The following is a 57467-nucleotide window of genomic DNA, read 5'->3' on the forward strand; positions in this document are numbered from 1 at the left end:
CTGAGGACCGCCGTCCTCAGTCCTCCGGCTGCACCTGCATGACCGAGAAGCCGGCGCCCCACGGGTCCTCGACGACGGCGAACCGGCCGTACGGGGTGTCCTCCGGCGCCATGGTCACCTTGCCGCCCTCGGCCTCGACGGTGGCGACCGTGTCGTCGGTGGAGGCGACGGCGAAGCACGCCGTCCACCCCTTCGGCGCGCCGGGCGTGGTGCCGCCGAGCCCGCCCAGCGGCCGGTCGCCGGTGGCGAAGGTGGTGTAGCCCTCGGCGCCGTCGACCTCGTCGAACCGGAAGCCGAACACCGCCGCGTAGAACTCGCGGGCGGCGGCCGGGTCGTCGACGGCCGCCTCGTTCCACACCAGGGACCCCGGCTCGTTGAACCGCTGGACGCCGGTGTGCTCGGCCGCCTGCCAGAGCCCGAAGCCGTTGCCCTGCGGATCGAGCGCGATGGTCATGGTGCCGAACGGCGCGACCTCCATCGGCTCGACGACGACCGTGCCGCCGGCCGACCGGATCCGGTCGCAGGTGGCCGCGGAGTCGTCGGTGGCGAAGTACGTCGTCCAGGCCGGCGAGTCCGAGTCGCTCATCAGCGGGCCGAGCCCGGCGACCTGCCGGCCGTCGCTCAGCGCGTTGACGTAGCCGCCGTACTCCTCGCCGCCCTCGGTCCAGGACCAGCCGAAGACCGTGCTGTAGAAGCGCTTCGCCGCCTCTGGGTCGGACGCGCCGTAGTCGATCCAGCAGGGGGTGCCGGCCGGCCAGGGGGTGTCTCGCGTGGGCATCGTTCTCCTCCTCCGATGTGGGGAAGGTCACGGTGCCAGCGGGGTCCGACAGTTCCCAGGGGCCGGAGTCCTCAGGCCGCGGCGCGGGGAGCGCCGAGCAGCGGGAGCACCTCCTCGCCCACCCGCCACGCCTCCTCCAGGTGCGGCCAGCCCGACAGCACGAACTCCTCGAACCCGAGCGCGGCGTACTCCTCGATCCGCTCGGCCACCTGCTCGTGGCTGCCGACCAGCGCGGTGGCCGCGCCCTCGCGGACCAGCCCGATGCCGGCCCACAGGTTGGGCGCCACCTCCAGCGCCCGGGCGCCCTCGGCGGTCACGCCGCCGTGCAGCGCGGTCATCCGGGCCTGGCCGACGGAGTCCATCCGGGCGAACCGCTCCTGGGTGGCGGCGATCGCCTCCGGCGACATCCCGGCCAGCATCCGGTCGGCCTCGGCCCACGCCTCCTCCGGGGTGTCCCGGCTGACCACGTGCAGGCGGATGCCGAAGCGCACCTCGCGCCCGGCCGCGGCGGCCTTCTCGCGGACCCGGTCCAGCCGGGCGGAGACCTGCGCGGGCGGCTCGCCCCAGGTCAGGTAGGTGTCGACGAGGCGGGCGGTGACGTCCTCGGCCGGGCCGGAGGCGCCGCCCAGGTAGATCGGCGGCACCGGCGCGACCGGCTCGGCCGGCCCGCCGCCCTCGATGCGGAAGTGCTCGCCGGCGTGGTCGACGGGCTCGCCGGTGAAGCACGCGCGCAGCACCTCGAGGAACTCCCCGGTGCGGGCGTAGCGGGCGTCGTGGTCGAGGAAGTCGCCGTAGGCGCGCTGCTCGGCCGGGTCGCCGCCGGTGACGACGTTGAGCCGCAGCCGCCCGCCGGACAGCCGCTGGAACGTCGCCGCCTGCTGGGCCAGCAGGGTCGGCAGCACGAAGCCGGGACGGAAGGCGACGAGGAACTCCAGCCGCTCGGTGAGCGCGGCCAGCGCGGAGCAGACCACCCACGGGTCCTCGCAGCCCGAGCCGGTGGGGGTCAGCACCGCGCCGAACCCGGACTGCTCGGCCGCGCGGGCCACCGACGCCAGGTAGTCCAGGCTCGGCCGGCGGCGCAGCGCCGCGGGATCGGAGCCCCGGGCGGTCGTGACGGGGTTGACGGCGCGGCCGTCACCGCGGGTGGGCAGGAACCAGGAGAACTGCATGGCGGGGCCTCGGGGCTCGGGCGGCGGGGACGGCGTGCAGCAAACCACACCAAACCGATCGGGTTTGACGGGATCCCACTGGGCGGCCTACTGTCCCCGCCGTCGTCGACCCCGGGCAGTCAGCCCGCGAACGAAACCGGAGGTGCACCGTGGCCCGCTGCCCGCTCACCTCCCGCCGCACGGTCGACCAGGGGCGCGTCTCCAGCGCGCTCTGTCGCCTCTCCTGAGCCCGGTCCCCGCCCCCGTGCCCGGGGGCACTTCCCGACGGCCCGCCCGAGCGCGGCCGGCCGTCGCCCGCCGCCTGGAGAGAACCCTGTGTCCGCCGTGCTGTCCGCCCCCGCCGTGGGGACGCCGTCCCCTGCCGACCCGCCCGCCGCCGCCCGCACCCGGCGCCGGTCGTCGTCCCGCTGGCAGCGGGTCGGCGTCCGGGTGCTGGCCACCCTGGCCCTGGTGGGCCTGTGGCAACTGCTCTACTCGCTGCGGATCTGGAGCCCGGTGCTCCTGCCCTCGCCCGGTGCGGTCTGGGACGCGCTGATCCGCACGTCGACCACGCACGACGGCACGGTCGGCTACCAGGGGCACCTGCTCGTCGAGCACCTGGGCATCAGCCTCCAGCGCATCGGGCTGGGCTCGCTGCTCGGGATCGCCGCCGGGCTGGCCACCGGCCTGCTCATGGGCACGCTGCCGTGGGTGCGGGTCGTCGTCGAGCCGTGGGTGACCTTCCTGCGGGCCCTGCCGCCGCTGGCCTACTTCAGCCTGCTGATCATCTGGTTCGGCATCGACGAGTCGCCCAAGATCTGGCTGCTCGCCATCGCCGCGATGCCGCCGGTGGCGGTGGCCACCGCGGCCGCCGTCGTCGGCGCGCCGACGTCGCTGGTCGAGGCGGCCCGGGCCATGGGTGCCCGGCGCTGGCAGATCACGACGACGGTCGTGCTGCCCGCCGCGCTGCCGGAGATCGCCACCGGCATCCGGCTGGCCGTGGGCATCGCCTACTCCTCTCTGGTGGCCGCCGAGACGGTGAACGGGCTGCCGGGCATCGGCGGCATGATCCGCGACGCCCAGACCTACCTGCAGTCCGACGTCGTGATCCTCGGCCTGTTCACGATCGGCATCTCCGGCCTGGTCATCGACGGCGTCCTCCGGGCCGTCGAGCGCCGGCTCGTCCCCTGGCGCGGCCGCGGCTGACGCCGCCGCCGTCGTCCCTCCCCGCGCTCCACCCCTCCGCCGGGTCGCCGACCGGTGCCCCGGCACGTCCGAGAGAAGGAACCCCCCTGCCATGAGCACGACCCGCGGCTGGCGCCGACTGGCCGTCGCCCTGTCCCTCACCGCCCTGGCCGGCAGCCTCGCCGCCTGCGGCGACTCCGCCTCCGCCGAGGACGGCGGCAGCGGTGACACCACCATCCGGATCGCCTACCAGGCGTTCCCCAGCGGCGACCTGATCGTCAAGGACCAGGGCTGGCTGGAGGAGGCGCTGCCCGGCTACGACATCGAGTGGACCAAGTTCGACTCCGGCGCGAGCATCAACACCGCCTTCGTCTCCGAGGCCGTCGACATCGCCGCCATCGGCTCCAGCCCGGTGGCCCGCGGCCTGTCCGCACCGCTGTCCATCCCGTACCAGGTCACCTGGATCCTCGACGTCGCCGGCGACAACGAGGCGCTCGTCGCCCGCGACGGGACCGGCATCGACTCGGTCGAGGACCTCGTCGGCCACAAGGTCGCCACCCCGTTCAGCTCCACCGCGCACTACAGCCTGCTGGCCGCCCTCGACCGCGCCGGCGTCGACTCCTCGCAGGTCACCCTGGTGGACCTGCAGCCGCAGGACATCGTCTCCGCCTGGAGCCGCGGCGACATCGACGCGGCCTACACCTGGCTGCCCTCGCTGGCCGAGATCCAGCAGACCGGCACCACCCTCGTGACCAGCCGCGAGCTGGCGGGTGACGGCAAGCCGACGCTGGACCTCGGCGTCGCCTCGACGGCCTTCATCGAGGCGCACCCCGACGCGATCTCCGCCTGGCGGCAGGTCCAGGCCCGCGCCCTGCGGCTGATCGCCGAGGACCCGGACGCCGCCGCCGAGGCCGTGGCCCGGCAGCTGGGCATCAGCCCCGAGGACGCCGCCACCCAGCTGTCCCAGGGCGTCTTCCTCGACCCCGCCGAGCTGACCACGGCCGAGTGGCTGGGGACGCCGGACGCCCCGGGCAACCTCGCGGCCAACCTGCAGGACGCCGCGCAGTTCCTCGTCGACCAGCAGCAGATCCCGCAGGCGCCGTCCGTGGAGGAGCTCCAGGAGGCCGTCTACACCGAGGGGCTCGAGGAGGACGTCGCCGGTGAGTAGCACCGCCCCCGGCGGCGGCCCGGTGGCCGGGGCACCCGCCCCGGCCACCGGGGCACCCCTGTCCATCCGGGACGTCGCGCACTCCTACGGCCGCGGTGCCGCCGCGGTCCCCGCGCTCGGGCCGGTCTCCCTGGAGGTGCCGGCCGGCGAGTTCCTCGTGCTGGTCGGGCCGTCCGGCTGCGGGAAGAGCACCCTGCTGCGGCTGGTGGCCGGCTTCGAGCACCCGACGTCGGGCCGGCTGCTGGTCGGCGGCGAGGACCCCGAGCCCGGCCGCCAGGCCGGCGTGGTCTTCCAGCAGGCGCGGCTGCTGCCGTGGCGCACCGTCGGCGGCAACGTCGACCTCGCGCTCCGGCTGGCCGGGGTGCCCCGCGAGCAGCGCCCGGCACGGGTGGCCGAGCTGCTCGACCGGGTGGGCCTGGCCGGTACCGCCGGCCGCCGGACCTGGGAGATCTCCGGCGGCCAGCAGCAGCGGGTGGCGATCGCCCGCGCCCTGGCCGGCTCGGCGCCCCTGCTGCTGCTCGACGAGCCGTTCGCCGCGCTGGACGCCCTCACCCGCGAGCGGCTGCAGGAGGACCTGCGCCGGGTCGGTGCCGAGACCGGCCGCACCGCCCTGTTCGTCACCCACAGCGTCGACGAGGCGGTGTTCCTCGCCTCGCGCGTCGTCGTCCTCACCCGTGCGCCCGGCACCGTCGCCCTCGACGTGCCGGTCGACCTGCCCCGCACCGGCCTGACCCCCGACGAGCTGCGCGGCCTGCCCGAGTACGCCGCGCTGCGCGCCGAGATCGGCGCCGCCGTCCGTTCCGTCGCCAGCTGACAGGAGACCTGCCGTGACCCTCGTCGTCCCCGACCCCACCGACCTGCTGACCCTCGAGCGCCTCGGCGCGTACCACGGCGCCCGCGTCACCGGCCTGGACCTGGCCACCGCGGACGACGCCCAGCTGGGCGCGCTGCGCGCGGCCCTCGTCGAGCACAAGGTGCTCTTCCTCTCCGGGCAGGACCTCGACCCGGACAGCCAGGTGCGCCTGGGCCGGCGGCTGGGCGAGCTGACGCCGTCGCACCCCGTCGTCCAGGGGCTGGACGAGCAGCATCCCGAGGTCTACGCGCTCGACGCGGCGGACAACGGGTTCGCCGACGTCTGGCACACCGACGTCACCTTCGTCCGGCGCCCGCCGCTGGGCTCGATCCTGCGGGCGGTGCAGGTGCCGCCGGTCGGTGGGGACACCCAGTGGGCCGACGCGGAGGCCGCGTACCGGTCGCTGTCGGCACCGGTGCGCGCGCTGGCCGACCAGCTCACCGCGGTGCACGACGGCACCCGCGAGTTCGGCTACTACCTGGCCCAGCGCGGTGGGAACCGGTGGGAGGACGGCGAGTACGCGCGGCTGGAGCCGGTCGAGCACCCGGTGGTCCGGGTGCACCCGGAGACCGGCCGGCGCAGCCTGTTCGTCAATCCGGGGTTCACGTCGCACATCGCCGGGGTGTCCGAGGCCGAGAGCCGAGGGCTGCTCGACCTCTTCTACGCCCACCTGACCAAGCCCGAGCACGTCGTGCGGCACCGCTGGTCGCCCGGCGACGTCGCGCTCTGGGACAACCGCTCGACGCTGCACTACGCCAACCGCGACTACGGCGACTTCCGCCGGATCATGCACCGGGTGACGCTGCGCGGCGACGTGCCGGTGGGGGTGGGCGCGCAGACGATCAGGTGACCTGATCCCCCGGGGTCCTCCCCGACGTCCCACCGTCCGGGAGGACCCCGCACGATCAGGGTCCCTGATCATGTGGCGGGGCACGCCACGGTCAGAAGCGGCCGCCTCCGCTGGTACGGCGCCCGCGGCTGCCCGACCCACCGAAGCTGCCCGAGCGCCGGTGCCCGCCGCCGAAGCTGCCGCGCGAGCGGTGCCCCCCGCCGCCGCCGCCGAAGAGGATCCCGCCGAGCACCAGGCTGCCGAGGTCCACGCCGCTGCCGCGCCCGCCGTACCCGGGGCCGGCGAAGCCACCGGTGCCGTAGCCGGCCCCGTAGCCGCCGCCATAGCCGCCGCCGTAGCCACCGCCGTAGCCACCGCCGTAGCCACCCGACCAGGTGCTGACGTCGGACTGGGCCAGCTGCAGCGCCTGCTGGGCCAGCGAGTCGGCCAGCTGCGCCTCGCGGAGCGCCCCGGCGGGGTCGGTGCTGCCCAGGCCTGTGGCGGCGTCGAGGTGCCGCTGCGCCTCGGCCAGCCGGGTGCGGGCCTCCGGACCGATCGCGCCGCGGCGGGTGCCGATGAAGTCGCCGGCCGCGGCGATGCCGGACCGCGCGCTGAGCAGCGTCTGGTCGAGCGCCGCGGCGGCCCGGCGGGCCTGGGTCTGGGCGTCGCGCGCCACGCCCAGCGCCTGCTCGAGGGCGATGTCGGCCTCCTCCAGCCGGCGCAGCGCGGTGAACGGGTCCGGCAGGGAGCCGTCGGCCGGGGTCAGCGCCGCGTCCGCCGCGGCCAGCCCGGCCTCGGCGCGGGCGATCTGCGGGCCCAGCCCGCTGCGGTCACCGGCGGCCACCAGCGCGCGGGCCTCGGCGAGGTCCTGCTCGGTGTCGGCGCGGGCGGCCGGGATGCGCTGGCGCGCGGTCTCGAGATCGTTGGCCAGCCGGCCGATCGCGTCCAGCAGCGTCGTGGTCTGCGCGACGGCGTCCTCGGCGGCGCGGATGTCGCCGACCGCCGCACCGGGCTGGCCGCCGTCGAGCGCGGCGCGCGCCTCGGCGACCTCCTGCTCGGCGGCGGCCAGCCGCGCGCGGGCCTGGTCGAGGTTGTCGGCGACCGGCGCCAGCGCGGCCGGCGCGTACCGGCGCTGCAGCTCGGCCATCCGCTGCTCGTCCTGCGGCAGCCGGCCGTGCAGCGCGGTGATCCGCGGGCCCAGGGCCTCCAGCGCCTGCGGCGCGTTCTTCTCCAGGTCGCGGAGCTGGTCGAAGGCCTCGGCCTGCTCGTCGAGCCGGGCGTCGGCCGCCGAGGTCAGTTGCAGCATCTCGGCGAGCATGGCGCGCGTGGTCGGGTCGTCCTCGGGGATCTCGTCGTCCAGCTGCTGCCGCAGGGTGAACGCGCGGGTGAGCTCCTGGCGCGACTGCGCCAGCGCCTCGGTGAACCCGGCGACGGCGTCCTCGCCGTACTGCAGCCGGGCGAAGTCCAGGTCCAGCTGCGAGGTCTTGACCGCCTCGTCGAGCTCGAGCAGCGCGGTGCTGGCCCGCGCCTGCAGCTCCGGCGTCGGGACGCCGGCGTGCGGGTCGGGGCGCTCCAGCCGCCGGGTGGGCGGCGGCGCGTTCCGCCGGCGGCGGGCGCGGGCGATGGCGTAGGCACCGCCGCCGAGCAGCGCGATGCCGCCGAGCACCCCGACGACGCCCAGCCCGCCGGACCCGGTGCTCTCCCCGACGCCGGCGGCGAAGGCCTCCACCCCGGCGGCCCAGTCGCCGTCACGGAACTCCGGGTCGGCGTTGGCGGCGAGGTACTCGTCGAGGTCGCCCTGGTCGACGCCGGCCCCCTGGTCGAAGGAGTAGCCGTAGGCGCCGTCCCGGACCGCGACGGCGAAGACCGCGTCGTTCGTGCCCAGGCCCGACCGAGAGGCGGTCTCGTCGGCCCAGACCCCGGAGTCGACGCCGTCGAAGCTGTCGACGAGGACGACGAACAGCTGGATGCCCTCCTCGGTCTCCAGCTGGGTGATGGCGTCCTCGACCTGGTCCTCCTCGCCCGGGTCGAGGACGTCGGCGGCGTCGTTCAGCTGCCCGCTGAGGACCGGCGGGTCCTCGGCCAGCGCCGGCCCGGCGGCGAGGACCACCCCGGCGGAGACGGCGAGGACCACGGAGGACCGGCGCAGCAGCACGCGCCGACCCTACCCAGCGGGAGGGGGTCGGACCGTGCCGTTCCCGGGTAGGGCGGAGGCGACCCCGAGCCCTGGAGGACCCGTGAGCCAGCCCGACCGCATCCCCGCCGCCGACCTGCCGCCCGGCGCGGTGCGCCGCGTCGGCGACTACGCCGTCGGCAACCGGGGCGGCGCGTACTTCGCCGTCTCCCGCCGCTGCCGGCACCAGCTGGCCGACCTGTCCGAGGGGACGATCGACGCCGAGGGCTGCCTGGTCTGCCCCTGGCACCAGAGCCGCTACGACGTCCGCACCGGCGAGATGGTCTCCGGTCCGCGCGGCTTCCTCGGCTACCACGGGCCGACGCCGGGCTACACCCAGTTCGTGCGCGGCTACGGCCGCTGGCTGAAGCTGCGGGTGCGCCGGGCGCTGCGCCGCGGGGACGACGTCGTCGTCGAGTAGTGGAGTGGGAGGGACGCGTTCTCCGCGCCCTCCCACTCCACCTCAGGCCAGCTGCTGCCAGGCGCCGCGCCGGGCGGCCTGCTCGTCGGGGTCGGGCACCGGCAGCGAGGCCAGCAGCCGCTGCGTGTAGGCGTGCTGCGGCGCGTCGAGCACCTGCTCGCCGGTGCCCTCCTCGACCAGCTTGCCCCGGTACAGGACGGCGATCCGGTCGGCCAGCAGGTCGACGACGGCGAGGTCGTGGCTGATGAACAGCGCCGCGAACCCCAGCTCGCGCTGCAGCTGGTCGAACAGCTCCAGCACGCGGGCCTGCACCGAGACGTCGAGCGCCGAGGTCGGCTCGTCGGCGATCAGCAGCTCGGGGTCCAGCGCGAGGCCGCGGGCCAGGCTCGCCCGCTGCCGCTGCCCGCCGGAGAGCTCGTGCGGGAACCGGTCGCCGAAGCTCTTCGGCAGCTGCACCGCCTCGAGCAGCTCGTCGACGCGGCCGCGGGCATCGTGCACGTCGCGGGCCCGCCCGTGCACCACCAGCGGCTCGGCGACCGCCTCGGCGATGGTCAGCAGCGGGTTGAAGCTGGACGCCGGGTCCTGGAAGACGAAGCCGATCCGCTCGCGCACCGGGCGGAACCGCTTCTCCTTGACCCCGTTCATCTCGGTGCCCAGCACCGACAGCGAGCCGCCGGTGACCTTGGTCAGCCCGGCGATGGCCCGGCCGATCGTGGTCTTGCCACTGCCGCTCTCGCCGACCAGACCGAGCACCTCGCCGGGCCGGATGCGGAAGCTGACGCCGTCCACGGCGACGAAGTCGGGCTTGCGCAGCCGCCCCGGGTAGACGATCCGCAGGTCGCGCGCCTCGACCACCGGGGTGGCCCGCGCCCAGCCGGCCGGCCGGGTGCGCGCCCGCTCCTCGGTCCGCGCGCGGCCCTGGCCCAGCCGCGGCACCGAGCCCAGCAGCTGCCGGGTGTACTCCTCCTTCGGCGCGGCGAACAGCGTGCGGACGTCGGCCTGCTCCACCAGCTCGCCCTGGTACATGACCGCGACCCGGTCGGCGAGGTCGGCGACCACGCCCATGTTGTGGGTGATCAGCACGATGGCGGTGCCGAACTCGTCGCGGCAGCGGCGCAGCAGGTCGAGGATCTCGGCCTGCACGGTGACGTCGAGGGCGGTCGTCGGCTCGTCGGCGATGATGACGCCGGGGTCGAGCACGAGCGCCTGGGCGATGACGATGCGCTGCTTCTGCCCGCCGGAGAACTGGTGCGGATAGGCGTCGATCCGCTTCTCCGGCTCGGGGATGCCGACCCGGCGCAGGACGTCGATCGCCTTCTCCCGCGCCTCCTTGCGGCTGTACTTCCCGTGCGCGCGCAGCCCCTCGATGATCTGCCAGCCCACCGGGTAGACCGGGTTGAGCGCGGTCGAGGGCTCCTGGAACACCATCGCGGCGTCCCGCCCGCGCACCTCCGCCAGCTCCGCGCGGCCGAGCGTGGCCACGTCGTGCGAGCTGCTGCCGTCCTTGCGGGTGAGCAGCACCGCGCCGCGGGTGGTGGCGGTCTCGGGCAGCAGGCCCAGGATGCTGCGCGCGGTCACGGTCTTGCCGCTGCCGCTCTCCCCCACGATGGCCAGCACCTCGCCGGCGGCGACCTGCAGCGAGACGTCGCGGACGGCGGAGATCCGCCCGGCGTCGGTGGCGAAGGAGACCGACAGGTTCTCGATGTCGACGACGGCGTCGCGGGCACCGGTCACAGGGCGTTCCCTCCAGTCGTCTCGATCCCGGTCAGGCCGGCGGGGCCGGCACCGAGCGGGCCGCCGGGGACGACGACGACCTCGCCGGTCTCCCCCGCGTCGGCCGCCCGGCGGCTGCGCAGCCGCGGGTCGGCCAGGTCGTTGAGGCTCTCGCCGACCAGGGTCAGCCCGAGCACCACCAGCACGATGGCCAGGCCCGGGAAGATCGACGTCCACCAGATGCCGCTGGTGACGTCGGACAGCGCCCGGTTGAGGTCGAAACCCCACTCGGCCGCCGCGGTCGGCTCGATGCCGAAGCCGAGGAAGCCCAGCCCCGCGAGGGTCAGGATCGCCTCGGAGGCGTTCAGCGTGAGGATCAGCGGCAGCGTGCGGGTGGCGTTGCGCAGGACGTGCCGCGTCATGATCCGCCAGTGGCTCGCGCCGATCACCTTGGCCGACTCGACGTAGGCCTCGGCCTTGATCCGCACCGTCTCGGCGCGGATCACCCGGAAGTACTGCGGGATGTAGATGACGGTGATCGAGATGGCCGCGGCGAGGATGCCGCCCCACAGGCTGGACTGCCCGCCGCTGATGACGATCGCCATGACGATGGCCAGCAGGAGGGTCGGGAAGGCGTAGATGGCGTCGCACACGACGACCAGCACCCGGTCCAGCCAGCCGCCGAAGTAGCCGGAGAGCAGGCCGATCAGCACGCCGATGAAGATCGACAGGACGATCGCGACGACGATGACGAGCAGCGCCGTCCGCGTGCCGTAGATGACGCGGGAGAACACGTCGTACCCGCCGACCGTGGTGCCCAGCCAGTGCTCGCCGGACGGGGCCTGCTGGGCGCCGAACGCGCCGTCGGCGTCGCGCAGCTGGTTGTAGCCGTAGGGCGCCAGCAGCGGGGCGAACAGCGCGGTGAGCAGGAAGACGCCGGTGATGACCAGCCCGGCGACCAGCATGCCGCGCTGGAGGCCGACGCTCTGCTTGAGCTGGCGGACGACCGGCAGGCCGCGCTTCGGGCGGCGGCCGGCCACGGGGGCCGCGGTGGCCATCAGTACCTCACTCGCGGGTCGATGAGGGCGGCGATGACGTCGACGACGAAGTTGGTGACCGCGACGACGACCGCCAGCAGCACGACCAGGCCCTGGACGGCGACGAAGTCGCGGGCCTGGAGGTACTCGGAGAGCTGGAAGCCCAGCCCCTTCCACTCGAACGTCGTCTCGGTGAGCACCGCGCCGCCGAGCAGCAGCGCGACCTGCAGGCCGATGACGGTGACGATGGGGATGAGCGCCGGGCGGTAGGCGTGCTTGCGCAGCAGCCGCCGCTCGCGCACGCCGCGGGAGCGGGCGGCCTCGACGTAGCCCATGTTCAGCGTGCCGATGACGTTCGTGCGCACCAGCCGGAGGAACACCCCCGCGGTCAGCAGGCCCAGCGCCACCGCGGGCAGCACCGCGTGCTCGAGGACGTCGGCGATGATGTCGCCGTTGCCGGTGCGGATGGCGTCGATCAGGTAGATGCCGGTCAGGTCGTCGAGGCTGGTCTCCAGCAGGATCTGACCGCGCGTGGAGATCCGGCCGTTGGAGGGCAGCCAGCCCAGACCGCTGGCGAAGATCAGCTTGAGCACCATGCCGGCGAAGAAGACCGGGGTGGCGTAGCAGAGGATCGCGAAGATCCGCAGGACGGCGTCGGGCCAGCGGTCCCGGGCGTAGGCGGCGAAGCGGCCGAGCGGGATGCCGACGAGGAAGGCGACCAGCAGCGCGTAGAAGGCCAGCTCCACGGTGGCGGCGCCGTAGGTGGTCAGCACCTGGGTGACCGGCTGGTTGTCGCTGAGCGTGGTGCCGAAGTCGCCGCGGACGATCTGGCCGAGGTACTCGAAGTACTGCACGATGACCGGCCGGTCGTAGCCGGCCGCGGCGACCCGGTCGGCCAGCTCGTCGGGGGTCAGCCGCCCGCCCAGCGCCGCGGTGATCGGGTCACCGGTGGTGCGCATCAGGAAGAAGACCGTCGTCACCAGGACGAAGACGGTCGGGAAGATCAGCAGGAAGCGGACCAGCAGGTAACGGCCCAGTCCGCCACCGCCGCCCCCGCGCCGTCGTCGGGCGGCCGGTGCGACACCGGCCTCGGGGGCCTCACCGGTCAGCTCGGTGGTCGTGGTGGTCATGTCTCCTGCTCCAAGGGTGCGGGGCACGCACACGGGTCGGCCCCGGGTGGCCTCGTCGTGGACGAGGTCACCCGGGGCCTGTTCCTTGCGTGGATCAGCCGCGGGACAGGGCCCCGTAGCGGAACTTGAACGACGCGTCCAGGGTGTCCTGGGCGCCCTCGACGCCCGCCCGGACGACGGCGACCTGCGCGCCCTGCAGGTAGGGCACCGTGGACAGGTCCTCGGCGACCCGCTGCTGGATCTGCTCGATCAGCGCCGTCCGCTGCGCCGCGTCAGGGGTGGCGCGCTGCTGCTCGATCAGCCCGGCGACCTCGGCATCGTCGTAGTGGTTGACCAGGAAGCTGTCGGTCCCGAAGAACGGCGACAGGTAGTTGTCGGCGTCCGAGTAGTCCGGGAACCAGCCCAGCTGGTAGGCCGGGTAGACGTCGTCGGTCCGCTGCTCGGAGTACTGCGTCCACTCGGTGGTCTGCAGGTCGACGGTGAACAGCCCGGTGGACTCCAGCTGGTCCTTGATCAGGGCGTACTCGTCACCCGAGGACGGGCCGTAGTGGTCGTTGGAGTACTGCAGCGACAGCTGCACGGGGGTCTCCACGCCCGCGGCCTGCAGGGTCTGGGCCGCCTTGTCGGCGTCCGCGCCGCCCTGGCCGTCGCCGTAGAGCTCCTTGAGCGGCTCGACGGCGCCGGTCAGGCCCTCCGGGACGAAGGAGTACAGCGGCGTGTAGGTGCCCTTGTAGACCTGCTCGGCGATCTCCTCGCGGTCGAGGAGGTGCGCCACGGCCTGCCGGACGGCCAGCGCCCGGGCCGGGTCGGCCTCCGCGGTCGTCGCGCCGTACGGCTGGGTGTTGAAGTTGAAGACGATGTAGCGGATCTCGCCGCCGGGGCCGTCCACGACCTCGACGTCGTCGTTGCCGCGGAGGTCCTCGATGTCGGTCGCCGACAGGCTGCGGAAGGCGACGTCGACGTCACCGTTCTCGATGTCCAGCTTGAGGTTGGAGGCCTCGGAGTAGTACCGGACGTTGATCGTGCCGGTCTTCGGCGCGCCCAGCAGCCCCTGGTAGTCGGGGTTCGCCTCGTAGGAGATCAGGTCGTTGATCGAGTAGCTGGTGATGACGTAGGGGCCGGCGAAGGCGTTGCCGTCGACGATCTCGGTGTCGGGGGTGAGCGCGTCGGCCGAGAAGACCTCCTCGTCCACGATCGGGCCCGCCGGGCTCGACAGGATCTGGGGGAAGGTCTGGTCGTTCTCCTGCTTGAGGTTGAAGACGACGGTGGTGTCGTCGACGGCCTCGACGCTGTCCAGGTTGGCCAGCAGGGACGACGGGCCGTTCTCGTCGGCGATCGCGACCTGGCGGTCGAACGAGAACTTGACGTCGGAGGCGGTCAGCTCGTTGCCGTTGGCGAAGGTCAGCCCGGGCTTGAGGGTCACCGTGTACTGGGTCGGCGCGGTGAACTCCGCGGACTCCGCGATGTCCGGCTCGACGTCCGGGCTGCCCAGCGGGGTGTTGAGCAGGAACGGGTAGACCTGGTTCATCACGGCGAACGAGCCGTTGTCGTACGAGCCGGCCGGGTCGATCGTGGTGATCTTGTCGGTGGTACCGATGATCAGCACGTCGTCGCCCGAGCCGCTGCCCGAGCCGCCGCCGTCGTTCCCGCCACCGCCACAGGCGGCGAGCGCGAGCGTCGTGACGGCGAGGCCGGCGGTGGCCGCACGCATGCGGCGGCCGGTGGATCCTGCGGGGGTCATCCGTTTCCTCTGTCTACTCCGGCGGGCGCGGAGCGCTCCTGGCGCCGATCCGCGGCCGCCTCTCACGGGGGTTACTCACTAGTAGCACGAATTCCTCACCACTGAGAGACCCCGGGGCCTGCTCGTTACGCGACCGTGACGGGTCCCGGCGCCGTTCCGCATCCGTGCCTGCGGCCCTCCTGCCGGGGCCCGCACGCCCGCTCAGGCGTCGATCCGCCGCCGGCCCTCGAACGCCCGGCCCAGCGTGATCTCGTCGGCGTACTCCAGGTCACCGCCGACCGGCAGCCCGCTGGCCAGGCGGGAGACGGCCAGCCCCATGGGCGCGACCAGCCGGGCCAGGTAGGCGGCGGTCGCCTCGCCCTCGAGGTTCGGGTCGGTGGCGATGATCAGCTCGGTCACCGTGCCGTTCATCAGCCGGGTCATGAGCTCCTTGACCCGCAGGTCGTCGGGGCCGACGCCCTCGATCGGGCTGATCGCGCCCCCGAGCACGTGGTAGCGGCCGCGGAACTCGCGGGTGCGCTCGATGGCGACGACGTCCTTGGGCTCCTCGACGACGCAGATCACGTCCTCGCTGCGGCGCGGGTCACGGCAGATCCGGCACTGCTCGCCCTCGGCGACGTTGTAGCAGGTCACGCAGAAGCGGACCTCGGCCTGCACCCGCTGCAGGGCGGCGACCAGCCGGCCGACGTCGGCGGACTCCGCCGCCAGCAGGTGGAAGGCGATGCGCTGGGCGCTCTTCGGGCCGACGCCCGGCAGCCTGCCGAGCTCGTCGATGAGGTCCTGGACGGCACCCTCGTACACGGTGCTCCTCTGAGGTGGGTGGGGTGGCGCGGCGGCGCGTCAGGCGCCGGGCAGCCCGAGGCCGCCGCCCAGGCCGCCCGCGAGGGGGCCCATCCGGCTGGCGGTGAGCTCGTTGGCCGCGCGGGAGGCGTCCCGGACGGCGGCGACGACGAGGTCCTGCAGGGTCTCGAGGTCGTCGGGGTCGACGGCGGCCGGCGCGATCGTGATGCCGGTCAGCTCGCCGCTGCCGGTCATCCGCGCGGTCACCATGCCGCCGCCGGCCGAGCCGGTGACCTCCTCCTGCGCGAGAGCCTCCTGCGCCGCGACGAGTTGCTGCTGCATCTGCTGCGCCTGCTGCATGAGCTGCTGGAGGTCGGGCTGGCCACCGGGGAACATGCTCCCGAGAGTAGGCGCGCGGTCGGACATGCGTCGCAGGCGCGGCGCCGGCGCGTCACTCCTCGATCGGGCGGGCGCCGAGCTGGGCGCGCAGCAGCGACAGGGCGGCCTGCTCCGGGTCGACGGCGGGCTCGGGCTCCCGGTCGCCGCCGGCGGAGACCTCGGCGGCCCGCTCGGCCATCAGCTCGCGGGCCTCGGCGGCCTCCGCGGCGCGCGCGGCCTCCCGGGCGACCTCCGGCGAGACGGCGTCGCCGGCGCTGCGGCCGGCGCCCTCGACGACGGCGTCGACCTTCCACCGCACGCCGAGCAGCTCGTTGAGCGCCTCGCGCAGGACGTCCTTGTTGAGGTCGTCGCCGAGCCGCCGCGCGAGCGCCGGGGAAGCGGTCGACAGCGTGAGCACACCGGCCCGCAGCTCGTGGACCTGTGCGTTCTTCAGCAGTGCCTCGGTGGTGCGCTTGTGCCGGCGGACGACGGCGAGCAGCTCCGGCCACACCCGGCGGACGTCGGCGGTGGTCAGCTCGCCGTCCGCGGCGGGGCCCGGGTCGGCGGAGACGACCGGGGTGGGCTCGCCACCGCGCGGCGCCGGCGAGGACTCCGCGGCGGCGCGGGGGGCGGCGTCCCGCGGAGCCCCGACACGGGCGGCCGCGGCCGCCGCGGCGGCCGGCTGGGCGGGGTGCGGCCAGTCCTCGTCGTCGGTCGGCTCGGGCGGCAGCGGGATGTCGGGCTCGTCGGTCGCCACCCGGCGGCGCGGCGGTTCGGCGGCGGGAGGCGCAGCCGGAGCCGGTGCCGGGGCAGGGGCGGGCGCCGCGGCCGCCGCGGGCGCGGGCCGCCGCGCCGCGCCGGAACCCGGCTGCACGGTCTCGGGCCAGTCGTCGTCGGCCGCCGCGGCCGCGGGTGCCGGGACGCGGGCCGGCTCCGGAGCCCGGGGCGGCGCGGCCGCCACCTGGGACTTCCGGACGAACTCGCGGCGGGGACCGGCCGGCTGCTGCTCGGCGGCCGGCGCCGGGCGCGGGGCCTCGTGCACCGGTTCGCGGACCGGCGCCTCCCGGACCGGTTCGCGGACCGGGGCCTCCCGGACGGGGACCTCGCGGACCGGCGCCTCGGCGACCGCTCCCCCGCCCACCCGGCCGGCGTGCTCGCCGGCGATCGACATGCGCCGCTCGAGCCGCTCGAGGCGCTGCAGGGTGCCCGCGGCGGAGTCGTCGGTGCCGGGCAGCAGCATGCGGGCGCAGACGAGCTCCAGCAGCAGCCGCGGCGCCGTCGTGCCCCGCATCTCGGTGAGCCCGGCGTGCACGGTGTCGGCCATCCGCGACAGCGTCGCCGAGCCCAGGGCCTTGGCCTGGGAGGCCATGAGGTCCAGCCGGTCGGGCGGGCAGTCGAGCAGCCCGTTGCCGCCGGCCTCGGGAACGGCGTCCAGGACGATCAGGTCGCGCAACCGGTCGAGCAGGTCGGTGGCGAACCGGCGCGGGTCGTGGCCGGCCTCCACCACCCGGTCGACGGCACGGAAGACCCCCGGCGCGTCGGAGGCGGCGAGCGCGTCGATCGTCTCGTCCAGCAGCGCGTCGTCGGTGACGCCGAGCAGCCCGACCGCCGAGGCGTAGGTGACGCCCTCCGGGCCGGCGCCGGCCAGCAGCTGGTCGAGGATCGACAGCGAGTCGCGCACCGAGCCGCCGCCGGCGCGCACGACCAGCGGGAAGACGGTCGGCTCGACGGCGACACCCTCGGCCGCGCAGGTCTTCTCCAGCAGGCCGCGCAGCGTGGACGGCGGCACCAGGCGGAACGGGTAGTGGTGGGTGCGCGACCGGATGGTGGGCAGCACCTTGTCCGGCTCGGTGGTGGCGAAGACGAAGACGAGGAACTCCGGCGGCTCCTCGACCACCTTGAGCAGGGCGTTGAAGCCCTGCGTGGTGACCATGTGCGCCTCGTCGACGATGTACACCTTGTAGCGGCTGCTCACCGGGGCGAAGAAGGCTCGCTCCCGCAGGTCGCGGGCGTCGTCGACACCACCGTGGCTCGCCGCGTCGATCTCGATGACGTCGAGCGAGCCGGGGCCGTCGGGGGCCAGCGCGATGCAGGAGGCGCAGGCACCGCAGGGGGTGGACGTCGGGCCCTGCTCGCAGTTCAGCGAGCGGGCCAGGATCCGCGCCGAGGAGGTCTTCCCGCAGCCGCGCGGACCGCTGAACAGGTACGCGTGGTTGATCCGCCCGCCGTCGACGGCGTTCACCAGCGGGGTGGTGACGTGCTCCTGGCCGACCACCTCGGCGAAGGTCGCCGGACGGTACTTCCGGTAGAGCGCCAGAGCCACGCGGCGAGATTACGCGGCGCCGGTGACGCTCCCGCGCACGTCGGCGCCGACCCGGGAAAAGCAGGGACCCCCCGCGCACCCGCCAGAGCCCGCTTATCCTTGCTGCCTTCCGGCCCTGGGGAGGTTCACAGGATGACGCCACACGAGGGGTCGGGCTCCATCGTAGAGGAAAGCGGTCGAGCGCCGGCCGGGGCTCCCCCTACCCTCGGCCCATGACCACCGGGCACGGCTGCCTCCCTCCGACGGTCCGCTGACCCGAGCCGTGCCCTCCCCCACCGCCGCCCGTCGCGGCTTCCTCCTCGTCGCCCTGGCCGCGCTGTGCTGGGGCACCTCAGGCCTGTGCGGGTCCTGGCTGGCCACCGAGGCCGGCCTGCGGCCGCTCGACATCGCCTGGCACCGGATGGCGGTCGGCGCGGTCGCCCTGCTGATCGGGTTCCTGCTCACCCGCCGACGGCGGACGGCGCCCGCGACCCCCCTGGCCCGCGGCACGTCGGTGCGCCTGGTCCTGGTCGGCGCCGGGCTGGCGGCCTACCAGCTCGCCTACTTCGCGGCGGTCGCCCAGGCCGGCGTGAGCATCGCCACCCTGGTGGCGCTCGGCCTGGCCCCACTGCTCATCGCCGTGGGCGCGGCGCTGCGCGGTCACGGCCGGCCCGACCGCGCCACGGTGCTGGCGCTCGGCGTCGCCCTGACCGGACTGGTCCTGCTGGTCGGCGTGTCGGCCGGCGCCGCGACCGGGACGGCGGTCGTGCTCGGCGCCCTCATGGCCACGGGGTCGGCGCTGGGCTACGCCGTCGTCACGCTGGCCGGGCGGGAGGTGCCGGCCGGCGTCCCGGTGACCCTGGCCGGCTTCGCCGGCGGCGCGCTGCTGCTCACCCCTGTGGCGCTGGCGACCGGGCTGCACACGACCGGCGATCCGCTGGCCCTGCTGGTGCTGCTCTACCTGGGCGTGGTGCCCAGCGCGCTGGCCTACGCGATGTTCTTCCGCGGCCTGCAGACGGTGCCGGGCGCGGTCGCCTCGATCGTGACGCTGCTGGAGCCGCTGACCGCGACGGTGCTCGCGGCGCTGCTGCTGGGCGAGCGGCTGGAGCCGGGGGCCCTGGCCGGCGGCGCGCTGCTGCTGGCCGCCGTGGCCGGGCTCTATCTGTCGGCCATGGTGGCCGGCTCCCGCAGGACGGGGCCGGGAACGACCGACGCCGGCCCACCAGAGGTGGACCGGCGCCGGGCCGAGGTGCGGAGGATGGGAGATTCGAACTCCCGAGGGGTTGCCCCCAACCCGCTTTCCAAGCGAGCGCCATAGGCCACTAGGCGAATCCTCCAACTGCGCCCCCAGACTACCGGGCGGCACCGGGCGGGTCAGCCGCGGCTCTCCACCGCGCGCGCCGGGCGGGGGACACGGGCGGGCGCGGTCGGGCAGGCTGGGCACATCCGCCCCGGCCGGCCGGGGCGGTGGTTGACCGGCGGACTGCTGGGAATGGGAGGCCGGGGGACGCCGGGGCGGACTCGGCCCGCACGAGGAGGAGCAGCACAGATGAGCACAGCCGAGCAGCCCAGACCCGAGGTGGTGGCGGCCATCGTCGCCGTCCTGAAGGGAGCCGACCCCGCGGGCCTGCCGCCGACGGCGACGGCCGAGGAGAAGGCGGCGGCCAAGGACCAGTACCTCGCGGAGTTCGCCGCCGAGCGCGGCAAGCGCGACCGCCAGACCCAGGCGTGGGAGCTGCTGCTGACCCGCAGCTACGACGACCCGCCCACCTGGGAGCGGCTGTTCGACGACCTGCCCGCCGAGTCGGTGGAGGAACTGGGCGAGCTGTACGACGCCCTGCCCGCGGGGGCGCAGGAGGAGTACGCCCGCCGCTACGGCGCGCCCAGCACCGTCTGACCTGCACGTCTGCCCGCGGTGATCACGGGTAGGTGTCCCCGATGCTGACCGTCGGACCGGGCCACCTCGTCGCGGGGCGCTACCGGCTGCTGTCCCAGATCGGCGGCGGCGGGATGGGCACGGTCTGGCTCGGCCGCGACGAGCTGCTCGGCCGCCAGGTCGCGGTGAAGCAGGTGCTGCCGCCCGCCGGCACGGACCCGGAGCTGGAGGACCAGCAGCGCCAGCGCGCGCTGCGGGAGGGCCGGATCGCCGCGCGGCTGAGCCATCCGCACGCCATCTCCGTCTACGACGTCGCCCTCGAGGCCGGCTCGCCGTGGCTGGTGATGGAGTACCTGCCCTCGCGCAGCCTCGCGCAGGTGCTCTACGAGGACGGGCTGCTGCGGGTCGACCAGGTCGCCCAGATCGGCGCCCAGCTCGCCGACGCCCTGGCCGCCACGCACGCCGCGGGCATCGTGCACCGCGACGTGAAGCCGGCCAACGTGCTCATCGGCCAGGGCGCCAAGGTCCAGGGCCTGGTGAAGATCACCGACTTCGGCATCTCGCACGCCAGCGGCGACGTCACCCTGACCCAGACCGGGCAGATCACCGGCACGCCGGCGTTCCTGGCGCCCGAGGTCGCCCAGGGGGCGGAGATGTCGCCGGCCAGCGACGTCTTCTCGCTCGGGGCGACGCTCTACACCTGCCTCGAGGGCCAGCCCCCGTTCGGCATGGACGACAACGCGCTGCGGCTGCTGCACCGCGTGGCCATCGGCGAGGTGCGCGAGCCGGCCCGGGCCGGATCGCTGGCCGGCCCGCTGATGCGGATGCTCGACGCCGACCCCGCGGCGCGCCCGACCATGGAGCAGGTGCGCGACGAGCTGGCCCGGCTGGCGGCGGGCCGCGACGGCGACCCGACGACGGTGCTGCTGGCCCGCGCCGACCTGCACCCCGGCCCGCGCGGGACCGCGCGGCTGCCGGACCCGGCCGCCGTGGGCGGGCGGACGCCGGTGGCGCCGCTGCCCGCGGTGGCGCCACCCGAGGACCCTCCGGCCCCGGAGCCGGCCCCGGCGCCGCGACCCGCTCCGGAGCCGGCACCCGCTCCCCCACCCCGCCCGGCGGCCGGCCCGCGCACCGCCGTCCAGCCGCGGGCGACGCCGTCCCGGCCGGCTGCCGCGGCGCCCCGGCGCCGGCGGCGCCCGGCGCTGCTGGCCGGCCTGCTCGTCCTGCTGCTGCTGGCCGGCGGCGGGATCGCCTGGCTGGTCGCCACCAGCGGGGACGCCGGCGATCCCGCGGCCGGGCCGACGACCTCCGCGGCCCCGACGAGCGACGCCGAGGAGGAGAGCCCGCCGGCCGAGGAGCCCGTGGCGGAGCCGACCGAGCCCTCCACCCCGCCGCCGTCGTCGTCCGAGCCGCCACCGTCGTCAGAGTCGCCGTCCCCGGCCGCGACCGACGAGGACGCCGTCCGCGCGTTCCTGCAGGACTACCACGAGCTCGTGCTGACCGATCCCGGCGCGGCCTACGCCCGGACCGGCCCGACCCTGCGGTCGACGATCAGCGAGGGCAACTACGCGGCGTTCTGGGGCCGGTTCTCCGACGTCGTGGTGAGCGACGTGCAGGTCGACCTGGCCTCGCTCACCGCGACCGCGACGGTCGAGTTCGCCTACGCCGACGGGGGCCGGGAGACCGAGCAGCACCTGTTCACGTTCGTCGAGCAGGACGGGCAGCTGCTGCTCGACAGCGACGTGGCCCAGTGACGACGACGGCGGCGCCTCCCGCTGGGGAGACGCCGCCGTCGGACGGAGCTGGCGGTGGCGGTGGGATTTGAACCCACGGAGGCTTGCACCTCACCCGCTTTCGAGGCGGGACCCTTCGGCCGCTCGGACACGCCACCGTCGGAGAGACTACAGGCCTCTCCGGCGGCGGAAGAAACCGCGTAGCAGCGTGGCGGACTCCTCGGCCCGGATCCCGCCGGTGACCTGCGGCCGGTGGTTGAGCCGGCGGTCGCGGACGACGTCCCACAGCGACCCGGCGGCGCCGGCCTTGGGGTCGTCGGCGGCGTAGACGACGGCGGCCACGCGGGCCAGCACGCTGGCGCCGGCGCACATCGTGCACGGCTCGAGCGTGACCACGAGGGTGCAGCCGGTCAGCCGCCAGCCGTCGCCGTGCACCCGCGCGGCGGCCCGCAGCGCGAGCACCTCCGCGTGCGCGGTCGGGTCGCCCTGCCGCTCCCGCTCGTTGGCCGCCTCGGCGAGCACCGCGCCGTCCGGGCCGAGCACGACCGCGCCGATCGGGGTGTCGCCCCACTCCTCGGCCGCGGCGGCCAGCTCCAGCGCGCGGCCCATCGCGGCGTCGAGGGCGCCGGCGGGCAGACCGGTCACCGGGCGGCCCCGTCGAGCGGGAAGCCGACCAGCGCCGACAGCTCGGCGAGCGCGGCGGCCGGGTCGACCACCTTGATCGTGTGCATGCCCATCGCCCGGGCCGGCTTGAGGTTGATCCCGAGGTCGTCGAGGTAGGCGCAGTCGCCCGCCGCGACCGGCCGGCCGGCGGCCGCCGACAGCCGCTGCAGCGCCCGCTCGTAGATCGCCGGCTCGGGCTTGCGCACGCCCTCCCGCGAGGACTCCACCACCGCGTCGAACAGCTCCAGCAGCTCGCCCAGCCGGCCGGTGCGCTCCATCGGCGCGACGTTGTTCGACAGCAGCGCCAGCGGCAGGCCGGCGTCCCGCAGCCGGCGCACCGCGGCCACCATGGCCGGCCGGAGGTCCCCGGCCAGCGCGGCGAGCACCCGGCGGGCGTCCAGCCGGTGCCCGGCGGCCAGCGCCTCGGCCTCGAACGCGTCGACGAAGCCGTCGACGTCCAGCTCGTTGCGCTCGTACCGGGCCCAGGCGTTGGTGTCGGGGTCGGTGCTGTTCAGCCGCCGGATGAGCCCCTCGGGCAGGCCGGCCTCGGCCTCGTAGGCGGCGAAGGCGAGCATCGGGCTCTCGGTGATGACCCCGCCGAGGTCGAAGACGACGGCCGTCACGGCGGCGCTCACGGCGCGACCGCCGCGGCCAGCTCGTCGGCGAAGCCGAGCCGCTGCGCGATCCGCTCGACCATCTCGTCGGCCCACAGGTCGTCGGCGGTCACGATCGGCCGCAGCTGCGCGGCCGGCAGCCCCTCGTCGGCGAACACGTCGAGGTCACCGCCGGGCCAGCCGGTCTCGTCGTCGTCGAAGGCCCCGTCGGTGTCGACGCCGATGCCGTAGCGCTCGACCACCTCGGCGGCCAGCACCCACTCCTGCATGGTCGCGTCGGAGATCAGCGCCCGCACCATGCCGCCGGGGCCGTGCCGGAGCACCACGAAGTACAGGCGTGAGTCCACGACCACGACGAACGGCGGCGGCCAGCCCTCGGCGTCCGGCTCGCCGAGCGCCCGCTCGAGCACCGGCAGCTCGTCCCCGGCGTCCTCGGCCAGCAGCTGCACCCGCCAGCGGCCGTCGGGCCGGCTCACCCGGACCGCGTAGCTCGGCCGGGGCGTCTCGGGCGCGGTCACCGCTTGCGCAGCACGGTCAGGCCGTCGGACAGCGGCAGCAAGGCGGTCTCCCAGCGGGGGTCGGCAGCGAGGGCGGCGTTCAGCGCCACGATCGCGGAGTCGTCGTCGGACCGCGGGTCCAGCACCCGCCCGGCCCGCAGCGTGTTGTCCAGCAGCACCACCCCGCCGGTGCGCACCCGCGGGTACAGCTCGTCGACGTAGGCGGCGTAGCCGGTCTTGTCCGCGTCGACGAACGCGAGGTCGTACACCGGCTCGGCGGGCAGCGCGCGCAGGATCGGCAGGGCCTCCCCCACCCGCAGCTCCACCCGGTCGGCCACGCCGGCGCGCGCCCAGTACCGGCGGGCGATCGCCGTCCACTCCTCGCTGCGGTCCAGGCAGAGCAACGAGCCGCCCTCGGCCAGGCCGCGGGCGATGCACAGCGCCGAGTAGCCGGTGAACGTGCCGATCTCGATCGCCCGGCGCACGCCGAGGGCGGCGGTGAGCAGCTGCATCAGTACGCCCTGCTCGACGGCGATCTGGAACGTCGGCGGCACCTCGCCGCGGTCGGCCAGGACGGCGGTCTCGGCGACCAGGTCGGCGGCGACGTCGTCGAGGGGCTCGGAGCTCGCCCGCACGTAGTCCGACAGCTCGGGCGAGAGGAGGAACGACCGGGGGGTCACGCTGCGCGGCCCGGAGAACGCGAGGTCATAGCCTCCGATCATGGCCGATGCCCTCGCGGGACCCCGGTTCCCGGTCCCCACCATGCCCGCTCCCCCGGTCGGGGTCGTCGGGCTCGGCCAGCTGGGCGGCTCGCTGGCCGCCGCGCTCGTCGCCGCCGGCCGCGAGGTCACCGGCTGGGACGTCGACCCGGCGGCGCGCGGAGCGGCGGCGGCGCGCGGGGTGCGCATCGGGCGGGAGATGGACGGCGTCGTCGTCCTCGCCGTCCCGCTGCCGGCGATGGCCACCGCGCTCGACGGGCTGACGATCGGCGCCGACGCGACGATCACCGACCTGGGCTCGGTCAAGCTCCCGGTGCTCGCCGCCCTGGGCACGCGCTACGGCGGGCGCTACGTGGGCGGACACCCGATGTGCGGCACCGAGCGCTCCGGCCCCGAGGCCACCGACCCGACGCTGTTCGCCGGCGCCCGCTGGGCGGTGTGCGTGGAACCCGGCACCGAGCTGCCGCGCTGGCTGCGGGTCGCCGAGGTCGCGCTCGCCGTCGGGGCCGAGGTGGTGCCGGTGACCGCCGCCGAGCACGACGACGCGGTGGCCGCGATCAGCCACGTGCCGCACCTGCTGGCCGCCGCGCTGGCCGCGGCCGCGGGCGCCGCGGGGCCGCTGGCCCTGGGCCTGGCCGCGGGCAGCTTCCGGGACGGCACCCGGGTGATCGGCAGCGACCCGGCGCTGGTCACCGCCATGGTCGAGGGCAACGCCGGGCCGACGGCGGCCGCGCTCGACCGCGTGCGCGCCCAGCTGGACCGGCCGTGGCCGGAACTCGTGGCCGCGGGGCACGCCGTCCGCGCGGCCGCCGCGCCGGAGCGCCGAGCGGTGCGGGTGCCGGTCGAGCGGTCGGCGCTGCTGTCGCTGGGCCGGGCGGGTGGCACGGTGACGCGGCGGCTGGCGGCCTTCGTGGAGGGGCAGCTCCCCGATCCGCAGTGAGCGCCGGTTACGCCGCGGGCGAGGCGGGCAGGGAGCGGGCATGGACGAGAAGGACCTGCTGAACCGCATCCACGCCCTGGTCGACGAGGAGCACCAGCTGCGCGAGAGCGGTGAGCACACCGACGAGCAGCGTGCCCGGATGAGCGACCTCGAGGCCCAGCTGGACCAGTGCTGGGACCTGCTGCGCCAGCGCCGGGCCAAGCGCCAGTACGACGAGGACCCCGACGAGGCCGAGGTGCGCCCGAAGTCCGAGGTGGAGGGCTACCTCCAGTAGCCGGGCCCCGGCCCCGCGACCCGGGGGGACGCCGTGTGCACGTGTCGTGGTCAAGGGTCGCCGCGCACCACGACAGGTGCACGAACCGTGGACAGCCGGCCTTCAGGCGGTGCGCCGCTGCTCGGTGCCCAGCAGCGCGAGCTGCCACAGCAGCCGGGCCCGCGGATCGGCCAGCTTGCGGCCGGTGACCGTCTCGATCCGGCGCAGCCGGTGCATGACGGTGTTGCGGTGGCAGTACAGCTCGTCGGCCGCCTTGGTGGGCGAGCCGTCGGCGGCGAGGAACGCCGCGAGGGTGTCCAGGAGCACCTCCCGCTCCTCCTCCGGCAGCTCCAGCAGCCCGCCCAGCGACTGCCCGACCAGCCGTGAGCTGATCTCCGGCGAGTTGCGCAGCAGCGCCTCGGGGAGCCGGTCGTCGATGGTGACCACCCGGCGCTGCCCGGCCGGGAGGGTGCGTGCCGCGGTGTCGGCCAGCCGGTAGGCGGTTCCGACCGCGGCTGCGCCCTGCACCTCGTCGGAGACGCCGACCGGCCCGCCGGCCATCGCCCGCAACCAGGCCAGCACGTCGCCCGCGCGGCGCACCCCGAGGGCCACCACGCCCACCTGGGCGCCGGCCCGCTCGCCCCAGATCGAGCGGACGCCGCGGCGCAGCAACCCGGCCGCGGGGTCGTCGAGGGCCGCCGCGCCCTCGGCGTCCGGGATCGCCACCACCGCGAGCAGCCGGCCCTCGAGCGACATGCCCAGCAGGTCCGACGCCGTCCGGACGAACGCCGGGTCGCCGCCGCGGCCCTCGAGCAGCCCCTCCAGCACCTGCCGGCGGGCGTCCTCGTCGACCGCGGCCATCCGCCGCTGCTCCTCGCGATACCCCTCCGCGACCGCGGCGCACTCGGCGTCGTTGGTGCGCCACACCGCTCCGGCGACCTCCACGAGCAGGGGGTCGTGGCCGCCGGCGCCGTCCCGGGAGACCGACAGCAGGCTCTCCCAGGTGATCTGCCCACCCAGCCGGTAGGCGCGCAGCACCGCCTCCAGCGGGATGCCCTGCGCCGCCCGTCGCCGGCCGACCTCCCGCGCCCCCGCCTCCTGCACGTCACCGGTACCGGCGGCCGCGGCCACCAGGCTGCGCACCCCGCCGGCCAGGCCGCAGCGGGTGGAGCGGCGCAGCTCGACGACGTCGAGCTCGCGGTAGGCGGGCTCCGTGCGCATCAGGACGTCGACCATCCGGTCGACCATCGCGTCGATCTGCTCGAACAGCCGCGGGGCCAGCTCACCGAGCCGGGTCGACACCTCGGGGGCGAAGAGCTCCACTCGACCACCTCTCCGTGACGTGTGGCACAGCGCACAGCCCGGCGCGGTCATCACTGTGCGTCGCGCCCATTGTGACCGTGCTCACCGGACAGCAACCTCATCAGGACCCAGCCGTGACCCAATCGTCGCCGACCGCACCCGGTCGGCGACCTCCCCGGACCCAGAGGAGACGTGGGCCCTTGGCGCCGCCCGACGCACCCGGCAGCACCCCTCCGCTGGAGCGGACCCTCAGCGCCCGCCTGGAGATGACCGGCATCACCGTCGCCTTCGGCGGGGTGACCGCCCTCTCCGACGTCTCGCTGACCGTCGAGCCCGGCCAGGTGCACGGCCTCATCGGCCCCAACGGCGCCGGCAAGACGACGATGTTCAACGTCGCCTGCGGGCTGGTCCGCCCGACCGCCGGCAGCATCGTCTGGCGCGGCCGCGAGCAGCGCCGGCTGCGGCCGGCCCAGCTGACCCGCCTGGGCATCGCCCGCACCCTGCAGGGCGTCGGCCTGTTCCCCGGCCTGACGGTGCTGGAGAACGTGATGGTCGGCGCGCACCGGCACGCCCGGGCCGGCTTCTTCTCCGCGTTGTTCGCCCTGCCCACCGCCCACCGCGACGACCAGCGGCTGCGGCAGCGCGCCACCGAGGCGCTGGACGAGCTGGACGCCGGCCCCTACGCCAACCGCTATCCCGGCAGCCTCCCGTACCCGGTGCAGAAGCGGGTCGCGCTGGCCCGCGCGCTGGTCGCCGAGCCGGAGCTGCTGCTGCTCGACGAGCCGGCCAGCGGCCTGTCCGAGGACGAGATGCACGACCTCGGCGAGACCATCCGCCGCCTGTCGGCCTCGATGAGCGTGCTGCTCGTCGAGCACCACATGGACCTGGTCATGCGGGTCTGCGACCGGATCACCGTGCTCGACTCCGGCAAGCAGATCGCCGTCGGGACGCCCGAGGAGATCCGCGCCGACCCCGCGGTCACCGAGGCCTATCTCGGCGACGACGTCGACGTGGCTGCCGACGCCGCGGCGCTCGCGGCCACCGACGGGGGGACCGACCGTGGCTGAACCGCACGGGGCGACGGCCTCCGACGCCGGCAGCGGCGGTGCCGCAGGGACGGCCACGGCGCTGCTCGAGGTGCACGACCTCAGCGCCGCCTACGGCCCGGTCCGCGCGCTGGACGGCGTCTCGCTGCGCGCCGAGGCCGGCCGCATCACCGCCGTCCTCGGGGCCAACGGCGCCGGGAAGACGACGTTGCTGCGCACGATCAGCGGGCTGGTCCGCCCCACCGGCGGGCGGGTGCTGCTCGACGACGAGGACATCACCCGCGCCCCGGTCGAGGCGATGGTCACCAAGGGCATGGCGCACGTGCCCGAGGGCCGCGGGGTGATCGCCGAGCTGACCGTCGACGAGAACCTGCGCTGCGGCACGCTGTTCCGGGGCAACGTCCCGCGGTCGGAGATCGACCGGGTCTACGACCTGTTCCCGCGCCTGACCGAGCGGCGCAGCCAGCCGGCGCACGTGCTGTCCGGCGGCGAGCGCCAGATGCTGGTCATCGGCCGCGCGCTGGTCGCCCGCCCGCGGGTGCTGCTGCTCGACGAGCCCTCGCTCGGCCTGGCGCCCCGGATCGTCGCGCAGATCTTCGGCCTCGTGCGCCAGCTCGTCGACAGCGAAGGCCTGTCGGTCCTGCTGGTCGAGCAGAACGCGCGCAGCGCGCTGTCGGTCGCCGACACCGGCGTGGTGCTCAACCTCGGCCGCGTCGTCGTCACCGACTCGGCCCGCACCCTCATGGCCGACCAGGACCTCCGGCACGCCTACCTCGGCTTCTGACTCCCGACCAGGAAGGCAGCGCACCCCGTGCAGCAGTTCATCACCCTCACCGTGGCGGGGGTCGTCCAGGGCGCCGTCTTCGCGGCGTTCGCCCTGGCGCTGGTGCTCATCTGGCGGTCCACCCGGATCGTCAACTTCGCCCAGGGCGCGATGGCCGCGGCCACGACGTTCATCGCGCTCGCCCTGGTCGAGGCCGGCTGGTCCTACTGGCTGGCCGTCCTCGTCGCGGTGCTCGCCGGTCTGCTGATCGGCGCGGTGATCGAGCGACTGGTGATCCGGCCGGTGGAGGGCGGCCCGGAGCTCAACGCGGTCATCGTGACGCTGGGCCTGTTCATCGCCATCCAGGCACTGATCGGGATCTCGTTCGGCAACACCGAGCGGGCCTTCCCCTCGCCCTTCGGCCGCGTCGGCTTCACCGTGGGCGGCACCAACATCGCACTGACGCCCAACAACCTGTTCACGCTGGCCGGCGTCGTGCTGACCCTCGGCGCGCTGATCGTCCTCTTCCGCTACACGCGGGTGGGCCTGGCCATGCGGGCCTCCGCCTTCGGCCAGGAGGTCGCCCGCCTGCTCGGCATCCGGGTGGGCCGGATGCTCACCCTGGGCTGGGCGCTGGCCGCCGCGGTCGGGGCGATCGCCGGGGTGCTGATCGCCGGCGAGGGGGCGACGGTGACGCCGACCTTCATGGACGCGCTCATCGTGTACGGCTTCGTCGCCGCCGTGCTCGGCGGGCTCGACTCGCCGGTCGGCGCGGTCGTCGGCGGGATCACGCTCGGCCTGCTGCTCGGCTATGTCCGCGGCTACCTCGGCGACGAGGTGGTCAGCCTGGCCGCGCTGGTGATCCTCGTCGTCGTCCTCCTGGTCCGCCCCGGCGGGTTGTTCAGCAGCACCAAGGCCCGGAGGGCATGAGCATGAGCGAGACCCAGTCCCCCGGCGCCGCCGGGCAGGCGACCTCCGAGGCGCCCGTCGTCGCCACCGCGGCGGCGAACGTGCCCAGCGCCACCACCGGCGGCGGGCGCGGGCGGTTCCGGCTGCCGCAGGCGGCGCTGCCGCGCCACCTGGTGCTGGTGGTGATCGCGCTGCTCGCCGGGATCGCGCTGATCGAGGTGACCGACCGGTTCACCCACACCCAGCTGGCGCAGGTGGCGTTCTACGCCGTCGCCGCGGGCGGGCTCACCGTGCTGACCGGCCTCAACGGGCAGATCTCCCTCGGCCACGGCGCGCTCATGGCCGTCGGCGCCTACGTGACGGCGCTGGTCCTCGACCGGCAGGAGGACCCGTGGCCGCTGCCGGTGATCTTCCTCGTCTCGATCGCCGCCGCCACGGTCGTCGGCGGGGTGGTCGGCGTGGCCGCCGCCCGGTTGCACGGGCCCTACCTGGCGGGCGCGACGCTGGCGCTGGCCGTCGGCCTGCCGGGGCTGGCGCTGGTCTTCCCGGAGACCCTGGGCGGCAACCAGCCGATTAGCTTCCGCCGGCCGGAGCCCCCCGAGTGGTGGCAGGACGCGTCGTTCTTCCTCTCCGGGACGCAGCCGACCAACCAGAAGTGGCAGGCCTACCTCGGCCTGTTCTGCGTGCTGCTGACCTTCTTCCTGCTCGCCAACCTGGCGCGCAGCCGGGTCGGGCGCACGTGGCGTGCCGTCCGGGACCAGGAGGTCGCCGCCGAGCTCGCCGGCATCTCGCTCGGCACCTGGCGGGTGATCGCCTTCGTCGTCAGCTCGGCCTGCGCGGGACTGGCCGGCGCGCTGCTGGCCTTCGTCCTCGGCTCGGTGTCGACGCTCTCCTTCACGATCGTCCTGTCGCTGGGGCTGCTGACCGCGATCGTGATCGGCGGCCTGGGCAGCCTGCTCGGGGCGCTCCTCGGCGCGGTGATGCTCGTCTTCCTCCCCGAACTGGCCCGCAACACGGGCTCATCGCTCGACCTGAGCGACACCGAGGCCGCCCAGCTGGCCCCGCTGGTCTACGGCGTCGTGCTCATCCTCGTCATGCTCTTCGCCCCCGCCGGCGTGGTCGGGACCATCCGGCTGCGCTGGCTGGCCGGCCGCGCCAAGCGCGCCGGCGCACGCGCCGGCGGGGGGTGAACACCCGGCCCTCGTCCCCTCGCGTCCACCCACACACCTCCGGGCATCGGTGCCCGGATCGCACAGAGGAGAACAGTTGCGCACTCCCTCACGGCGCCTCGTGTCGTTCCTGGCCGCGGCCACCGTCGTCTCGTCCGTCGCCGCGTGCGGCGCCGGCGAGGACCGCGAGAGCGGCGGTGACACCGGCGGCGGGGCCAACGAGGCCTCGGACATCGGCATCACCGAGGACACCATCAAGATCGGCGCCCACTATCCGCTGACCGGCCCGGCGTCGCCGGGGTACAGCGAGATCCCGACCGGCGTCCAGGCCTACTTCGACTGGGTCAACGAGAACGGCGGCGTCTACGGCCGGCAGATCGAGTGGGTCTACCGCGACGACGTGTACAACCCCACCAACACCGCCGCGGTGGTCAACGAGCTCGTCCTGGAGGAGGAGGTCTTCGCGCTGATGGGCGGCCTCGGCACGCCGACCCACAGCGCCGTCCTCGACTTCCTCAACGGCGAGGGGGTGCCCGACCTGTTCGTGGCCTCGGGCTCCCTGCTCTGGGACAACCCGGAGGAGAACCCGTACACGTTCGGCTGGCAGCCGGACTACGAGTCCGAGGGCAAGATCATCGGCCAGTACATCTCCGAGAACTTCCCCGACGCCAAGGTCGGCCTCCTGCTGCAGGCCGATGACTTCGGCGAGGACGGCGAGCAGGGCGTGCGGCAGTTCATCGACGCCCAGATCGTCGACGTGCAGACCTACGTCCCGGGCACGCAGGACTTCACCGCGCAGATCGCCGGGCTGCAGGCCGCGGGAGCGGACTTCGTCATCGGCTTCACCACTCCCACGTACACGGCGATCTCCCAGCTCACGGCCCTGCGGACCGGCTACACGCCGCAGTGGTTCTACTCGAACGTCGGCTCCGACCCGGTCCTGGTCGGTTCCCTGCTGGCCAACTTCTCGCGCGGGGCGGTGACCGACGCCAGCCTGCTCAACGGCGCCCTGACGACCGAGTACATGCCGGGCCTGGACTCGCCGGACGACCCGTGGGTGCAGCTGTGGCAGGAGATCTGGGACGCCTCCGGCCAGGAGGGCGAGCTCACCAACACCCGGATCTACGGCATGGCGCAGGCCTACACGATGGTCCAGGCGCTGCTCGCCGCGGGACAGAACCCGACCCGCGACGGCTTGGTCGAGGCCATCGAGGAGAACGGGGCCGACTGGCAGGGTCCCGGCTTCACGCCGTTCCGTTTCTCCGCCGATCGGCACGCCGGGTACAGCGGCATGCTGGTCAGCCAGATCCAGGGTGACGGGGCCGAGGACCTGACCCCGGTGCTGGTCACCGACAACGGCGACGCCGAGATCGAGGAGTACGACGGCGAGCGCGCGACGCCGCCGGAGAACGGCATCCCGGAGGAGTGACCTCCTCCACCCGGCGGGCCGCCGGTCCCCTCGCGGGGGCCGGCGGCCCGTCGCCGTTCCGCCACCCGATCGGGAAAACACTTAGACGGTGAAGTGTGTGAGGTGATCGCGGCCGGGTAGGAGCGCCGCGGACGTGCGCGGGTGCGCGTCCACGGCCGGGAGGAGCTGCGGTGGTGCACGCGACGCGGGAGATCAGGCGGGCGGTCGTGACCGGGGGTGCCGGGTTCCTCGGCTCCCACCTGTGCGAGCACCTGCTGGCACGGGGCGTGGAGGTGGTCTGCCTCGACAACTTCCTCACCGGGTCGCCGCAGAACGTCGTCCACCTCATGGAGCACCCCGGCTTCCGGCTGGTGCGCTGCGACGTCACCGACTTCGTGCACGTGCCCGGCCGGGTCGACCTGGTGCTGCACTTCGCCTCGCCGGCCAGTCCCATCGACTACCTCAAGATGCCGATCGAGACGCTCAAGGTCGGCAGCCTCGGCACGCTGCACACCCTGGGCCTGGCCCACGAGAAGGGCGCCCGGTACGTGCTGGCGTCGACCTCGGAGGTCTACGGCGACCCCCTGGTGCACCCGCAGCCCGAGGAGTACTGGGGCAACGTCAACCCGGTCGGCCCGCGCGGGGTGTACGACGAGGCCAAGCGCTTCAGCGAGGCGATGACCACCGCCTACCGGACGTCGAAGGGCACCGACACCGGCATCGTGCGGATCTTCAACACCTACGGGCCGCGGATGCGCCCGGACGACGGCCGCGCGATCCCTGCCTTCGTCAACCAGGCCCTGGAGGGCCGCCCGGTGACCGTCGCCGGCGACGGCTCCCAGACCCGCTCGATCTGCTACGTCGACGACACCGTGCGCGGCATCCTCGCCATGGCCGAGTCCGGGCAGCCCGGCCCGGTGAACATCGGCAACCCCGACGAGCTGTCGATGCTGCGCCTGGCGCAGTGGATCGTGGAGATGACCGGGTCGTCGTCGGAGATCGCCTTCATCGACCTCCCGGTCGACGACCCCAAGGTGCGCCGGCCGGACACCACCCGCGCGGAGCAGCTGCTCGGCTGGCGGCCGACGGTGCCCTCCGAGGAGGGGCTGCGGCGCACCGTCGAGTGGTTCGCCGCGCAGCGGCAGGCCACCGCCGTCCCCGCCTGAGCACCACTCTCCCGCACGCCCGGCAGGACGGGCCCGTCCGCATCTACCCTGGGGATCGGCGGATGGGGGTCGCCGTGAGTACTTCGACGACGACGGAGAGCGAACACCATGGGTCGCCACGCCACGCCTGCCGCTGACCGGGGATCCCGGCGGCCGACACCCCTGGTGCTCGCCGCCGCGGCCGCGGCCGTGCTGCTGGTGGTCGGCGGGGTGGTCTGGTGGATCGCCGGCTCCGGAAGCAGTGGCGGCTGCGCCGACCCGCAGGTGGTGCGGGTGACGGTCGCGCCCGAGCTGGGTCCGCTGGCCGACCGGCTGCTGAGCGAGCCGCAGGGCCTCGGGGACGGCGCCTGCGCCCAGGCCGAGGTGGTCGCGCAGGAGCCGCTGCAGACCGTCGGCGACCTCGGTGCCCTGGAGGAGTCGGCGCAGCCGCACATCTGGGTGCCGGACTCCTCGCTGTGGGCCGGCCGGGTGACCGACGTGTCGCTCGACGACTCCGGCTCGATGGCCTCCTCACCGCTGGTGCTGGCCACCAGCCAGGCCGCGGTGGGCACGCTCGGCTGGGACGAGGAGGCGCCGTCCTGGGGCGAGGCCCTGGCCACCGGCCGGCCGATCGCCGTGCCCGACCTCGCGACCAGCGCCGAGGGGATCCTCGCCCTGGCGGCGGTGCGCTCCGCGCTCGGTGGGGACGAGGACGCCGACAACGCCGTGGTGCAGGCGGTGCTCGCCGCGTCGCGCGGCGCGGTGCCCTCCGCGGCCGACGCGCTGACCGCCGGGGCGGAGGGCGGCGAGGACGCGCCGCTGGTGCCGGTCACCGAGCAGGAGGTGCACGCGGTCAACGCCGGCAGCGAGCAGGCCGCGCTCGTGGCGGTGTACCCCGCGGAGGGGTCGCCGTCGCTGGACTACCCGGTGCTGCGGGTCGGCTCGCCGAGCGACGAGGAGCGTCCGGCCGTGGACGCCGTCGTCCGCGCGATGACCGCGCAGGCGGCGCGGGACGCGGTGCTGGAGTCGGGGTTCCGGGACGCCGAGGGCAATCCCCCGCCGGACGCCGGCGAGGGCACCGGCATCCGCGCCGAGGCGCCGGAGGAGCTGGAGCTCGACGCCGACGACGTGCAGGCGCTGCTCGCGCGGCTGTCCAGCCTGGCGGTGCCGTCGCGGCTGCTGACGGTGTTCGACGTGTCGGTCTCGATGGAGGCCTCCGTCGGGGGCGGCAACACCCGGGCGACGCTGGCGCGGGACGCGGCACGCAGCGCCCTCACCCTCATCCCGGACAGCTCCGCGATCGGCCTGTGGGTGTTCGCCTACCAGCTGGAGGGCGAGCAGGACTGGACCGAGCTGGCCCCGATCCGGACCCTCGACGAGGACGTGGACGGCCAGACCCAGCGCGAGCTGCTGTTCGACGAGCTGGACACCATCCCGGGCCGGCTCTCCCCCGGCGGCACCGCGCTCTACGACACGACCCTGGCCGCGGTGCGTGCCGCGCAGGCCTCCTACGACGAGGACGCGGTCAACAGCGTCGTGGTGGTCACCGACGGCACCAACGACGACGACGCGGGCCTTGAGCTCGAGGCCCTGCTGCAGACGCTGCGCGCCGAGGCCGATCCGGACCGGCCGGTGAAGGTCATCGGCATCGCCCTCGGCCCGGACGCCGACCTCGCGGCGCTGGAGCAGATCGGCGAGGCGACCGGCGGCGCGGCCTACTCGGCGGTCGACCCCGGCGACCTGCAGACGGTGCTCTTCGACGCCATCCGCCAGCGCGGCTGACGCCCGCCGCGGCGCCGCCGGCGACCCGGCAGGTTCCCTCCCGCGTCCTCGTGCTCTGCCCACACCAGAGGGCAGAGCACGAAGGAGCCACCGGCACACCCCCTCCCCGGACACTCGAGCTCTGCCCACACCAGAGGGCAGAGCACGAGCGTGCGCAGGGAGAGGTGCCGGCCGTGGCCCGGCGGCCGGTCAGCGCGCGGCGGGCGCGGTCTCGGCGGTGCGCGCCAGGAGGTCCTCCAGCGCGGCGAGGACCTCGTCGGCGGTGATCCGGGCCAGCGCCGGGTCCAGCCCGGTGCCCCAGGGGTCGCCGGTGCCGTCGCCGTGCCAGAGCACCACGTGCAGCGGACCGTCGCCGGCCCGCCGGTGCGGCGGGCCCCACAGCGCCGGCGCGACCGGTCCGAAGAGCACCACCGAGGGCCGGCGGTACGCCGTGGCCAGGTGCGCGACGCCGGTGTCGCCGCAGACCACCACGCGCGCGGCGGCGACCGTCGCGGCCAGCTCCAGCGACGTCGTCGTGCCGGCGAGCACTGCCGTGTCGTCCAGGCCCGCCGCCGCGGCGACCGACCGCGCCAGCTCCACCTCGGCCGGGCCGCCGGTGATCCGCACGTCGTGGCCCTGCCCGGCCAGCGACCGGGCGACCGCGGCGAAGCGCTCCACCGGCCACCGCCGGCCGGGGAACGCCGCGCCCGGGTGCACCAGCGCCGCCCCGGTCACCGGCGGGGGCACGGCCGGGACGGCGAGGTCGAGCGCGTCGGGGTCGGCGTCGACCCCCAGCCCCTCGGACACGAGCCGGCACCAGCGGCGCACCTCGTGCTCGTCGGGGTACCAGGTCGGGCCGGGATAGCCGGGGCTGTCGAAGGTCAGCAGCCGCTGCGGCCGCAGGTCGGCGACGACGACGTGCGACAGCGGCCCCTTGCCGTGCAGGTCCACGGCGAGTTCCGGCGGCGGGCCGGACCAGTCCAGCGGCTCGAGCTCGCGCGCGGGCAGCACCTCGTCGACGGCGTCGATCAGCGCGGCCAGCGGCTCCAGCGCGCTCGTGGTGGCCAGCGCCAGCCGGTGACCGGGCACCGCCGCCCGCACCGCGCGGATCGCGGGCACCCCGGTGAGCAGGTCACCGAGCCCCAGCGGCCGCAGCACGACCGCCGAGGGCCTCATGCGCGGGAGCGCTCGACCAGCGCCGTCGTCGAGTGCCCGTCCAGGTACGGCAGCACCACCGCCTGCCCGCCCCAGGTCCGCAGCACCGCGGCCTCGGGCAGGTCGGCACCGGCGTAGTCGCCGCCCTTGGCCCAGACGTCGGGCCGGAGCCGGTCGAGCACCTCGGCCGGGGTGTCCTCGTCGAACACCACGACGGCGTCGACGAACTCCAGCGCCTCCAGCACCCGCGCGCGGTCCGCCGCGGTCACCAGCGGCCGCGAGGGGCCCTTGAGCCGGCGCACCGAGTCGTCGGAGTTGATGCAGACCACCAGGCAGTCACCCAGCCCGCGGGCGGCCCGCAGCGTGGCCACGTGCCCGGCGTGCAGCAGGTCGAAGCAGCCGCCGGTGGCCACGACGGTCCCGCCGGCCGCCCGTACCCGGGAGATCACCGAGTCCACGCCGGGCTCGGCGACCACGTTGGCCGCCGGGCGGTCGACGGCGTCCCACGCCGAGGCACCGCCGCGGCCGACGAACGCCGAGGCCGCCGCCACCGCGCCGGCCACCGCCTCCCCGGTCACCGCGCCGTCGGCCAGCAGCAGCGCCGCCGCGGCGGCGAAGGAATCGCCGGCGCCGCACGGGTCGCCGCCGGTCACCGGCACCGCCGGCACGACCATCGGCGCGCCCTCGCCGTAGGAGAGCAGCGCGCCCCGGGAGCCCAGCGTGACCGCCACGGCGCCCACGCCCCAGTGCCGGATCAGCGCCTCGGCCCGCGCGCCCACCGCGGCCAGCCCGTCGCCGTCGGCGGCCACCCCGGCGGCGGCGGCCACGCGGGCGGCCTCGGCGCCGTTGGGGGTCACCAGGCGGGTCTGCGGCACCGGGTCGGCCCCGCGCGGGTGCGGATCCCACACGATCGGCCCGCCGGCGGCGGACAGCGCCGCGCGCACCTCCGCCGACGCCGTCGTCCCGCGGCCGTAGTCGGCCACCAGCACCGCCGCCGCGTCCCGGAGCACCGCGGCCGCCTCCTCGGGCAGCGCGCCGAGCCGGGCGACCGGGTCGCCGCTGTCGATCCGCACCACCGAGTGGTCGCCGACGCGCACCCGCTGCTTGACCGCCGTGCCGCCGGTGGCCGGGATGGCCACCACCCGCACCCGGCCGGCGAGCAGGGCCCGCAGCCGGTCGGCGCCCTCGTCGGTGTCGAACGGCGCGACCAGCACCACCTCGCGGGTGGTGGCCTGGGCGGCGATCACCGCGGCCAGCGCGGCACCGCCGGGGCGCTCGCGGCGCTCGACGTCCTCGACCACCGGCACCGGCGCGTCGGGGGTGAGCCGGGACGCCGTCCCCACCAGGTCGACGTCGAGCAGGGCGTCGCCGACGACGACCAGCGGCCGGGCAGCGCTCACCGGGCCACCCCGAGCCGGGTCTCGGGCACCCGGGCCGGCTCGGCCAGGACGGCGGCGTCGAAGGCGGCGCAGAGCAGGTGCAGCGCCACCAGGTGGCACTCCTGCACCGTCGCCGTCCACGGGCTGTCCACGCAGACCGCCTCGTCGGCCTCGGCGGCCAGCGGGTTGGGCGCCGGGCCGGTCATCGCCAGCACGGTGATGCCGCACTCGCGCGCGCGGCGGGCGGCGGCGACCGCGTTGGGCGAGCGGCCGGACGTCGACAGCAGGACCAGCACGTCGCCGGCCCGGCCGTGCGCCTCGACCTGCCGGGCGAACAGCTCGTCGGCCGGGTAGTCGTTGGCGATCGCGGTGAGCGAGGAGGTCTCGGCGGTCAGGCAGATCGCCGAGAACGGCGGCCGGTCGGCCCGGTACCGGCCGACCAGCTCGGCGGTCAGGTGCTGGGCCTGCGCCGCGCTCCCGCCGTTGCCGGCGGCCAGCAGCCGGCCGCGGGACTCCCCGCAGAGCACGTCGGCCAGCAGCCGCCCCCAGCGGTCGAGGGTGTCCACGTGCGCGGTGACGTCGCGCAGCGCGGCCGTCAGCGAGGCCACGTGGTCGTGCCCGGTCAGGTGGGTGCAGGTGTCCGGGGAGACGACCTCGGCGGCGGAATGCGGGGCAACACTCATCGGACGGCCTCCACGGGGACGCGGGATGCGAGGACGGACCGGTAGACGGTCTCGGTGTCGGCGACGACCCGGGCCCAGCGGTAGCGGGCCCGGGCCCGGCGGACGCCGGCCGCGCCGTACGCGGCGCGGCGGGCGTCGTCGGCCAGCAGGGCGGCCAGCACCTCGCCGAGCCGCCCGGGGTCACGGGGCGGGACGAGGTCGCCGGTGCGGCCCTCGACGACGCTGTCGACGAGCCCTCCGACGGCGGTGGCCACGACCGGGCGGCCGCAGGCCATGGCCTCGAGCGGGGTGATGCCGAACGGCTCGTACCAGGGCACGGCCAGGACGACGTCGGCCGAGCGGATCCAGGCCGGCACGTCGGCGCGGGAGACCGACCCGGTGAAGCAGACCCGGTCGGCGACGCCGGCGGCCGCGGCGACCGCGCGCAGCCGGCGGACCTCGGGGTCGGCGTCCAGCCGGTCGGCCGGCGGCCCGCCGACGACGACCAGCTCGGCGTCGGGAACGGCGGCCAGGGCACGGACGGCGTCGTCCTGGCCCTTGCGCTCCACCAGCCGGCCGAGCACGAGCAGCCGCGGCCGGCCCGAGCGCGGGGCGACCGGGCCCTTGGGCGTGAACACCGCGGTGTCCACGCCGCAGGGCACGACCGAGACGCGGTCGCTGGACAGCCCCAGCCGGCGCAGCTCGAACACCTCGTCGCTGCAGGTGGCCACGACGTGGGAGACGGTGCGGCACAGCGACCGCTCCAGCTCGATCCGCTGCGGCGGGGAGGTGTCGGCGGCGCCCTGGTGCCGGCGCTTGACCGACCCGAGCGCGTGGAACGTCTGCAGCACCGGGATCCGCCCGGCCGCGGCGACCGAGGCCAGCCCGCTCATCCAGAAGTGCGCGTGCACGAGGTCCGGCGGCGCGGCGGCCCAGGTCCGGCGCAGCGCCGCGGCGAAGTCGGGCATGTGCCGCAGCAGCTCGTCCTTGGGCAGCTCCCGCGCCGGGCCGGCCGGTACGTGCACCACGTCGTAGCCGTCGCCGGTGGTCACGCGGTCGGGGAGGTCGGGGTCGTCCCGGCGGGTGTGCACGGTGACGTCGTGACCGCGCCGGGCCAGGCCCGCCGCCAGCGCGGCGACGTGCACGTTCTGCCCGCCGGCGTCGACACCGCCGATCGCGGCGAGCGGCGAGGCGTGCTCGCTGACCAGGTCGAGCTTCATCGGGTCACCTCCGTGAGCAGCGCGTCCCAGTCGCGCAGGAACCGGGCGAGGCCGTAGCGCTCCAGCGCCGCCGCGCGGGCGGCCTTGCCGGCCAGGCGGGCGGCGTCCTCGTCGTGCAGGTAGGTGCGGACGGCGTTCCACAGCACGTCGGGCCGGGTGGACAGCACCCCGGCGCCGTCGGGCACCGCCTCCACCACCTCGGTGGTGGCCAGGGCGACGACCGGCATGCCCAGGTGCATCGCCTCGAGCAGCGACAGGCCGAGCGAGGTCCAGCGGACCGGGTGCACGTACACCCGCCGCCGCGCCAGCTCCGCGTGCATCGCCGACTGGGGCGGGTCGTCGTGCAGCGCGACCCGGTCGGGGTCCAGGCCGTAGCGCTCGTGCAGCCCGGCCAGCCCCATGCCGAAGACGTCGACCGGCGCGGCGGCGGCCAGCCCGGGCAGCAGGTCGGCGCCGACGGTGCGGCCGCGGCGGACCGGCTCGTTGGTGACGACGGCGGCCCGGGCCAGCTCGCCGGTCCAGCGCTCGCCGGGGTCGACGATGCCGTGCTCGATCACCGTCGTGGGCGCCCGGCCGTTGTCGTAGAACAGCTCGTTGAACGAGGTGACGTGCGCGATCGGGATGTCGTCGCGGTGCCCGAGCGGATGCCGGGTGTGCGGAACCGGTCCGTCACCGGGTTCCAGGCCCGGCGCGTTGTGCTCCAGGAAGACGGCGGGCAGGTCGGCCCCGGGCTCGCGGCCGAGCCACTCGCGCACGAGCTCCAGGTCGCGCATGCGCTGCAGGACGACGACGTCGACGTCCTCCTCGCGCAGTTGCTCGGGTGTGACCTCGCGCGCGGCGGCCGGCCAGTTCCACGTGCGGGCGCGGCCCAGGCCGTCGGGGCCGCGGCCGGGCACGACCGGGATGAGGTACTCGTGCCCGCCCTCCACGAACGCCGTCGTCCAGGAGCCGTGCACGTGCCAGACCAGCACCTTCATGCGACCACCTTCTCCACAGCGGCGACGACGTCCTGCGCGGTGACCGAGGACAGGCAGGGGTGGCCGGGCACCGGGCAGATCCGCGCCCGGGTGCCCCGGCAGGGGGCGTCCTGGTCGCCGAGCAGCACCGTGGGGACGCCGTAGGGCGCCCACCGCGCGGCCGGGACGACCGGCGAGAACAGCGACACCACCGGCGTGCCGACGGCCGCCGCCAGGTGCGCCGGGCCGGTGTTGCCGACGACGACGGCCGCGGCGCCGTCGAGCAGCGCGGCCATCTCGGCCAGCGAGGTGGCGCCGCCGAGGTCGACCCCGCGCGTGCCGGCGACCGCGGCGGTGAGGTCGCGCTCCCCGGGGCCGCCGGTGACCAGCACCCGGTGACCGGCCTCGGCGAGCGCCTCGACCGCCTGCGCGCACCGGTCGGCGGGCCAGGCGCGGGCGGGGACCGAGGCGCCCGGGTGGAGGACGACGTAGCCGGGCTCGTGCGCGACCGGCGGCAGCGGCCGGCGCACCGCCAGCCGCCCGTCGTCGCCCTCGGGCAGCGCGAACCCGGCCGCGGCGGCCAGCGACAGCGCCCGCTCGGGCTCGGGGAGGTCGTCGTCCACGCGGTGCCGGACGTCGAGCAGCGAGCCGGGGTAGTCGACGCTGATCGCCGAGATCCGCGGCACGCCGGCGGTGCGCAGCAGCAGCGCCAGGGGCAGCGGCGACTGGTGGAACGACGTCGACACCACGGCCGCGTCGGGCGCGAGCTCGCGCACGCGGGCGGTGAAGGCGGCGAGGTCGACGGAGTCGACCGGTGGCGGGTCGCCGAGGATCCACGGGCAGGCCCAGGTCCAGACTTCGTCGACGCCGGGGAGCAGCGCGGCGGCCTCGGCCCCGGCCGGGCCGGCGAGGAAGACCACGCGGTCGGCGCCGGCGGCGACCGCCCGGACGAGCGGGCCCTGCAGCAGCACGTCGCCGGCGTTGTCGAGCCGGGCGACGAGCACGGTCCGCGGCCGGCGTACCCCGCCGGCCGGCGTCACCACCGGCCCGCCAGGACGTCGTCGACCGCCGCGGTCAGGGTGCTCGCCCGGCGGGGGGCGGCCGCGACCTCCTCGCGGCGGGTGACCGGAGTGGGCACCATGATCCCGCTGGCGCCGGCGGCCGCCGCGGCCTCGACGTCGGCGGCGATGTCGCCGATGACCACGCAGCGCGCGGGGGCCACGCCGAGCTCCTCGCAGGCGGCGCGCACCATGCCGGGAGCGGGCTTGCGGCAGTCGCAGCCGTCGTCGGGGCCGTGCGGGCAGACCTGCACGGTCTCGAACGGGCCGAGCAGCTCGTCGAGCCGCGCCATGCACGCGTCGACCTGCTCGCGGGTGATCAGGCCCCGGGCGACGCCGGACTGGTTGCTCACCACGCCGACCCGCACTCCGCGGGCGCGCAGCGCGTCGACCGCCTCGCGGGCGCCGGGCACCGGCTTCACCAGCGCGGGATCGCCGTTGTAGGGGTAGTCGCGCACCAGCGTGCCGTCGCGGTCGAAGAGCACGAGGTCGGGCAGGCCGCGCCAGCGCGGCACCCGGCGGTGCTGCACGACGCCCCGGGCCCAGTGCCAGGTGGCCAGCGGCGGGATGAGCGCGCTGGTGGCCAGCATCGTGGTCACCTCGGCGCGATCGCGGGGGCCGGGCGCAATCCGCCGCCAGGCGAACTCCGCGGTGCCGGCGGCCCACGCCAGCGCGGCGGCGGCCGCCGCGCGCGGGCGGCGGGCCAGCGCGAGGCCGGCCGCGGCCAGGGCGGCCGCGGTGACGGCCATGTGCTGCGGCCGGCGGCCCAGCGGGGCGTCGGCCCGGTCGCGCCAGTCCGGCCCGTGCAGCCGGCGCATGAGGACGTCGTCGGCGTTGCCGGCCTGCACGCGCACGCTGACCCAGCGGTCCACCGGCCGCACCGGATGGGTGATCCAGCGCTGCCCGCGGACCAGCCGGGCCCCGGTGTCCATCACCCGCAGCGCGAGGTCGGAGTCCTCCCGGAAGGCGCGGGGGAAGCGCTCGTCGAACCCGCCGACGGCGGCCAGCGCGGCGCGGCGGTAGGCGAGGTCGGCGGTGATCCAGCTGCTGGTGGCCAGCCCCGCGGTGCCGCGCTCCCAGTCGGTGGGCCGGCGGTCCTCCGGAAGGGGCACCCGCACCCGGCCCTGGCTGCCGGCGACGTCGGCGGGCAGGCCGGCCAGGTCGTCGGCCAGGCACTGGTACCAGTCGGGGTCGGGCACGACGTCGTCGTCGAGGAAGGCGATCCAGTCGGTGCGGGCCACCCGCCAGCCGAGGTTGCGGGCGCGGGCGGGGCCGCCCCCACCGGTGCGCACGACGCGGACCGGCGGCAGCCCGGGGCGCTCGGGCCGCAGGGGCTCGCCCGCGGGCCGGTCGTCGACCAGCACGATCTCGGCCGGGCGGGGGCCGGACCCGGTCGCCAGGGCGTCGAGGAGGACGTCCAGCGACGGCCGGCCGATCGTCGGCACGACGACCGTGCAGCGCGCGAGAGCCCCCACCATGATCGGCGTCCTGCCCTGGCCGGTCGCGGCGGAAACACTACGGGCTTGAAGTTTTTCCCGGCCGCGCTCCGCTCGAGGTGCCGGAATCGCGCTTCCGGCACCTCTCCGCGCAGGTCAGCGGCGCGTGCGCACCACCGCCGAGACCCGGGCGAGCGCGTCGGTGACGACGGCGGCGTCGTCCCCCAGTCGGGTGAGCAGGTGGGCGACCAGGTCGTCGTGGGTGGGCCGGGCGGCCTCCAGGCGGGCGCGGCCGGCCGGGGTCAGCCGGGCGTGCAGCAGCCGCTTGTCGCCGGCGCTGCGCTCCCGGACCACCAGCCCCTCGGCGACCAGCCGGGTGATCGTGCTGGTGACGCCGGCGCGGGAGAGCCCCAGGGTGTCGGCGACCTCGCCCATGCTGGCCCGCTCCCCCGGCGCCTCGGCGATCCGCCGCAGCGCCTCGAAGGCGGTCAGCGAGATGCCGTGCTGGCGGTGCAGCGCGGAGTCGACGCGGTGGGTGATCCGGTCGTGCACCTGCACGATCCGCTGCCAGGTCTCCAGCGGGCTCGGGGCAGCGCCGGGGAGGGCGGCGGCGTCGCGCGGGACGGCGGGCGCCAGGACGTCCTCGGAGCGGGCCACCGGACCATCCTCGCCGAGGTCGGCCTCAGGCGCTCCCGGACGCCGGGGCGTCCGGAGGAGCGGGCCGGCGCCGGAGCAGGCCCACGAGGATGCCGCCGGAGACGGCGAGCAGGCCGATCCCCGCCAGCAGCCGCGGCCACGGGGTGCCGGCGGACAGCAGCGGGGTCTCCGCGGCCGCGATCCGCAGGTCGACGGCGACGGCGGCCTCCGACGTCGCGCCGACGACCTCGACCGTCGCCGGACCGGCCGTCGTCCCGGCCGGGATCTGGACGTCGGCGCGGACCGAGCCGTCGGAGCCGGCGGTCGCGGTGCCCAGCTCGGTTCCGTCGACCAGCCGGAAGACCACCCGCTCGCCGGCCACGAAGCCGGAGGCGGTCAGCGTGACCACGCCGCCCGCGGCCACCGCCGCGGTGTCGGCCGACAGCACGGGACCGCCCTCGTCGGCAGGGGCGCCGCCCGGCGGCACGGGGACGTCGCCGGCCTCGGGCATCGGCACCGCGGAGCCCTCGGTCACGTCCGCCTCGCCGGGCGGCGGGGCCGCCGACGGGGGCACGGTGGCCGGCGCGGTCGGCGGGGCGATCGCCGCGCAGTCCTCCTCCGCCGGCCGGGTGAACTCGAAGCCCTCGAGCTCGTCGACGTAGCTGATGCCCGAGCCGTCGAGAGCGGTGTACTCCAGCCGGGAGTCGATCATCTCGCCCCAGCCGACGTCGGCGGTGGTCAGCTCGACGGTCTGGCCGGGCTGCAGCTCGGCGGAGTCCTCGCCGTCCGGCGTCCGGGTCGTGGCGAGCACGACGGCGTACGGGACGGTGCCCGCGGTGACCTCGACGACGACGCCGCCGGGCCGGCAGCTGGGGCCGTGCGTGACGCGGGCGTCGGGGCGCGCGGGGTCGTCGACGGCCGCGGCAGGGCCGGCAAGCCCCACTCCCCCCGCCAGGAGCGCCACCGTGAGCCCCACGAGCAGTGCGGGAGCGCCGGCGACCCTCGGCGTCGTACCGGACGGCACGGCGTTCCCCCTCGAGCAGTCGTGCAACCGGCGATGGGCGACTCCCCGCACCGGCCCCCACATGATGACCGCTGTGACGGAACCCGGACCCCGTGTCACGCCCCCCTCTGGCGTGTCGGTGCGGCGTGTCGCGGAAAAATGTCACGGGTGGGATTCGAGGGACCTCGACGCACCCCCGGCGCCCTGAGACGGCGGTCACTACGGTGGCCCGGGTGACTCCTCCACCGGGCGCCGGGCGCCGCCGTCAGGACGAGGTCTACCGGGCCGGGGTGTACGGACGCCGCCCCCTCGTGCCCACCGCGGCGCGGGCCCTGCAGCGGGCCGCCCGCCGCCGGCTGGACGCGCGGGCCTACGCCTACGTCGCCGGCGGCGCGGGCAGCGAGGCGACCCAGCGGGCCAACGCGGCGGCCTTCGACCGCTGGGCCGTGGTGCCCCGCGTGCTGCGCGACGTGAGCGTGCGGGACACCTCCGTGGAGCTGTTCGGCCGGCGGATCCCCGCGCCGGTGCTGCTCGGCCCGGTGGGCGCCCTGGAGCTCGTGCACCCGGAGGCCGACCTGGCGGTGGCCCGCGCCGCGGCGTCCCTGGGTGTGCCGATGGTCTTCTCCAACCAGGCGTCGGTGCCGATGGAGGAGTGCGCCGCGGCGATGGGCGACGCCCCGCGGTGGATGCAGCTGTACTGGTCGACCTCCGACGAGCTGGTGGAGAGCCTGGTCGGCCGGGCGGAGGCGGCCGGCTGCGACGCGCTGGTGGTCACCCTCGACACCACGATGCTCGGCTGGCGCCCGCGCGACCTCGACCTCGGCCACCTGCCGTTCGCGCTCGGCAAGGGGATCGCCCAGTACACCTCCGACCCGGTGTTCCGGCGGCTGGTGGAGGAGCGCGCTTCCGCACCGGCGCCGGCGCAGCCGGGGGCGTCGGCGGAGCGGGACCGGCAGCCCCGGCCCACGCTGGCCGCCGTCCGGGCGCTGGTCGGCATGGCCCGTGCCTGGCCCGGACCGCTGCTGGAGAACCTGCGCTCGCCGCTGCCGCGCGCCGCCGTCGAGACCTTCCTGGCCATCTACTCGAGGCCCTCCATCACCTGGGACGACCTCGCCTGGCTGCGCGGCCGCACCCGGCTGCCGATCGTGCTCAAGGGCGTCCTGCACCCCGACGACGCCCGGCGCGCGCTGGACTGCGGCGTCGACGGGGTCGTGGTGAGCACCCACGGCGGCCGGCAGGTGGACCGCTCGATCGCCGCGCTGGACGCGCTCCCCGAGGTCGTCGCCGCCGTGGGCGACCGCGCGCCGGTGCTGCTGGACAGCGGCATCCGCGGCGGCGCGGACGTGCTGACCGCGGTCGCGCTCGGTGCCCGGGCGGTGCTGCTCGGCCGGCCCTACGCGTGGGGCCTGGGCCTGGCCGGGGAGGCCGGCGTGCGGCAGGTGGTCGGCGACGTCCTCGGCGAGTTCGACCTCAGCCTCGGGCTGACCGGGCACACCGCGGTCGACCAGCTCTCCCCGGAGGTCCTGCGCCGCGTGCCGTGAGCCGGCCGGAATAGCGCTTCCGGCACCGGTGGACGACGCTGCCCGCGTGAGCGGTCCCTCCGTGCGCAGCCAGCTGTTCCGCCGCAAGCCGGTGGCGGCGATGGTCGAGGAGACCGGCGCCGAGCAGGCCGACGGCGGCGCGCTGGCCCGCCGGATCGGGCCCGGGCAGCTGATGGGCCTCGGCATCGGCGCGACCATCGGCACCGGGATCTTCTTCGTGCTCACCACGGCGGTGCCCGAGGCGGGCCCGGCCGTGGTGGTCTCGTTCGTGCTGGCCGCGGTCACCGCCGGCTTCACCGCGCTCTGCTACGCCGAGCTGGCCTCGACCATCCCGGTCGCCGGCTCCTCGTACTCCTACGCCTACGCCACGCTGGGCGAGGTCGTCGCCTACGCCGTGGGCTGGTGCCTGGTGCTGGAGTACGCGGTGAGCTCGGCGGCGGTGTCGGTGGGCTGGAGCGAGTACGTCAACGAGCTGCTCGACGACACGATCGGCGTCCGCATCCCCGACGCGCTGTCCGCGGCGCCGGGCGCCGGCGGGGTGGTGAACCTGCCGGCGGTCGTGCTCGTAACCCTCTGCGCGCTGCTGCTGGTGCGCGGGGCCAGCGAGTCGGCGCGGGCCAACGCGGTGATGGTCGTGCTGAAGATCGCCGTCCTGCTGTTCTTCTCGGTGCTCGCGTTCACCGCGTTCGAGTCGGCCAACTACGCGCCGTTCGCACCGATGGGGATCGCCGGCGTGAGCGCCGCGGCGTCGTCGATCTTCTTCTCGTTCATCGGCCTGGACGCCGTCTCCACCGCCGGCGAGGAGGTGCGCGACCCGCGGCGCACGCTGCCGCTGGCGATCCTGGGCGCCCTGGCCGTGGTGACGACGGTCTACCTGCTCGTCGCGTTCTCCGCGGTCGGCGCGCAGCCGGCCGACCGGTTCACCGGCCAGGAGGCGGGCCTCGCGGTGATCCTCGAGGACGTCACGGGCTCGCGGTGGCCGGCGATCGTGCTCGCCGCCGGGGCGGTCATCTCGATCTTCTCGGTCACGCTCGTGACGATGTACGGCCAGACGCGGATCCTGTTCGCGATGAGCCGGGACGGCATGATCCCGACGCTGTTCAGCCGCGTCGACCCGCGCACGCTGACCCCGGTGCGCGGCACGATCGCCGTCGCGCTGTTCGTGGGGGTCCTGGCCGGGTTCGTGCCGCTGGACTTCCTCATCGACCTGACCAGCATGGGCACGCTCGTCGCCTTCACCGTGGTCTCGATCGGCGTCATGGTGCTGCGCCGGCGGGCCCCCGAGCTCCCCCGCGGCTTCCGGGTGCCGGGCTATCCCGTCGTGCCGGTCCTGTCGGTCGCCTTCTGCCTCTACCTGGTCGCCGGGCTGTCGGGGACGACGTTCCTGCTCTTCGCCGCCTGGCTGCTGCTGGCCGCGGTGGTCTACGTGACCTACGCCCGCACCCACTCGGCGCTGCGATGACCCTGGTGGCCGGCACCGCCGTCGAGGGTCCGGACGTCGACGAGGCCCCGCTGCGGCTGGCCGCGCTGCTGGCCCGCACCGGCGGGGAGGACGTCGTCGTGACGACGGTGACCGCCCGCGGCTTCCCCGATCCGCGGGTCGACCGCGAGTACCGCGCGTTCGTCGCCCGCACCGTGGCCGAGGGCCAGGCGGCGGCGGTGCGGCTGCTGGCCGGGGAGGGGGTGGCGGGGGCGAGCACGCTCGCGCTGGAGGCGACGTCGGTGCCGGCGGGGCTGGTGGAGGCGGTGCGCCGCACGGCGGCCTCGCTGCTGGTGCTCGGCCCGGCGTCGCGGGCGCCGGCCGGGCGGTTCGCCGCGGGCAGCGTGACCGGCCACCTGCTGCACTCCTCCCCCGTGCCGCTCGCGCTGGCGCCCCGGTCGGTGCCCGGCGACCCCGCCGGCCGGGTCACCCGGCTCACCTGCGCCTGGGCCGGCACCGAGCGCTCCCGCGAGGCGCTGGCCTGGACCCGGCGCACCGCGGCGGCCTGGGGCGTGCCGGTGCGGCTGGTCACCTTCGCGCCGGAGCGGGCGCCGATGCTGCCGTCGGAGACCGGGCTGCGGGTGGAGGCGGTGGTCGCCGCCCAGTGGGCCGGGCAGGCGCAGGCCGACCTGGACGCCGTCGTCGCCGGGTGGGAGGGGTCACCGGCGCCGGAGACCCTCGTCGCCCGCGGCCGCAGCTGGGCCGGCGCGGTGGCCGCCGGGCGGTGGACGGCGGGCGACGTGCTGGTCATCGGCTCGTCCCGCCTGGGCCCGCTGGCGCGGGTCTTCCTCGGGTCCACGGCGACGCAGATCCTGCGGGCGGCGCCGGTGCCGACCGTCGTCGTCCCGGTCTGAGCCGACACGCCGGGCGGGGGTTGACCCTCCGGTGTGCGCTGGGTCACAGTGGTTGCGGGCGGGGGCAGCCGGCAAACAGTGGCCACCCACTGCTGGGTGGACCGACCAACGCGGCCAGACCGTCAGGACCGGCCCCCCGCCCCACATCCCGCCCCCCTGCCACCTGCGCCGCCGCGCGGGGGCGAGCAGGATGGAGCGGTGAGCAGCAGCGTGCAGATCCCCGGAATCAGCCGGCCCGTCCCGACCGGCGTCTTCATCGGCGGCACGTGGCGGGATGCCACGGGTGGCGCCACCTTCGCCGTCCACGACCCGGCCGACGGCACCGACCTGGCCACGGTCGCCGACGCGACCGTCGAGGACGCGCAGGCGGCCATGGACGCCGCGGCCGCGGCCGCTCCGGGCTGGGCGGCCACCCCGCCCCGGCAGCGCGGGGAGATCCTGCGGCGGGCCTTCGAGGCGATGGTCGCCCGCGGCGACGAGATCGCCCTGCTCATGGTCCGCGAGAACGGCAAGACGATGACCGACGCCCGCGGCGAGCTCACCTACGCCGCGGAGTTCTTCCGCTGGTTCAGCGAGGAGGCCGTGCGGATCGACGGCGACTACCGCGTCGCGCCCGCGGGCGGCACGCGCACCGTCGTCGTCCGCCAGCCGGTGGGCATCTCCCTGGCGATCACGCCGTGGAACTTCCCGGCCGCGATGATCACCCGCAAGCTCGGCCCGGCGTTCGCCGCCGGCTGCCCGGTGGTGCTCAAGCCCGCCGAGGAGACGCCGCTGACCGCGCTGCTGATCGCCGAGATCCTCGTCGAGGCCGGGCTGCCCGAGGGCGTGCTCAGCGTGCTGCCGACCACCAACGCCAAGGACGTCGCCGGCGCGGTCATGGCCGATCCGCGGCTGCGCAAGGTCAGCTTCACCGGCTCGACCGAGGTCGGTCGGGTGCTGCTCAAGCAGGCCGCCGACCAGGTGCTGGTCAGCTCGATGGAGCTGGGCGGGAACGCGCCGTTCATCGTCTGCGCCGACGCCGACCTCGACGCCGCCGTCGAGGGCGCGATGGTGGCCAAGCTGCGCAACGGCGGCGAGGCCTGCACCGCGGCCAACCGCTTCTACGTCGAGGACGCCGTCGCCGACGAGTTCGCCCGCCGGCTCGCCGAGCGGATGGGCGCGCTCACCCTCGGCCGCGGCGACGACGAGGGCGTGGGGCTCGGGCCGCTGGTCAACGAGGAGACCGTGGGCAAGGTCGACCGCATCGTCCGCGAGACCATCGGCGCCGGCGCCCGCGCCGTCCTCGGCGGCGAGCGCCCCGACGGCCCCGGGTACTTCTACCCGCCGACCGTGCTGCTCGACGTGCCGGCGGGGTCGGCGGCCACCGAGGAGGAGATCTTCGGCCCGGTCGCCCCGATCGTCCGCTTCTCCTCCGACGACGAGGTGCTGCGCCTGGCCAACGGCACCGAGTACGGCCTGGTCTGCTACGTCTTCACCGGCGACCTCGCCCGCGGCCTGCGGATGGCCGAGGCGCTGGAGTCGGGCATGGTCGGCATCAACCGGGGCGTGGTGAGCGACCCGGCGGCGCCCTTCGGCGGCGTCAAGCAGAGCGGCATCGGGCGCGAGGGCGGGCACGAGGGCCTGACCGAGTACCTGCAGACCAAGTACATCTCCTTCCCGCTCTAGCCATTCGCTGGTCGGGCACCAGTGCCCGGCAAGTGACGCGTTCGAGGCTCCTCGCGACCACGGCACCCGGCCGCCCCGGCCGACCGCCGTTCCGACGAGGAGTCCTCGAGCCATGCGCAGCACCGTCCGCACCCGTTCCGCCGCCACCCGTTCCGCTGCGGTCGCCCTCGCTGCCGGCGCCCTGTTCCTGGGCGCCTGCAGCAGCGCCGACCTGCCCGGCGCCGCCCCCGCCGACGCCCCCGCCTCCGGGGACGCCGGCGGGGACGGACCGGACATCGAGCCGATGGCCGACGGGCCGGCGTCGCCCGAGAGCCCCGACGTGCCGGGCAGCGCCGCGGAGGGCGCCACCAGCGGCGACGAGGACACCTGCACCACGCTGATCACCTACGGCGCGCTGGTGCCGCTCTCGCTGATCCCCGGGTCCAGCGGCGAGGTGGACCTCTCCGGCGCGATCGAGCTGCTGGTCTCGATCGAGGAGCTGGCCACGGGCAACCAGGCCGAGACCGAGGCGGTGCACGACGCGGCCGTCGACGTGGGCGCCGCGGCCGCCGACGCCGCGGCCGCGCTGGAGGACGGCGGCGACCCGGAGGAGCCGATCACCACCTTCCTGGAGTCGCTGGAGCCGCTGGGTGCGGCCTGCACCGAGGCCGGCGTGACGCTGGAGTGACCCCCGGCCGGGTGCAGCACCGCTGTGCCCGGCCCGTCATCCGGGCGCAACACGCGGCTGGTCCGATCGCCGGCGTGACCCCGGGGAACGGACTGTGCACGTGGCTGCGGCCCACCGACCTGGACGACGCGCTGCGCCTGGTCGTGGCCGGCGGCACGCCCGTGGGCGGCGGCGCGGCGCTGCTGTCCGCCGCGCTGCCCTGCGCCCTCGGCGACCGGGCCGTCGACCTGGCCGGGCTGCTGCCGGCCGGGGTCGACGGCGACGTGCTCGGCGCCGGGACGACGCTCGCCGCGCTCGCCACCGACCCCGCGATCGGCGCGGCCTGGCCGGCGCTGGCCTCGGCCGCCGCGGGCGCCGCCACGCCGCAGGTGCGCGCGGTCGCCACGCTGGGCGGGTCGGTGGCCGCCCGGCTGCCCGGTGCCGACCTCCCCGCGGCGCTGGCCGCCTACGGGGCGCGGGTGCTGCTGCGCACGGCCGGTGGCGCCGCCGAGCTGCCCCTGGGCAGCTACCTCGCCGCTCCCGTGCACCCGCCGCACCTGGTGCTCGGCGTCCGGCTGCCCGGCCGGGGCGCGGGGGTGACCCGGCGGTTCGCGGTCCGCACCGGCCCGGCCCCGGCGCTCGCCGTGGTCGCCGGGGTGCGCACCGGCGCGGGCCTGCATCTGGTGGCGGGGGCCGTCGGCCGGGACGCCGCGCCCCTGCCGTTCGACGACCCCGGCCGGCCGCCCGGCGCCGACCGCATGCGGGACGACGTCCGCGCCTCGGCCGGCTACCGCGCCCGGCTGGTGGCCGCGCTCGCCGACGAGGTCGCCGCGGAGCTGGCCGCGTGACCGCCGCACCCGAGGTCCGGCCGGCGCCGGCCGCGCTCGCCCCGGTGACCGTGGACGGCGTGCCGGTGCCGGTGCCGCCGGAGGCCGCCGCCGCGCCGCTGGCCGAGCTGCTCCGCGGCGCCGGCGTCCGCGCGGTGAAGATGCCGTGCGGCGAGGGCGGCTGCGGCGGGTGCACCGTGCGGCTGGACGGCGTCCCGGTGCCCTCCTGCGTCGTCCCGGCCGCCCGTGCCGCCGGTCGCGAGGTGGCCACCGCCGCGGGGCTGGCCGCCGGCCCGGCCGCCACGCTGGCGACCGAGTTCGCCCGCCGCGGCGGGCTGCAGTGCGGCTTCTGCGTGCCCGGCATCGTGGCCGGCGGCGCCGCCGCGACAGCGGGCGCCGGTCCGTGCGGGCCCGAGGCGCTGGACGGCCACCTCTGCCGGTGCACCGGCTACCAGGGGCTGCGGGCCGCGCTCGACCGCGCGGCCGCCGGAGCGGGGAACGGGCCGGCGCCGCGCGCCGACGGACCGGCCAAGGCCGCCGGCGCCGCCGTCTACACCGCCGACGCCGCACCGCCCGGCACGCTGACCGGCCTGCTGCTGACCTGCCGGTCGCCGCACGCGCGGGTGACCGTCGAGCCCGGGACGGCGATGGACGTGCCCGGCGCGGTCGCGGTGCTCGGGCCCCGTCACTCCCCCGCCGGCCGGTTCGGCACGAACCCGCACCTGGTCGACCCGGTGCTCGCCCCGGCCGAGAACGCCGTGTTCGCCGCGGAGGGCCGCTACGTGGGCGACGTCGTCGGCCTGGTGGTGGCCGACTCGCCGGCCGCCGCCCGCGCGATGGCCGCCCGCGTCGTGCAGCGCGAGGAGCCGCTGCCCGCCGCGACCACGGTCGACGAGGCGCTGGCCCCGGGGGCGCCGCCGGTGCGGCTGGGTGAGTCGGGAAACGCCGCGGTCGAGATGGCCGTGGGCGCCTCCGCCGCGGAGGTCGAGGCGGCGCTGGCCGCCGCGGACTCGGTGCTCGAGGAGACCTACGAGGTGGTGCCCGGGCCCCCGGCGCCGATGGAGCGGGTGGCCGCCCTCGCCCGGTGGGACGGCGGCACCTGCCGCCTCTGGTCGACCTCGCAGACGCCGCAGACGGTCGGTCCGCGGGTGGCCGCGCTGCTCGGCGTCCCCGCCGACGCCGTCGACCCCCAGCCGGTGCCGCTGGGCGGCGGCTTCGGGCTCAAGGAGGAGGTGTTCCTCGAGCCGGCCGCCGCGCTGGCCTCCCGGCTGCTCGGCGGGCGGCCGGTGCTCGTCGAGGCCACCCGCGCGCAGCTGGGCCGGTTCCGCCGCCGGCACGGGGCGCGGGTCACCGTGCGCACCGGCTGCGCGGCCGACGGCACGATGACCGCCCGCTCGGTGCGGGTGCTGCTCGACGCGGGCGGCGAGGTCGGGCACAGCCCGCTGATCCTGTCCAACGCGCTGCGCGGGGCGGCGGCGATGTACCCGGCCCCGGTGACCCGCGCCGAGGGCACGGTGGTGCTCACCAACACCGCGAACGCCGCGGCCTTCCGCGGCTTCGGCGCGCTGGAGGTGGGCTTCGCGGTCGAGAGCCACGTGGACGAGCTGGCCCGCCGCTGCGGCGCCGACCCGGTCGGGTACCGGGCCCGGCACGTGCTGCGGGCCGGGCAGCGCGATCCGCTGCACGGCTGGCCGGTGGCCTCGTTCGCCGCGACCGCGTGCCTCGACGCCCTGGCCGGGTACCGGGCCGAGCCGCTGCCGCAGGACCCGACCGGCCGGTGGCGGGCCGGCCGCGGCGTCGCGCTGCTCACCGTGTGCAGCAGCATCTCCTCCGCCGCCCACCGCGACTCGGCCGAGGCCGCGCTGCGGATCGAGCCCGACGGCACGGTGGTCGTGGAGACCGTCGTCCCCGACATGGGGCAGGGCGTGCACAGCACCCTCCTCACCGTCGCCGCCGAGCGGCTCGGCGTGCCGCCGGCCTGCGTGCGGATCGAGCAGCAGCCCGGCGTGGGCGGCCCGGCCGACGAGGGCAGCTTCGCCTCCCGCGGGGTGTACCTGACCGCGAACGCGGTGGCCGCCGCCGCCGACGCGCTGCTCGCCGAGCTGGCCGGCCGGCGGCCCGCGACGCTCGCCGGCACCCGCGTGACCGGCCGCGCCGTCGCCCCGGACAACGGGATGGTGGCCGGCGCGCAGATGGCCGACGTGCTCGTCGACCGGCGCACCGGCCGGGTGCTGGTGACCCGGGTGGTGTCGGTGCACGACGTCGGCCGGGTGCTCGACCGCGACCTCGCCCGCGGCCAGGTGGTCGGCGGGGTGGTGCAGGGCATCGGGGTGGCGCTGTCGGAGCGGGCACGGTGGCGGGCGGGGGTGCCGCTCGACGAGCACCTGCTCGACCAGGGGCTGCCGACCGCGCACACCGCCCCCGAGGTGGTCGACGTCTTCGTGGGCGACGGGCAGGTGCCCGGGCTGCTGCGGGCCAAGGGGCTGGGCGAGGCGCCGGTGGTCGGGGTGCCGGCCGCGGTGGCCAACGCGGTGCGCGACGCGACCGGCGTCCGGCTGCGGCGGCTGCCGATGGACCCCGAGAGCGTGCTGGCCGCCCTCGGCTAGGCCGCCCGGAGGTCGGAGCGCTCGAGCAGCCAGGAGACCGCCAGCCCGGCGACCAGGCCCCAGAACGCCGAGCCGATGTTGGCCACGGTCAGGTCGGAGACGGTGACCACGAAGGTGATCAGCGCGCCGAGGGTGCAGCGGCCGGCGAACGCGGTGACGAAGGAAGTCTGCAGCACCCGCAGCATCGCCAGGCCGCCGAGGGTGGCGATGAAAGCCGCCGGGGTGCCCAGCATCAGCCCGGTGAACAGCGGCGAGAACAGGCCGAACACCACCGCGAGCAGGCCGCAGAGGATGCCCGCGGTGTACTGCCGCGACCGCTCGCCCGACGCCGACAGCAGCGCGTTGGTCGGGCCGGTCAGGCAGGTCGAGACGGTGCCCACGGCGGCGGCCGGCAGCGACCAGACGCCGCAGGCGACGGTGACCGCGGTGACCGGCGGCTCGTGCCCGGCCGCGCGCAGGACGGCGATCCCCTGCCCGTTCTGGACGACGATCACCGTGATCGCCAGCGGGAGGACGAGCTCCAGCAGCGCCTGCACCGACCAGGCCGGCGCGGTGAGCACGGGCGCGGCGAACCAGGTGTCGCCCGCGGTGCCCGCGAACCTCCCCGACACCGCCACCGCGACCGCCCCGACGACCAGCGCGCCGAGCACCGGCGGCACCCGCCGGCCGAGCGCCGGCACCGCGCTGAGCATCAGGAACGCCACGACCATGGGCACGGCGACCGGGACGTCGTCCCGCAGCGCGTGGACCAGGTCCACGCCGAACCGGAGGAACACCCCGGCGACCATCGCCATGACGATCGGCATCGGCACGACCGCCATCACCCGGCGCACCAGCCCCGAGATGCCGAGGACGGCGACCAGCAGCCCGGTGGCGACGAAGGCGCCGAGCACCTGCGGCCAGGTCAGGTGCCCGAGTGCCGGGCCGACCAGCACGGTGCCGGGGATGGTCCAGAAGAAGGCCAGCGGCTGCCGGTACAGCCAGCACGCCAGCACCGTCAGGACGCCGTTGAGGAAGAAGGCGCCGAAGATCCACGACGCCAGCTGCGCCTGCGACAGCCCGCCCTGCGCGCCCACCGCGAGGATCACCGCGACCGGCCCGGTGGCGGCGAAAACGAAGCCGATCAGCGCGTTGGCCGCGGAGACGGGGGCCAGGTCGGCCAGGACCCGGCGCGGGGAGGGCAGCGGGCGCACCGGCCGCTCGACCAGTGCCGCGCGTGCCGTCGTCGGCTCGTCGGTCATGCGCCGCATCCTCGCCTGTTCCCCCCGGATCCTCCGCGCGGAGGGTCCGGGGGGAACGGGGATCAGTCGCGGGACAGCACCGGCGCCTGGGCCTCCGCCCGCGGCACCGGCAGCACGGGGACGGCGACCGGCTCCTCGTGCCGCAGGGCCGGGAGCCAGCGCAGCCACCGTGGCAGGTACCAGTTGGCGTCGCCGAGCAGCTGCATGACCGCGGGCAGGAGCAGTGCCCGCACCACCGTCGCGTCGAGCAGCACGGCGATCGCCAGGCCCAGGCCGATCTGCTTCATGCTCGTCATCGACAGCGTCACGAAGGTCAGGAAGACGAACACCATGATCACCGCGGCGCTGGTGACCACGCCCGCCGAGGACGTGATGCCGTGCGCGATGGCCCGGCGGGTCGGCAGGCCCCGGTCGTGGCCCTCGCGCACCCGGCTGAGGATGAACACGTGGTAGTCCATCGACAGCCCGAACAGGATCACGAAGAGGAACAGCGGGATCCAGTTCACGATGGCGCCGGTGCGGTCCAGCCCGATCAGGTCCGCACCCCAGCCCTCCTGGAAGACCAGCACCAGTGACCCGTAGGCGGCCGCGACGCTGAGCAGGTTGAGCACGATCGCGGTGATCGCGACGACCACCGAGCGGAACGAGACCAGCAGCAGCAGGAACGCCAGCACGAGCACGAAACCGAACACCCACGGCGTCCGCTCGGCCATGAGCTCGTCGAAGGCCACGGAGTAGGCGGTGCTCCCCCCGACCACCGCCGTCACGCCGTCGACGGCCCCGACCGTGGCCGGCACGAGCTCCTCGGCGAGGGTCTGCCAGGCCTCGCGGGACAACTGTTCCTCGCCGTCCCCGACGAGCGGCACGGAGACGACGGCGACCGTGCCGGCCTCGTTGGTCTCCACGGTGATCGGCTCGTTCATCCGCCCGCTGGCCAGCGCGCGCTCGCGCAGGTCGGCGACGGCGTCCTGCACCGCGGCCGCGGTGACGTCCGGCGCCTCGACGATCACCTGGGCCGGCGCCGGCCCGCCCGGGAACGCCTCGGTGATCCGGTTGTACGTCTGGATCACCGGGAGGTCCTGCGGGAGGTCCTGGATGCCCTCGGCCCGCAGGTCGAGGGAGAGCGCCGGGACGGCGAGCGCCACCAGGGCGGCACCGGCGGCGAGCGCGGCGACCAGCGGGCGGCGCAGCACCGCGCCGAGCACCGCCGGCCAGAACCGGCCACGGCCGGCGTCGCGCCGCCGCAGGAGGGGCACCCGCCCCTTCTCGACCCGGTCCCCCAGCCAGCTCATCATCGCCGGCAGGACGGTGAGCGAGCCCAGCACCGAGCAGGCGACGACGAGGATCGTGGCCGACGCGACGCCGGTGAAGACCGAGAAGCCGGTCAGGAACATGCCGGCCATCGCCACGATCACGGTGATGCCGGAGACGAGCACCGACCGGCCCGAGGTGGCGGCGGCGATGTCGAGGGCGTCGACCGGGCCGGCGCCGCGGGACCGCTCCTCGCGCTCGCGCTTCAGGTAGAAGAGCGAGTAGTCGACGCCGACGGCCAGCCCGATCAGGAGCATGACGATCTGCGCGGTCTGGTCGACGTGCCAGATCTGGCTGGTCAGGCTGAGCAACCCGAGCGCGCCGACGAACGCGGTGAGCGCGAACACCAGGGGCAGCACCGCGGCGACCAGGGCGCCGAAGGTGAGCAGCAGCACGGCGAGCGTGATCGGGATGGACAGCAGCTCGGCGCGCTGGAAGTCGGCGTCGAGGGTGGCGTCGAGGGCCAGGTCGGCACTGGTGCCGCCGAACTGCTCGACCCGCACGTCGTCGTGCCGGGCGGCGACCGCCTCGACCGCCTCGCTGATCGGCGCGATGCGCTCGCCGGCGGTCTCCCGGTCGCCGGCGATGTCGAAGGTGACCAGCGCCGACCGGCCGTCCGCGGACACCAGCGGGGCGCCGGCCAGCGGGCTGACCACCGCCGCGACGTCGGGGGTGTCCTCGAGGGTCGCGACGAGATCGGTCATTGCCGCGGTGACCGCCGCCTCGGGCACCTCCGCTGTGCGCTGGACCAGGACCATCTCCGACGCCGGGTCCGACCAGTCGTTCTCGTCCAGGATCTGCCGCGCCTGGGCCGGCGCGCCCAGCGTCTGCTCGGCCGCGGTCAGCTGGGCCTGCGGCACGAGGGCGCTGACGACGACGGCCAGGGCCACGAAGGCCAGCCAGCCGAGCACCGCCGTCCGCCTGTGCCGGGCGCTCCACCGGCCGATCCGGCCCGCCACGTTGCGGGATGGCTCCATCGTCTCTCCTGTCGGTGCGGGCGCAGCGGCGCCCGGGGCGTGGTCACGTCGAATCTGCTGGCAGGAGGCGCGCGCGCCCATCCCGCCAGCTGGTCGGTGGGGTGTCGGGCCAGCCCGACAGGCGCACCTGCGCGAGGGGCCTGGCACGGCAGCCGGCCGTGGAGAGTACCGGTCGGACGATCTCGTTCCGCGGTCGGCCGCCAGGGACCCGCCGGGATGCGGAGGGTCATCCGAACGTGACGGAACGCCACGGTTCCGGGATGCGGTCACCCGTGTTCCGGTAAGGTTCCCCACGGTGCGCCGGGAAGTCTGGTCGGCAGGTGTTCACCCTGCCGTCATCTCCGAGGAGCCCGCCATGTCCGCCCGCAGCACCCTCGGCC

General features: G+C 75.8%; 51 protein-coding genes, 2 tRNA genes, 1 other RNA gene and 1 pseudogene (2 of these 55 running past the window's edge). 26 read left to right on the forward strand and 29 right to left on the reverse strand.

What is annotated here, in order from left to right; all coding sequences use genetic code 11:
* Positions 1-4 carry the 3' end of a PPOX class F420-dependent oxidoreductase gene (locus ACI79R_RS08140; RefSeq protein WP_456573095.1) on the forward strand. 425 nt of this gene lie to the left of the window's left edge, so 4 of the gene's 429 nt are visible here — the last part of the coding sequence; its start codon lies beyond the left edge, outside the window; its stop codon occupies positions 2-4.
* A gap of 12 nt (positions 5-16) precedes the next feature.
* Here ACI79R_RS08140 and ACI79R_RS08145 read toward each other — a convergent pair whose 3' ends face one another.
* Entirely contained in the window at positions 17-778 is a 762-nt protein-coding gene (locus ACI79R_RS08145; RefSeq protein ID WP_456573096.1) for a VOC family protein, read from the reverse strand.
* A 71-nt stretch (positions 779-849) separates the two neighbouring features.
* Positions 850-1947, reverse strand: coding sequence for an LLM class flavin-dependent oxidoreductase (locus tag ACI79R_RS08150; RefSeq protein ID WP_456573097.1), 1098 nt, complete (start codon positions 1945-1947; stop codon positions 850-852).
* Positions 1948-2262: 315 nt separating this feature from the next.
* Here ACI79R_RS08150 and ACI79R_RS08155 point away from each other — a divergent pair, with 315 nt between their 5' ends.
* From ACI79R_RS08155 to ACI79R_RS08170, 4 genes are all read left to right on the forward strand, one after another.
* Positions 2263-3132 (forward strand): ABC transporter permease, encoded by an 870-nt coding sequence (locus tag ACI79R_RS08155; RefSeq protein ID WP_456573098.1) that lies wholly within the window; start codon positions 2263-2265, stop codon positions 3130-3132.
* Between the two features lie 91 nt (positions 3133-3223).
* Complete coding sequence (locus tag ACI79R_RS08160; protein WP_456573099.1) at positions 3224-4279, forward strand: taurine ABC transporter substrate-binding protein; 1056 nt, start codon at positions 3224-3226, stop codon at positions 4277-4279.
* On the forward strand, positions 4272-5093 hold the full coding sequence (locus tag ACI79R_RS08165; protein WP_456573100.1) for an ABC transporter ATP-binding protein: 822 nt from the start codon (positions 4272-4274) through the stop codon (positions 5091-5093). Before ACI79R_RS08160 ends, ACI79R_RS08165 begins: the two co-directional genes overlap by 8 nt.
* A gap of 13 nt (positions 5094-5106) precedes the next feature.
* Positions 5107-5982: a TauD/TfdA dioxygenase family protein gene (locus ACI79R_RS08170; protein ID WP_456573101.1), complete on the forward strand. Its 876-nt coding sequence runs from the start codon at positions 5107-5109 to the stop codon at positions 5980-5982.
* A 91-nt stretch (positions 5983-6073) separates the two neighbouring features.
* Here the strand turns inward: ACI79R_RS08170 and ACI79R_RS08175 are convergent, their stop codons facing one another.
* Positions 6074-8116 (reverse strand): TPM domain-containing protein, encoded by a 2043-nt coding sequence (locus ACI79R_RS08175; protein ID WP_456573102.1) that lies wholly within the window; start codon positions 8114-8116, stop codon positions 6074-6076.
* 82 nt (positions 8117-8198) lie between these two features.
* On the opposite strand from ACI79R_RS08175, the gene ACI79R_RS08180 reads away from it, so the two are divergent.
* On the forward strand, positions 8199-8555 hold the full coding sequence (locus ACI79R_RS08180; RefSeq protein WP_456573103.1) for a Rieske (2Fe-2S) protein: 357 nt from the start codon (positions 8199-8201) through the stop codon (positions 8553-8555).
* A gap of 42 nt (positions 8556-8597) precedes the next feature.
* Here the strand turns inward: ACI79R_RS08180 and ACI79R_RS08185 are convergent, their stop codons facing one another.
* The 8 genes from ACI79R_RS08185 to ffs all read right to left on the reverse strand — a co-directional run bounded on the left by ACI79R_RS08185 (position 8598) and on the right by ffs (position 17812).
* Positions 8598-10289 (reverse strand): dipeptide ABC transporter ATP-binding protein, encoded by a 1692-nt coding sequence (locus tag ACI79R_RS08185; protein WP_456573104.1) that lies wholly within the window; start codon positions 10287-10289, stop codon positions 8598-8600.
* Complete coding sequence (locus tag ACI79R_RS08190) at positions 10286-11326, reverse strand: ABC transporter permease (RefSeq protein ID WP_456573105.1); 1041 nt, start codon at positions 11324-11326, stop codon at positions 10286-10288. The genes ACI79R_RS08185 and ACI79R_RS08190 overlap by 4 nt, the downstream gene beginning before the upstream one ends.
* On the reverse strand, positions 11326-12435 hold the full coding sequence (locus tag ACI79R_RS08195; protein WP_456573106.1) for an ABC transporter permease: 1110 nt from the start codon (positions 12433-12435) through the stop codon (positions 11326-11328). Before ACI79R_RS08195 ends, ACI79R_RS08190 begins: the two co-directional genes overlap by 1 nt.
* 94 nt (positions 12436-12529) lie before the next feature.
* Positions 12530-14176: an ABC transporter substrate-binding protein gene (locus tag ACI79R_RS08200; RefSeq protein ID WP_456573107.1), complete on the reverse strand. Its 1647-nt coding sequence runs from the start codon at positions 14174-14176 to the stop codon at positions 12530-12532.
* A 201-nt stretch (positions 14177-14377) separates the two neighbouring features.
* Positions 14378-14977, reverse strand: a complete 600-nt coding sequence (gene recR / locus ACI79R_RS08205) for a recombination mediator RecR (protein ID WP_456573108.1) — start codon at positions 14975-14977, stop codon at positions 14378-14380.
* A 39-nt stretch (positions 14978-15016) separates the two neighbouring features.
* Complete coding sequence (locus ACI79R_RS08210; RefSeq protein WP_456573109.1) at positions 15017-15352, reverse strand: YbaB/EbfC family nucleoid-associated protein; 336 nt, start codon at positions 15350-15352, stop codon at positions 15017-15019.
* A 55-nt stretch (positions 15353-15407) separates the two neighbouring features.
* Positions 15408-17657: a DNA polymerase III subunit gamma and tau gene (locus tag ACI79R_RS08215; protein WP_456573110.1), complete on the reverse strand. Its 2250-nt coding sequence runs from the start codon at positions 17655-17657 to the stop codon at positions 15408-15410.
* A 59-nt stretch (positions 17658-17716) separates the two neighbouring features.
* Positions 17717-17812: signal recognition particle sRNA small type (gene ffs, locus ACI79R_RS08220), an RNA gene on the reverse strand.
* Positions 17813-17919: 107 nt separating this feature from the next.
* Between ffs and ACI79R_RS08225 the strand changes: the two are divergent.
* Positions 17920-18786 (forward strand): annotated as a pseudogene (locus tag ACI79R_RS08225) (DMT family transporter); the annotation flags it as partial.
* Positions 18787-18888: 102 nt separating this feature from the next.
* Here the strand turns inward: ACI79R_RS08225 and ACI79R_RS08230 are convergent.
* Positions 18889-18973: transfer RNA gene (locus ACI79R_RS08230), tRNA-Ser, on the reverse strand.
* A gap of 212 nt (positions 18974-19185) precedes the next feature.
* Here ACI79R_RS08230 and ACI79R_RS08235 point away from each other — a divergent pair.
* Together ACI79R_RS08235 and ACI79R_RS08240 are read left to right on the forward strand one after the other, a co-directional pair.
* Positions 19186-19533 (forward strand): hypothetical protein, encoded by a 348-nt coding sequence (locus ACI79R_RS08235; protein WP_456573111.1) that lies wholly within the window; start codon positions 19186-19188, stop codon positions 19531-19533.
* 41 nt (positions 19534-19574) lie between these two features.
* On the forward strand, positions 19575-21266 hold the full coding sequence (locus ACI79R_RS08240; RefSeq protein WP_456573112.1) for a serine/threonine-protein kinase: 1692 nt from the start codon (positions 19575-19577) through the stop codon (positions 21264-21266).
* 49 nt (positions 21267-21315) lie between these two features.
* On the opposite strand, the gene ACI79R_RS08245 is transcribed toward ACI79R_RS08240, so the two are convergent.
* From ACI79R_RS08245 to ACI79R_RS08265, 5 genes are all read right to left on the reverse strand, one after another.
* A tRNA-Ser gene (locus ACI79R_RS08245) sits at positions 21316-21403 on the reverse strand.
* A 10-nt stretch (positions 21404-21413) separates the two neighbouring features.
* Positions 21414-21890: a nucleoside deaminase gene (locus tag ACI79R_RS08250; protein WP_456573113.1), complete on the reverse strand. Its 477-nt coding sequence runs from the start codon at positions 21888-21890 to the stop codon at positions 21414-21416.
* Positions 21887-22543 (reverse strand): HAD-IA family hydrolase, encoded by a 657-nt coding sequence (locus tag ACI79R_RS08255; protein ID WP_456573114.1) that lies wholly within the window; start codon positions 22541-22543, stop codon positions 21887-21889. Before ACI79R_RS08255 ends, ACI79R_RS08250 begins: the two co-directional genes overlap by 4 nt.
* Complete coding sequence (locus tag ACI79R_RS08260) at positions 22540-23040, reverse strand: tRNA adenosine deaminase-associated protein (RefSeq protein ID WP_456573115.1); 501 nt, start codon at positions 23038-23040, stop codon at positions 22540-22542. Before ACI79R_RS08260 ends, ACI79R_RS08255 begins: the two co-directional genes overlap by 4 nt.
* On the reverse strand, positions 23037-23741 hold the full coding sequence (locus ACI79R_RS08265; RefSeq protein WP_456573116.1) for an O-methyltransferase: 705 nt from the start codon (positions 23739-23741) through the stop codon (positions 23037-23039). The genes ACI79R_RS08260 and ACI79R_RS08265 overlap by 4 nt, the downstream gene beginning before the upstream one ends.
* Between ACI79R_RS08265 and ACI79R_RS08270 the strand changes: the two genes are divergently transcribed.
* Both ACI79R_RS08270 and ACI79R_RS08275 read left to right on the forward strand, forming a co-directional pair.
* Positions 23740-24678 carry a prephenate dehydrogenase/arogenate dehydrogenase family protein gene (locus ACI79R_RS08270; RefSeq protein ID WP_456573117.1) on the forward strand — a complete coding sequence of 313 codons (939 nt, stop codon included), beginning with the start codon at positions 23740-23742 and terminating at the stop codon, positions 24676-24678. The two genes, ACI79R_RS08265 and ACI79R_RS08270, sit on opposite strands and share 2 nt — an antisense overlap.
* Positions 24679-24718: 40 nt before the next feature.
* Positions 24719-24952, forward strand: a complete 234-nt coding sequence (locus ACI79R_RS08275) for a DUF2630 family protein (RefSeq protein WP_456573118.1) — start codon at positions 24719-24721, stop codon at positions 24950-24952.
* Positions 24953-25054: 102 nt separating this feature from the next.
* Here the strand turns inward: ACI79R_RS08275 and ACI79R_RS08280 are convergent, their stop codons facing one another.
* Positions 25055-26254 (reverse strand): PucR family transcriptional regulator, encoded by a 1200-nt coding sequence (locus tag ACI79R_RS08280; protein ID WP_456573119.1) that lies wholly within the window; start codon positions 26252-26254, stop codon positions 25055-25057.
* A 179-nt stretch (positions 26255-26433) separates the two neighbouring features.
* Between ACI79R_RS08280 and ACI79R_RS08285 the strand changes: the two genes are divergently transcribed.
* The 7 genes from ACI79R_RS08285 to ACI79R_RS08315 all read left to right on the forward strand — a co-directional run bounded on the left by ACI79R_RS08285 (position 26434) and on the right by ACI79R_RS08315 (position 34455).
* Positions 26434-27300: an ABC transporter ATP-binding protein gene (locus ACI79R_RS08285; RefSeq protein ID WP_456573120.1), complete on the forward strand. Its 867-nt coding sequence runs from the start codon at positions 26434-26436 to the stop codon at positions 27298-27300.
* Entirely contained in the window at positions 27293-28063 is a 771-nt protein-coding gene (locus tag ACI79R_RS08290; protein WP_456573121.1) for an ABC transporter ATP-binding protein, read from the forward strand. Before ACI79R_RS08285 ends, ACI79R_RS08290 begins: the two co-directional genes overlap by 8 nt.
* A gap of 27 nt (positions 28064-28090) precedes the next feature.
* Positions 28091-28972: a branched-chain amino acid ABC transporter permease gene (locus ACI79R_RS08295; RefSeq protein WP_456573122.1), complete on the forward strand. Its 882-nt coding sequence runs from the start codon at positions 28091-28093 to the stop codon at positions 28970-28972.
* Positions 28973-28974: 2 nt separating this feature from the next.
* The gene (locus tag ACI79R_RS08300; protein ID WP_456573123.1) at positions 28975-30141 is read left to right on the forward strand and encodes a branched-chain amino acid ABC transporter permease; all 1167 of its coding nucleotides are present in this window, start codon (positions 28975-28977) and stop codon (positions 30139-30141) included.
* A gap of 76 nt (positions 30142-30217) precedes the next feature.
* Positions 30218-31549: an ABC transporter substrate-binding protein gene (locus ACI79R_RS08305; RefSeq protein WP_456573124.1), complete on the forward strand. Its 1332-nt coding sequence runs from the start codon at positions 30218-30220 to the stop codon at positions 31547-31549.
* 170 nt (positions 31550-31719) lie between these two features.
* Positions 31720-32694: a UDP-glucuronic acid decarboxylase family protein gene (locus ACI79R_RS08310; RefSeq protein ID WP_456573125.1), complete on the forward strand. Its 975-nt coding sequence runs from the start codon at positions 31720-31722 to the stop codon at positions 32692-32694.
* A gap of 165 nt (positions 32695-32859) precedes the next feature.
* Positions 32860-34455, forward strand: coding sequence for a VWA domain-containing protein (locus tag ACI79R_RS08315; protein ID WP_456573126.1), 1596 nt, complete (start codon positions 32860-32862; stop codon positions 34453-34455).
* Between the two features lie 189 nt (positions 34456-34644).
* On the opposite strand, the gene ACI79R_RS08320 is transcribed toward ACI79R_RS08315, so the two are convergent.
* From ACI79R_RS08320 to ACI79R_RS08360, 9 genes are all read right to left on the reverse strand, one after another.
* Positions 34645-35610, reverse strand: coding sequence for a glycosyltransferase family 9 protein (locus ACI79R_RS08320; RefSeq protein ID WP_456573127.1), 966 nt, complete (start codon positions 35608-35610; stop codon positions 34645-34647).
* Positions 35607-36989 (reverse strand): D-glycero-beta-D-manno-heptose 1-phosphate adenylyltransferase, encoded by a 1383-nt coding sequence (rfaE2, locus tag ACI79R_RS08325; protein WP_456573128.1) that lies wholly within the window; start codon positions 36987-36989, stop codon positions 35607-35609. The genes ACI79R_RS08320 and rfaE2 overlap by 4 nt, the downstream gene beginning before the upstream one ends.
* Positions 36986-37651, reverse strand: coding sequence for a D-sedoheptulose-7-phosphate isomerase (locus ACI79R_RS08330; protein WP_456573129.1), 666 nt, complete (start codon positions 37649-37651; stop codon positions 36986-36988). The genes rfaE2 and ACI79R_RS08330 overlap by 4 nt, the downstream gene beginning before the upstream one ends.
* A complete protein-coding gene (locus ACI79R_RS08335; protein WP_456573130.1) occupies positions 37648-38850 on the reverse strand; it encodes a glycosyltransferase in 1203 nt (400 codons plus the stop codon). Before ACI79R_RS08335 ends, ACI79R_RS08330 begins: the two co-directional genes overlap by 4 nt.
* On the reverse strand, positions 38847-39827 hold the full coding sequence (locus tag ACI79R_RS08340) for a glycosyltransferase (RefSeq protein ID WP_456573131.1): 981 nt from the start codon (positions 39825-39827) through the stop codon (positions 38847-38849). The genes ACI79R_RS08335 and ACI79R_RS08340 overlap by 4 nt, the downstream gene beginning before the upstream one ends.
* Positions 39824-40849, reverse strand: coding sequence for a glycosyltransferase family 9 protein (locus ACI79R_RS08345; protein ID WP_456573132.1), 1026 nt, complete (start codon positions 40847-40849; stop codon positions 39824-39826). The genes ACI79R_RS08340 and ACI79R_RS08345 overlap by 4 nt, the downstream gene beginning before the upstream one ends.
* On the reverse strand, positions 40843-42342 hold the full coding sequence (locus ACI79R_RS08350; protein WP_456573133.1) for an HAD-IIIA family hydrolase: 1500 nt from the start codon (positions 42340-42342) through the stop codon (positions 40843-40845). The genes ACI79R_RS08345 and ACI79R_RS08350 overlap by 7 nt, the downstream gene beginning before the upstream one ends.
* A gap of 114 nt (positions 42343-42456) precedes the next feature.
* Positions 42457-42957 carry a MarR family winged helix-turn-helix transcriptional regulator gene (locus tag ACI79R_RS08355; RefSeq protein ID WP_456573134.1) on the reverse strand — a complete coding sequence of 167 codons (501 nt, stop codon included), beginning with the start codon at positions 42955-42957 and terminating at the stop codon, positions 42457-42459.
* Positions 42958-42982: 25 nt separating this feature from the next.
* Positions 42983-43960 (reverse strand): hypothetical protein, encoded by a 978-nt coding sequence (locus tag ACI79R_RS08360; protein WP_456573135.1) that lies wholly within the window; start codon positions 43958-43960, stop codon positions 42983-42985.
* 212 nt (positions 43961-44172) lie between these two features.
* On the opposite strand from ACI79R_RS08360, the gene ACI79R_RS08365 reads away from it, so the two are divergent.
* The 7 genes from ACI79R_RS08365 (at position 44173) to ACI79R_RS08395 (ending at position 53558) form a co-directional block, all read left to right on the forward strand.
* On the forward strand, positions 44173-45480 hold the full coding sequence (locus ACI79R_RS08365) for an alpha-hydroxy-acid oxidizing protein (RefSeq protein ID WP_456573136.1): 1308 nt from the start codon (positions 44173-44175) through the stop codon (positions 45478-45480).
* Positions 45481-45526: 46 nt separating this feature from the next.
* Positions 45527-46942 carry an amino acid permease gene (locus ACI79R_RS08370; RefSeq protein WP_456573137.1) on the forward strand — a complete coding sequence of 472 codons (1416 nt, stop codon included), beginning with the start codon at positions 45527-45529 and terminating at the stop codon, positions 46940-46942.
* Complete coding sequence (locus tag ACI79R_RS08375) at positions 46939-47814, forward strand: universal stress protein (protein ID WP_456573138.1); 876 nt, start codon at positions 46939-46941, stop codon at positions 47812-47814. The genes ACI79R_RS08370 and ACI79R_RS08375 overlap by 4 nt, the downstream gene beginning before the upstream one ends.
* A gap of 198 nt (positions 47815-48012) precedes the next feature.
* Complete coding sequence (locus tag ACI79R_RS08380) at positions 48013-49479, forward strand: NAD-dependent succinate-semialdehyde dehydrogenase (protein ID WP_456573139.1); 1467 nt, start codon at positions 48013-48015, stop codon at positions 49477-49479.
* Between the two features lie 112 nt (positions 49480-49591).
* Positions 49592-50146, forward strand: a complete 555-nt coding sequence (locus ACI79R_RS08385; RefSeq protein WP_456573140.1) for a hypothetical protein — start codon at positions 49592-49594, stop codon at positions 50144-50146.
* 74 nt (positions 50147-50220) lie between these two features.
* Entirely contained in the window at positions 50221-50973 is a 753-nt protein-coding gene (locus tag ACI79R_RS08390) for an FAD binding domain-containing protein (protein WP_456573141.1), read from the forward strand.
* Positions 50970-53558 (forward strand): molybdopterin cofactor-binding domain-containing protein, encoded by a 2589-nt coding sequence (locus ACI79R_RS08395; protein ID WP_456573142.1) that lies wholly within the window; start codon positions 50970-50972, stop codon positions 53556-53558. The genes ACI79R_RS08390 and ACI79R_RS08395 overlap by 4 nt, the downstream gene beginning before the upstream one ends.
* Here the strand turns inward: ACI79R_RS08395 and ACI79R_RS08400 are convergent.
* Together ACI79R_RS08400 and ACI79R_RS08405 are read right to left on the reverse strand one after the other, a co-directional pair.
* Positions 53555-54799 carry a benzoate/H(+) symporter BenE family transporter gene (locus tag ACI79R_RS08400; protein WP_456573143.1) on the reverse strand — a complete coding sequence of 415 codons (1245 nt, stop codon included), beginning with the start codon at positions 54797-54799 and terminating at the stop codon, positions 53555-53557. The genes ACI79R_RS08395 and ACI79R_RS08400 overlap by 4 nt on opposite strands.
* A 62-nt stretch (positions 54800-54861) precedes the next feature.
* Complete coding sequence (locus ACI79R_RS08405) at positions 54862-57087, reverse strand: MMPL family transporter (RefSeq protein ID WP_456573144.1); 2226 nt, start codon at positions 57085-57087, stop codon at positions 54862-54864.
* Positions 57088-57442: 355 nt separating this feature from the next.
* Here ACI79R_RS08405 and ACI79R_RS08410 point away from each other — a divergent pair, with 355 nt between their 5' ends.
* On the forward strand, positions 57443-57467 hold the beginning of the coding sequence (locus ACI79R_RS08410) for an SAM-dependent methyltransferase (protein ID WP_456573145.1). It continues 1604 nt past the right edge of the window; the window shows 25 of its 1629 coding nt (coding positions 1-25); its start codon is at positions 57443-57445; its stop codon lies beyond the right edge, outside the window.

It is taken from the genome of Blastococcus sp. SYSU D00820, assembly GCF_054050695.1.

Coding starts and splice junctions, on each gene's coding strand:
- ACI79R_RS08145 (WP_456573096.1), bottom strand. CDS start 778: ATGCCCACGCGAGACACCCCCTGGCCGGCCGGCACCCCCTGCTGGATC.
- ACI79R_RS08150 (WP_456573097.1), bottom strand. CDS start 1,947: ATGCAGTTCTCCTGGTTCCTGCCCACCCGCGGTGACGGCCGCGCCGTC.
- ACI79R_RS08160 (WP_456573099.1), top strand. CDS start 3,224: ATGAGCACGACCCGCGGCTGGCGCCGACTGGCCGTCGCCCTGTCCCTC.
- ACI79R_RS08190 (WP_456573105.1), bottom strand. CDS start 11,326: ATGGCCACCGCGGCCCCCGTGGCCGGCCGCCGCCCGAAGCGCGGCCTG.
- ACI79R_RS08195 (WP_456573106.1), bottom strand. CDS start 12,435: ATGACCACCACGACCACCGAGCTGACCGGTGAGGCCCCCGAGGCCGGT.
- ACI79R_RS08200 (WP_456573107.1), bottom strand. CDS start 14,176: ATGACCCCCGCAGGATCCACCGGCCGCCGCATGCGTGCGGCCACCGCC.
- ACI79R_RS08210 (WP_456573109.1), bottom strand. CDS start 15,352: ATGTTCCCCGGTGGCCAGCCCGACCTCCAGCAGCTCATGCAGCAGGCG.
- ACI79R_RS08235 (WP_456573111.1), top strand. CDS start 19,186: ATGAGCACAGCCGAGCAGCCCAGACCCGAGGTGGTGGCGGCCATCGTC.
- ACI79R_RS08240 (WP_456573112.1), top strand. CDS start 19,575: ATGCTGACCGTCGGACCGGGCCACCTCGTCGCGGGGCGCTACCGGCTG.
- ACI79R_RS08270 (WP_456573117.1), top strand. CDS start 23,740: ATGGCCGATGCCCTCGCGGGACCCCGGTTCCCGGTCCCCACCATGCCC.
- ACI79R_RS08265 (WP_456573116.1), bottom strand. CDS start 23,741: ATGATCGGAGGCTATGACCTCGCGTTCTCCGGGCCGCGCAGCGTGACC.
- ACI79R_RS08275 (WP_456573118.1), top strand. CDS start 24,719: ATGGACGAGAAGGACCTGCTGAACCGCATCCACGCCCTGGTCGACGAG.
- ACI79R_RS08300 (WP_456573123.1), top strand. CDS start 28,975: ATGAGCGAGACCCAGTCCCCCGGCGCCGCCGGGCAGGCGACCTCCGAG.
- ACI79R_RS08320 (WP_456573127.1), bottom strand. CDS start 35,610: ATGAGGCCCTCGGCGGTCGTGCTGCGGCCGCTGGGGCTCGGTGACCTG.
- ACI79R_RS08330 (WP_456573129.1), bottom strand. CDS start 37,651: ATGAGTGTTGCCCCGCATTCCGCCGCCGAGGTCGTCTCCCCGGACACC.
- ACI79R_RS08335 (WP_456573130.1), bottom strand. CDS start 38,850: ATGAAGCTCGACCTGGTCAGCGAGCACGCCTCGCCGCTCGCCGCGATC.
- ACI79R_RS08340 (WP_456573131.1), bottom strand. CDS start 39,827: ATGAAGGTGCTGGTCTGGCACGTGCACGGCTCCTGGACGACGGCGTTC.
- ACI79R_RS08350 (WP_456573133.1), bottom strand. CDS start 42,342: ATGGTGGGGGCTCTCGCGCGCTGCACGGTCGTCGTGCCGACGATCGGC.
- ACI79R_RS08375 (WP_456573138.1), top strand. CDS start 46,939: ATGACCCTGGTGGCCGGCACCGCCGTCGAGGGTCCGGACGTCGACGAG.
- ACI79R_RS08385 (WP_456573140.1), top strand. CDS start 49,592: ATGCGCAGCACCGTCCGCACCCGTTCCGCCGCCACCCGTTCCGCTGCG.
- ACI79R_RS08400 (WP_456573143.1), bottom strand. CDS start 54,799: ATGACCGACGAGCCGACGACGGCACGCGCGGCACTGGTCGAGCGGCCG.
- ACI79R_RS08405 (WP_456573144.1), bottom strand. CDS start 57,087: ATGGAGCCATCCCGCAACGTGGCGGGCCGGATCGGCCGGTGGAGCGCC.